The sequence below is a fragment of the Thermostichus sp. MS-CIW-25 genome (genome assembly GCF_054060015.1).
Genome location: NZ_JBSSCS010000026.1, coordinates 1 through 41,950, shown reverse-complemented (window position 1 = coordinate 41,950; position 41,950 = coordinate 1). Strand labels below are relative to the sequence as shown.

Here is a 41,950-nt window from a genome sequence, read left to right as displayed (position 1 = left end):
TGTTGCGCACGAACTGGGCAGTCCGAATGGCCTCATCCAGGGCTTGGTACTGCTGGGCTGTGCCGTTGAGGAGCTTGGCTTCGAGGACGCGCATGAGCCTACTTTATCAAAGGTCTAGCAAGATAAAAGCCGCTCTTGTCGCGTCAGCGGGCCGTAGGCCTTAGGGCGGGGCTTTAAACCCAGTTTTCTTGGTAACTGCAAGGATTGACAATAGAGATCGCCGGTACGTTCCAGATGACCTTGAAGTAGCGATGCGCTTTTTGGACTCCGACCCATGCCCGAACAATCGGATCCCCTCACCCGCAGCTTGATTGCCCTGATCCGGGGTTACCAGGTCGGCATTTCTCCTTGGCTGCCACCTGCTTGTCGCTATTACCCCACCTGCTCTCAGTACACCTTGGAAGCGGTGCGGCGCTACGGTGCCCTACGAGGGGGTTGGCTGGGGATCCGTCGCCTCTGTCGCTGTCATCCCTGGCACCCAGGGGGCTACGATCCGGTTCCCGATTTGCCGGGATCCGCGCCGACCCAGAAACCCTCCCCCCAGCCGGGCTCCCACTCTAGAGACACCTAGCACTTAGGTTGATTGTGGGTAGCAAGCCACAACCTCGATTTCTACTCGGGCATTGAGGGGCAGGCGGGCCACCTGTACGCAAGAGCGAGCCGGAGCCGGATCGGTGGCAAAAAACTCTCGATAAACCTCGTTCATGGCCGCAAAATCCTCCATATCGGCCAGGAAAACCGTTGTCTTCACCACCTGGGAGAGAGTGGTGCCCCCCGCTTCCAGCACCGCCTGCACGTTCAGCAATGCCTGCCGAGTTTGAGAAACAATGTCCTCCCCCACCAGTTTGCCGGTTTTGGGATCCAGGCCCACCTGCCCGGCAGTAAACAGGAATGGCCCCAGAGCAGCAACACCCTGGCTGTAGGGGCCGACAGGAGCGGGGGCAGCTTCGGTTTGCACGCCACAAAGACATGGCCCAGGCCGATCCCGGTAGTGGCCGATCTCTGGCTGGGCCGGCTTCGTCTGCTCCATAGAGGTTTGCCCAACTCTGTCGCTACGCTACCACAGGTGGATCGCCAAAAAGCGGGGCCAAGAATGCCAAGATGAACTCGTTGAGAGGGAGAGGGATCCATGCCTTTGATCAAGCTGCAAACCTCTGTGCAACCAGAAATCGCCGCAGTAGAGGAACTGCTTAAGGTGCTGTCTGCTGCTCTATCGGAACAGTTGGGCAAGCCGGAAGCCTACGTGATGACCGCCTTTGAGGGTGGGATCCCGATGACCTTTGCTGGCAGTGGGGATCCCTGTTGTTACCTAGAAATCAAGAGTATCGGGCAATTTTCCGCCCAACAAACCCGGGCCATGAGCGAGTTTTTTTGCGGCACCATCGAGGCCCGATTGGGGATCCCCAAGAAGAGGATTTACATTGAGTTCAGCGATGCCAAAGGCTATCTTTGGGGATGGAACGGCACGACTTTCGGGTAAAGATACTTCCCCCACTCCAAGAGCTGTCTACTCTGGCTTGCCCTAGCTCGCCTCACAAGAACTTTGTAGGAGTTTAGCCAATGGAAGAGCTACCTCAACTCAACACAAATCCCCAAAAGCAGCGGATTTTGCTTAAGCTTGCTACCGGCTTGGGCTTGGCCATTTTTATCTTTTGGGCAGCCCATCGATTGGGATTTTTTGGAGTTATTCAAGACTGGCTCGCCGAAGCTCTGGCTTGGATTGAAAGCTTGGGGTTGCTGGGGCCGATCCTCTTCATTGCCATTTACATTGTGGCGACGGTGCTGCTTCTACCAGCCTCGGTGCTGACCTTGGGGGCAGGAGCTGTGTTCGGGGTGGTGGCCGGAACTGTGTATGTGCTAATCGGGGCAACCATTGGAGCGAATTTGGCCTTTTTCATCGGGCGCTACTTGGCGCGGGAACAGGTGGCGAAATGGATTGAGGGAAATGCCAAGTTTGCGGCCATCGACCGAGCAGTGGGACGTGAGGGATGGAAAATAGTCGGCCTGATTCGGCTGTCGCCTGCGTTTCCCTTCAATGTGCTCAACTACGCCCTGGGGCTGACCCAAATTTCTTTTCTGGATAACTTGCTGGGCACCGCTGGAATCGTGCCGGGCACTTTTATGTATGTGTACATCGGCTCGTTGGCGGGATCCCTGGCCGACATGGAAGGCGCGGAGTTGGATCCTCAGGCTCAAACCGCCCAATGGGTCGTTCGCCTCGTGGGGCTCATCGCCACCATAGCCGCTACCGTCTACGTCACTCGCATTGCCCGCAAAGCCCTACAAGAAGCGGTAGAGCCTGCCTAGGGAATTGCATTTTAAACAAGAATGAAATCTGTTGCATTGCTTCCCAACTCCTCTCTCTCTGGGAGAAGGACTGGAGGTGGTCGCGGAAGCGGCGCGGAGCGTTTGGGCAGCAGTAGGAGTGTCTCAATCCAGTTTGAAATGACTATAAGTTGGCTCGGCGAGCTAGTGTGTAGAAAGCACCGGGTTGAGAACGCTCACCGTTGGGCAGAGGCTTAGCCGACAGCTTGACAGAGGGTTTCCTGCCTGATACATTTACGCTGAACACTGCTGAACATCACTGTTCAACTATGCAGCGATAGCATTCTGTTTGTTTCCAAACAGAATGGCGGTATCCCGCAAAGCTTTGAGTAGAATACCCAAAGCGCAGTTTCCGTGTCGTCTTACTACCAATTTTCTGCTTTGCTTTGGCTACCATGTTGGCAGACTCGAAAGTAAACAGAAAGATCAACTGGTAGTAATCCGTACTGAACATATTATACATTATTTTCAGTATAGTTGAGCTTATTATTGACTAGAGTCATGCTCTCTCGGTCTTGTTCGGCCAGCTCCTGGATGGCCTGTTGGTACACCTGGGCAGGTGTGGATCCCTGGTTGACTTGCTTCAGCCAGCGTTGGGCCTCATTGCCCTGGTGGAGCAAAGTTTGCAAGGGAGCTAGAAAACAGCCCAAGCCTTGAGGTTGGCCAATACGCCAAGCTTCGGTCAGCAGCTCTTCGATCCACTCTTGGGCCGCCCGTTCCCGGCCTGTCCGCCAATCGACCAAATGAGATTGCAGCGATTCTCGAGCAGCAGCCTGCTCGTTGGCTTCGCAAAGGCTCTCCAGCTCTGTTGGGGTAAAGGGCCCCCGCAAGGGATCCAGCGCTTCCGGCTGGGCCAGCAACTGCCAGAGACGGGCTTCCACCAAGGCGGTAATCGCCAGAACCATTACCGGATCCCCCACCAGATCGCAAATGCGCAGCTCCACGCGGTTGAGGTGGTAGGGCCGCTCCGGGCCGTTGGGTCGCACCGAGGCCCACAGGTGGCGCACATTCTGCATGGTGCCCAAGGCTAGCTGCTCCTGGATCCAGGCAATGTAGTGGGCGTGATCCCGGAAGAAGGGCACCTGAGCCGGCGTTTTGGGGAACACCTGCCAACGGCTGGAGTGGGATCCCGTCACCCGTCCGTCCAGAAAAGGGGAGGAAGCGCTCAGAGCTAGGTAGAGAGATGCTTCCGCTCGCAGCAGGCGACAGGCCCGGAAGATGGCCTCGGTACCTGGCAGGCCAACATTGATGTGAATGCTAGCAGTTACCACCCGCGTGCCATAGGTGCGCTCGATGTAGTCGTGGTAGGGGTTGCCGGGATCCGACCGCTCGAAGTGGTCGCTGCCGCCCAAAGCTAGCGTGCTCCCCGGCAGAAGGGTGTAAGGGCCAAGACGGCGCAAAAATTGCCGCAACTGTAGGCGAGGCCGCAACAAGGCACAGAGCAGGTCTTCGTAGCGGCGGAGAGGGGGGGTGATGTACTCCACATTGCGCCGATCCGGCTCCCGCACAAACCCTGGCAAAGCCTGGCAAATGCGATCCGACAAGCCCACCACTTCCCCGGCGGCGGTGCCGGTGTACATTTCCACCTCAAAGCCCTTGGTCAACAGCACAGGCCAGCCTCCAGCCGCAGCCTCACCAGTCTAACCTTTCTCTTCTCCCCTCATTGTCCTGGGGTTTGGCAGGGAATTGGCCGATGGTAGGGAAGTTTCTCGACCTGTTTTAGGATGTACCTGTAAAGCAGTTTCGGGAAGAGACAGAGTGGGGGATCCCATCTACATCCTGGGAGCGGGGCCGGCAGGCATGGCGGCTGCCTATCGCTTGAACCAACTGGGTTTTTCCGTAGTGGTGGTAGAACGAGAGGAGAAGGTCGGGGGTTTGGCCAAAAGTATTCAGTATCAGGGGTTTATCTTGGACTATGGCCCGCACCGTTTTTTCACTAAAATCCTGCCGGTGCGAGAGTTGTGGAATCAGGTTTTGGAATCCGAGCAAGTAACCGTCCGACGGCTCACCCGCATCTATTACCGCAAGCAGTATTTTCAGTACCCCATTCAGGCCTGGGAAGTCCTGCGCAAAGTGGGTTGGTGGGAAAGCCTGCACATTGTCCTTTCCTATCTCTGGGCACAATTAATTCCGCGACCAGCTCCCCAGAACTTTGCCGACTGGGTCAAAGGCAAGTTCGGCACCCGACTCTTTCAAATGTTTTTTGAAGGATATACGGAAAAGCTTTGGGGGATCCCTTGTACCGAGATCAGTGCTGATTGGGCTGCCCAGCGCATCAAAGGTCTCAGCCTTGGGCAAGCCATCCAAAAGGCCTTGGGGTGGAATCGAAGCTTGGCCAAGTCTCTGATCGACCAGTTTCAGTTTCCTCGTCTGGGATCCGGGCAGCTCTATGAAAAAATGCAGGAGTATTTGCTTGCCGAGGGACAAAAAGTCCTGCTCAACACAGAAGTAGTCACCCTCAGACATCGGGGATCCCAAGTTGTCGAGCTGCAACTGCGCAATCTTCAGGATGGAAGTGAAACTTGGGTCTCCCCCTCCCACGTCATTTCCTCGATCCCTCTGACGGTGTTGGTGCAGAGCCTGCGGAAATTGCCTCCCCCCCAAGTGCTGCAGGCAGCCCGCAATCTCAGATTTCGCAATACTGTCTTGGTTTACTTGATTGTGCAGGGATCCCAGCTCTTCCCCGATAACTGGCTGTATATCAACGATCCAACGGTGGGGGTGGGACGGGTGACCAACTTCGCCAATTGGTCTCCGGCCATGTTGCCCAACCAAGAGCAAACCCCCTTGTGCTGTGAGTATTGGTGCAACTTTGGGGATCCCTTGTGGCAAGCTCCTGAGGAGGAATTGCTGGCTTTGGCCGAGAAGGAGCTGCGTCAAATTGGCCTGCTTCACGATCAAAAGATCTACAGTGGCTTTGTGGTGCGCCTGCCCCGCACTTATCCCATCTATACCGGTAGCTATAAAGAAGATTTAGCCATTTTGCAGGAGTATCTCAGCCAGTTTGAAAATCTACAAGTGGTGGGCCGCTACGGCTCATTTAAATACAACAACCAAGATCACAGTTTACTGATGGGCTTGCTGGCGGCTGAGAACATTCTCCGACCCGGTAGTCACAATCTCTGGCAGGTGAACTCCGACGACGATTACCAAGAAGAAATCAAAGTGCCATCTTCACCCTTAACGATTCAGCGATGAGCTTTCCTCTCAGTCATCTGTTGCAGCGAGGTCGGCAGTACCTTGCCCCTTTCTTAGGGCAAATCTTGTTGCCCAGTTTGGCCTTGACAGTGCTGCAGATCTTTATGATCTCCCTCTGGAGTGAGGAGAGCGATTATGTTTCCATCTTCAAGGGCCTAACTCAGTGGGATAGCCATTGGTATCTCGGCATCACGCGGCGAGGGTACCAGTTTGTGGGCTTTGACAAGATTGCCTATGAGCAGAGCAACGTGGCTTTTTTCCCCGGCTACCCCCTGGCGGTGGCTGGAATCAGTCGCCTTTTGAGCGTTGACCCTGAACTAGGGCTTTACCTCACCGCCCAGCTCTTTTGCTGGCTGATGTGGGTTTACCTTTTCCTGTTCTACTGCAAGTGGCAAATTCCCCCGCTCTGGCAGGCTTTGGCAAGTTTGCTCATCCTGGTTTATCCCACCAGCTTTTATCTGTGTGTGGGCTACAGCGAGTCTTTGTTTACAGCTAGCTTGTTGGGTTTTCTCTACTGGTCAATTCATTGGGATCGTCCCCTGCTGATGCTCCTGGCCGGGATCCACGGCTTGGCAATGAGCGCCACCCGCATTGTGGGTTTGCCGGTAGCCTTGATTCCACTTCTCAATCTCTGGTCAGGATCCCGACGTTGGCTTTGGACAGTGGCGACAGTGAGCCTGGCTTTGCTGGGGGGGCTGGGCTTTTTTCTCTACTGTCAGCTTCGCTTTGGACGCTGGGATCTCTACATGGAAATGCAGTCCTACTTTGGCCCCAGCTCTGTCAATTACCTGGCCATTGTTCAAGCGCACACCTATACTCCTCTCTTTTCTATTGGTCATTGGCGATCCCTGTTTTCCTTTTCTGAAGCTTTGGAAGCTGGGATATGGGCAATTTCCCTCAGTCAAGTGTTTGTTCCTCTCACCTTGGGATCCCTACTGGTGACCGGTTTGATAGATGGGATCAGCTCCACAGCCGGCAAAAGTCGGCGCTGGCAGGAGCGGCTGGGGTTTCATTTGGCTGCTTGGGTGATGTTTTACATTGCCTTAGCAGGAATGAGTGTGGTGGGCCAGCGAAGTATGGTTCGCTATTGCCTGCCGGTTTACATCGTGCAGGTGCTGGCCTGGCTGCATTGGGCCAAACACACCGATTTCAGCTTCATCCCCCAACGGGCTTGGCGATATCTTGGCAGTGCCCTGAAGCTGGGGTATTGTCTTTTGGCTTTCATCTTTTTTGCCCTCAACCAAATCCTCACCTGGCGCTACGTCCAACATCTTTGGGTGGCTTGACGGAGCCGTCTTGACGAGAGAAAGAGCAATGTGCCGATGAGTCTTCGCCTCAGCCATCTGTTGCAGCAGATCCGCAAACTTTTAGGTTGCTTCTCTGTTCGGATTGCTTTGCTAGGCTTAGCGCTTACTATCCTGCAAGTGCTAACGATATACCTCTGGACAAAACGCGGTGACTATGCTTCTGCTTTCGCGGCTCTGAGTCAGCGGGATAGCTATTGGTATCTCAGCATTGTGCGGCGAGGGTACCAGTTTGTGAGCTTTGATAAGATTGCCTATGAGCAGAGCAACGTGGCTTTTTTCCCCGGTTACCCCCTGGCGGTGGCTGGAATCAGTCACCTTTTGAGCGTTGACCCTGAACTGGGGCTTTACTTAACTGCTCAGCTCTTTTGCTGGCTGATGTGGGTTTACCTTTTCCTGTTCTACCGCAGGTGGCAAATTCCCCCACTCTGGCAAATTTTGGCGAGCTTGATTATTTTCATCTATCCCACCAGCTTCTACCTGTGCGTGGGCTACAGCGAGTCTCTGTTTATGGCCAGCTTGCTGGGTTTTCTCTACTGGTTCATTTATTGGGATCGTCCCCTGCTGATGCTCCTGGCCGGGATCCACGGCTTGGTGATGAGTGCTACTCGGATTGTCGGCTTGCCGGTGGCGCTGCTCCCTTTTTTGAATCTCCTGAAAGCGGGGGAGAGAACCCAAGCCCGCCGTTGGTTTTGGACGAGTATGGCAGCGAGCTTGGCTCTGTTGGGTGGCCTGGGCTTTTTTCTCTACTGTCAGCTCCGCTTCGGACGCTGGGATCTCTACCTGGAAATGCAGCGTTACTTTACCGGCGTGAAAGCCAATTATCAAGCTATTTTCCAAGCTCGCACATATGTCCTTTCCGCCGAACGCTGGCAAAGCTTACTCTCTCTTTCTGCACCGATGAAAGACCCTGGGCTGTGGGCTGACGCTCTTAGCCAACTGTTTGTGTCTGCCACCCTGGGATCCCTGCTTGTTACAGGTTTAATGGATGCGGCAGGAGTTATGGCAGGTAGAAGCCAGTGTTGGCGGGAGCGGCTGGGATTTCACCTGGCTGCTTGGGCCATGTTTTACATTGCCCTGACGGGTACGAGCCCCTTGGGCCAGCGAAGCATGAGCCGCTATTGTCTGCCGGTTCACATCGTGCAGGTGCTGGCGTTGGTGCATTGGGCCAAACACACCGATTTCAGCTTCATCCCCCAAAGGGTGCTTGGCTATCTTGGCACTATCCTGAAGCTGGGCTACGGGCTTCTGGCTTTGATCTTCCTCGCCCTCAACCAAATCCTCACCTGGCGCTACGTCCACCATCTCTGGGTGGCTTGACTCCGCTTTCCTGAAGATAGGATGTGAGGGATCCCAACTTCTCACCGGCTGAGAGCTGTGGCGTTCTCTTCTCCCCGCAAGTCTCCCCGTCAAAAATCAGCCTCGCGTGTCGCTCAGACCCTTGAGCCCACCAAAATTTACCCCTGCCCGTGCTGCCACCAAGGTCAGTTACGCCTGATCACCCTAACCGAAGCCTTCGGGTGTAGCCGTTGCCAGCATATTTTTGCCATCACCCCCGACCGCCTGTACATCGAGCAACTGGCCGTTTCCTATCCCTACCGCAAAATGTGGTTCTGGAACGGCTACCAATGGGTGTTGCGGCGGGAAAACACCCTACAGGGATCCGCGCTCTTGGGCCTCACCCTCAGCTTGGGCATTGTCTTGGCGGTTGGGTTCATCGGCGCAGTGCTCTTCCCAAACCAAACCCAGTTGCTCAGTTGGTTCATGATTCTCGGCTTGTTGCTAACGCTGCTGATGGTAACGGCGATCCTGCTGCTGCGGCGGCCCTGAGACTTACGAGATCTGATCCGGCAACCGGTTTCTAGAGTCGGCAGCCCTGACACTTGTGGATTCAACCATTTCTTGTTAGCAGTGTTAGCAGTGGTCTGGAGAAAGCGGCGGATCTGTCTCTGATGGGCTAGGCGGGAGAAGTTCAAGTGACAGATTTCGGTTCAGACTTTGACTTAGGTACCACTCTGCGACAGGTACGCCGTTTGCTACCCCAACTGCAGCGGTTGAGCAGCCAAATCAAGCGCCAGGCCCTGCTGGCTCTCTCGCGGTGTTTGTTGGAGCGCTCCGATCTGCTCCTGGAAGCCAATACCCTCGACCTGGAAAGTTGCCGCGAGCAAACCGTACCGGAGTGGATCCTCAACGGCCTGAAGCTCACCCCCGAGCGTCTACAGCGATCCGCCCAGTTGCTGACTCTCCTGGCCCAGCAGCCGGATCCCATTGGCAAGCTGGAGAAGGGGTACCGCCAGGAGAATGGCCTGTTTATTGGCCGCTACCGCGTTCCATTGGGGTTGATCGCTCTGGTCTACGAAATCTACCCCGAGTTTGCCTTAAATGGCATTGGCATGTGCCTAAAAACAGGAAATGGCGTGATTTTGGCCAGCAGCGGTCCCATCCAGAAAACCCACCAGGCTATGGTCAACCTGTTGGCAGAGACGGCTTATGAGCACGGGATCCCGGAAGGGGCCATTCAAACCTTGCCCGCCCAAGACCGAACCGCAGATCCCCAAGTAGATTCCCCACTATTGCCGTTGTTACAGCAAACCCGCTACCTAGACCTGGTGATTCCCTGCGGTCGCCCCGGCTGGGTGGAGTTCCTGTTGCAGGCCAGCAAAGTGCCGACTCTGGCTACCCATTTGGGCTACGGCCACATCTATCTGGATCGCACCGCCCCTTGGCCTTTGGTCAAGTCGGTTTTGTTGGATCCCCTCGCCCAGTATGGCTCAGAAGGGATCCCTATCTATCAGCCCCTCACCCTCTGGCTGCTGATCCACACCGATTGGGCCGCCAACCATCTGACCGCCTTGGTGGAGGACTTGCTGGGTCACGGGATCGCTGTACAGGCAGCAGCACCCATCCTAGAGCAGTTCCCGCAGCTCCAGCCGCTTGGGGAAGGCTTTGACTCGACAGAACGACCTCATCTGCGCCTGCAGCCCATTGCCGACCTGACGGAGGCGATCGCCTGGATTAACAAAAATGGTTGCCGTCAATCGGAGACGATCCTCACCGATAGCCAATCGGCGGCCCAGCGCTTTCTCCAGGAAGTAGATGCCGCCCTGATCCACATCAACACTTCCCCCCTCTCGGCAGGCCGGGGAGCTGGGATCCCCACGTTGGGAGCGTTTCGCGACCTGTCTTTGGGCATTTCTACCCAGCGGCTGCACGTGCGCGGGCCCATCGACGTGGAAGCCCTGACAACGGTGAAGGTGGTGGCTCAGGGCGATCTGTAGAGCCGGGCAGCAACCCAACTGATGCGCCAAGGTTGGCCGGTCTGCCCAAGATCCAAGAGCTGGGATGAGGCTGGAGAATGAGAATGTAGATCGCCATCAGCTCAACATCCAACTGAGCCCAAAGGGAGGACTTTTTTGGGGATCGACCTTCGCAGTTACGTGTTTTTGGATCGGCTGCAACCCCAGTATGCTGCTTATCTGGGCACAGTAGCCTACGGCTTTTTGCCCCTGCCTGGGGACACTTCTTTGTGGGTCGAGATTTCCCCCGGCATCGAGATCAACCGCGTTATGGATATTGCCCTGAAGGCCACCTCGGTGAGGCCGGGGCTGCAGGTGGTGGAACGCCTCTACGGCCTTCTGGAAGTACACTCCAGCAACCAAGGGGATACCCGCACCGCCGGACGGGCGATTCTGGCTGCCTTAGGGGTGAGTGAACAGGAGCGCCTCAAGCCCCGCATCATCTCCAGCCAGATCATCCGCAACATCGATCCCCACCAAACCCAGTTGATTAACCGTTCCCGCCGTGGCCAAATGCTCCTGGCCGGCCAAACCCTCTATATCCTGGAGGTGCAACCGGCAGGCTATGCCCCCCTGGCTGCCAACGAGGCAGAAAAATCTGCCCAGATCAACATCCTGGAGGTGATGCCTTTCGGTAGCTTTGGCCGCGTGTACTTGGGAGGGGAAGAGCGAGATATTCTGGCCGCCTGCCGTGCTGCTGAAGCCGTCTTGGCGGGGGTTTCCGGTCGGGAGCCCCTCTTGTTGCCTGAGGAGGTGTAGCCAATGGCAGACTCCGATCCCAAGCCAAGATCGCCCCTGTCGCAGCGGCGGGATCCCTCTTCAGCGGAGCAAGTGAGGCTCTTGACGGAGCTGGCCGCTCCCTATCGCAGCTTGCGGCGCTTCATCTACCTGGCAGCGGGCTTCTCGGCCACCATTGGGGCGTTTGTGTTTTTCTTTCAGGCCCTGGCGGGGCGAGACTTAAGCACCACCTTGCCCAGCTTGGCCTTGCAGTTGGGGATCCTGGCCGGCGCCATCGGCCTAAACAGGCTGGAAAACCGCTCTCACCAGAAGGTGATCAGACAGGTCAAACAACGCTTGGGCATGCAGCAAGACTCCCAGGAGCCCCAACGGTCGGCGGACAGTTAGCCCGCCCATTCCCCGCAGCCCCTTTCTCAATCCAGATCAAAGTCATCATCATCCGCGTCAGCACTGCGCAGATAGCGGCGCTGAGTTTGGCGAGCGGGATCCCCTTGTGACCACTTTTGGACAATTTGGACACCCAGAAAGGTCAGAAAGGCCCCCAAAGCCACAAACGTGAGAAGTGGGATCGCCAGGATCACCACTGCGCCCAGGACATAGATAGCCACCTTGGGCAGAGACGGATCCACCCCCCAGCGGCGGCTGCGCACCCAATCGGTGAGCTGCTGATCCCATTGGCGCAGGCGAGGCCTGTTCTCCTCGAAGATCTCCAGCAAAATCGGCCCCAGACGACGCAGATTGCCCTGAGTTTGCCTTCGCCAATCCTGCACCGAACGCCCCATGTTCAGGATCCCTTGTCCTGTGATCTTCAGGCCGATCCTAGCCCAACCCTAGCAACCTTCCCATCAGCTCAGAGGACGACCCGACCGGATGTAAATTTGTTTGAACATTTGGATCGGAGATTTTGGAGGCTTCCCAGGACTACAGTACACTGAGGGCACTGGCGCAGCGATGTTGCTGCCATGCCGATTCGGTAAACCTTTTTTTAACTTTTCAACCTGCTCGACTGGAGAACGCTAATGGCTCACTCGGTCAAGATCTACGACACCTGCATCGGCTGCACTCAGTGTGTGCGGGCTTGTCCCACCGACGTGTTGGAGATGGTGCCCTGGAAGGGAAAAAACAAAGCTGGGATGATCGCGGCTGCCCCCCGCACCGAAGACTGTGTTGGCTGCAAACGCTGTGAAACCGCTTGCCCTACCGACTTCCTGAGCATCCGGGTCTACCTTGGCCCCGAAACCACCCGCAGCATGGGCTTGGCCTACTGAGTTGCTGGGGGCTGGTTGCATCCTGATTTGCAATTGCCTATAAATTACTGGCAAAAGCTTCACCGAGAGTTTGGCGTGCAAGCCCCGGCATTGATGCCTGGGAAAGAGTCGTCATCAAGCTTAACCAAAAAACTGGGTTTAAAGCCCCGTCCTTCCAGGGCGGCTTTGCACTATGCTGCCTGTAGCGGCGGGGTAGTCAACCGCTCTTGCCTAACGCCTGCTGTCCGCAAGTCCCCCCTTCGGGGGGATTCATAGAAAGCAAATTCGAAAGCATTTGAAAAGCCAAGTAGCTTTTGGAACGTTCCGCTCGTAGGGCTCCCTGCACCAACTGTTCTCTGGTGGTGTGGTTGAGTAGCTCTTTCAGACTATCGGGGGTCATCAGAGATTGGATCCTAGTTAACCGCCGGCCATTAAGCGGTTTCTGAAAGAGGGCAAGCATCTCGGCTCAACAGAGTTGAGATCTGTCAACTCTTCTGTGCAAATCTTCTCAATCCATTTTCCCAACAGCCCTGTAGCCGCTAGAGTATGGGACATCTGCTGGGAACAGGCGATGCCGGGATCCTTAACCCTTAGCTGCCAGGTGATACCGGTCACCGCCCTGAAGCTCTTTTGGGTGCAAGCTGAGAGTAACTGTGGCCACTTCCCAGATCTAGGAGATCGTTTAACCATGCGCAACCTCTCTTCCGTTTTGCTGTTCGGGATCCCTTTGGTGAGCCTCAGTTGGACAGGGATCCCGGTGGTGGCCCAATCTGCCAATCAGGCCCTCTGTCAGAAATTTCCCCAAGATATTCGCTGCACTCTCTCTGCCCCCAGCCAGGTGGGACAAGCGCCGCAACCCACATCCCGTCCTCGGATTGCGGTCTTGGACTTTGATTTCAGCAGCCTCAGCAATCCCTACAGCATCCGCGAGGCTTCGCGGGGGGTGAGCGATCTGTTGGTGGATCGGTTGGTGAAAGATGGCACCTTTTCCGTCATCGAGCGCTCGCGGCTGGACGCGATCTTGGCCGAGCAGAACCTGGGTCTATCCGGGCGGCTGGATGCCAATACCGCTGCTCAGGTAGGCCGGATCCTGGGGGTCGATGCTGTGATCCTCGGCAGTGTGACCCAATTTGATGTGTCGGTGCGTCGTTCCGGGGGTGGGGCGCCGGTCTTGACCCCCTTTGGCAGCTTCCCGCTGGCGGTGGGGGCTGAGTCGGTGGATGCCGATGCCAACGTGCAGTTAAATGCTCGCCTGGTGAGCACCAGCACTGCCGAGATCTTGGCCGTGGTCGAGGGCCGGGGCAATGTCAGCCAATCCGATAGCACGGTCACGGTCGCCGGCTTTGGGGGGGGATCCGCCACCAGCAACGAAGAGAAGCTGTTGGTATTGGCAACCCAACAGGCGGTGGAGCAAATTGCCCAGCAGTTGGCCGGTTTTGCCGGGCGCTTGGCAGCTCAGCCTCGCTCTCTGCCAACGGTTGACGCCTTGGTGGCGGATGTCTACGGCAACCAGGTGATCCTGAACAAGGGCAGCCGCGATGGCTATCGGGTGGGATTGATTCTTTCTGTGGAGCGCGTCGTCCGCGAAGTCAAGGATCCGGCCACGGGGACAGTCTTGCGCAAATTGACTGAGCCAGCCGGACAGGTCCAACTGACGGAGGTGGATGACAGCTCCAGTGTGGGACGCATTCTCAGCGGGGCAGGCTTCAAGGTTGGGGATGTAGCCAAGCCTCTCCAGTAAACCCCTGAACCGCCCCTCCCAAACTCGATCCTCAGGATCCCTCGAGGGGAGCAAAGCCCTGCCGTTGTGTGTTTTCGGTTACGGTGCGGGGTTCTAAAAATTGCAGCAGGTAGTCGGGGCCGCCGGCTTTGGATCCCACGCCGGAGAGCTTGAAGCCGCCGAAGGGCTGCCGCTCCACCAACGCCCCGGTGATCTCGCGGTTGATGTAGAGGTTGCCGACGGCAAAGTCCTGGCGAGCCTGTTGAATGTGGGAAGGGGTGCGGCTGTAGAGACCGCCGGTGAGGGCGTAGGGGGTGGCATTGGCCATCTGCAGAGCAGAAGAAAAGTCCGGCGCTGAGATCACCGCCAAAACCGGGCCAAACAGCTCCCGCTGCGCCAGCTCTGACTGGGGATCCACCTGGCTGAACACGGTGGGGCCGACGAAGTAGCCTTTTTCCGGCACGGGCAGGCTGAGGTCGAGACGGGCATAGGCTTGGGCCGATTGAATGGCCTGGTGCAGGCGAGCTTGGGCTTCTGCATCGATGACCGGGCCAACTTGGGTGCCGGGGTGGGCCGGATCCCCCACATTTAAAGAGCGCACCGCCTCGACGAGCCGTCCCAAGAACAGGTCGTGAATGGACTGCAAAACGATCGCCCGCGAGCAGGCGGAGCACTTCTGGCCACTGTAGCCAAAGGCGGAGTTGACCACTCCTTTGACCGCCTGATCCAGGTCGGCGCTTTCGTCGATGAGGATGGCGTTTTTGCCCCCCATCTCGGCAATGACCCGTTTGATGTGGTGCTGGCCCGGCTGCAGTTGCGCGGCTTGGGCGAGGATCTGGCAACCCACTGCCTGGGATCCGGTGAAGGCAATCAGGTGCACCCGCCGGTCTTGAACCAACAGGGGGCCAATGGCCTCGCCCACCCCCGGCAGGAATTGAAAGACACCCTTCGGGATCCCAGCTTCGGCAAGGGCCTTGAGGATAAACTCCGCCAGTTTGGCGGCGATCAGCGAAGATTGCTCCGCCGGTTTGAGGAGCACGCAGTTTCCGGCCACCAAAGCCGCCGCTGTCATGCCACAGGGGATGGAGAGGGGGAAGTTCCAGGGGGCGATCACCACCGCCACACCGCGGGGCTGGTAGTGGTAATGGTTGGTTTCGCCGGGCAGGTTGCACTCCCGTCCCCGCTCCAGAGCCTCCATCTGTTGGGCGTAGTAGCGGCAAAAATCGATGGCCTCGGAAACTTCCCCATCGGCCTGGGCAATGGGCTTGCCCACCTCCAGCACCATCCAGGCAGCCAGCTCCGCCCGCTGGGCTTCGATTTGCTCCGCCACCCGTCGCAGGATCCCCGCCCTCACAGCCACAGGGGTGCGTCTCCAGATGGGAAAGCTGGCTTGGGCCGCTGCCAAGGCTTGCTCCACCTGTTCCAGATCGGTCAACCCAATTTCCGCCACCACCTGTTCAGGATCCGCAGGGTTGAGGGAGAGCATCGCTTGTTGGGTGGGGCGATATTCTCCGGCAATCCAGGGCTGAACCCTCTGACCCAGTTGAGGTCGGATCTCGTCCAATGCCTGAAAAAAGGGATCCCGCTGCTGGGGCTGGCTGAAATCGGTGTCGGGAGCGGCGGCAAACGAGAGAGAAGGAGCCTGGAAAACGGATCCCTCGTCCAAGACCGGCGGGGCCAACAGCTGCTCGGGGTTGTAGCCCTGAACGCTTTGCCGCAGGAAAGAGGTGTTGGCGGTGTTTTCCAGCAAACGCCGGATCAGGTAGGCCATACCCGGCAGCAGCTCCCCGTAGGGGCAGTACACCCGCACCCGCTGTCCCTTCTGCACCAAGGCCTTGGCCAGGGGATCGGCCATGCCATAGAGCACCTGCAGTTCAAAAGCAGACTGGGGCACCTCCAGGGCTTGGGCAATGGCGATGGCTTTGGCCTGAGAGCGCACATTGTGGCTGGCGATGGCGGCGTGGAGATGGGTGTGGTGCTCCAACAAAAGCTGGGTCATGCGCTCGAAGTTGGCGTCGGTAGCAGACTTGCTGTTGTAAACCGGCTGTGGCCAGTGCTTTTGCGCCGCCAGGATGGTCTCTTGATCCCAGTAGGCCCCCTTGACCAAGCGCACCGTCACCGGGGATCCCCGCTCTTTGGCCCAGGCGATCAGGTTTTGCAGATCGGTGTAGCTATCCCGCAGGTAGGCCTGCAGCGTCAGGCCAACGTCGGTGCGGCCTCGGAACTCCGGCTCCAGCAGCAGCTCCTGCAAAATGGCCAGGGTGAGGGATTTGTAGCGGTACTGCTCCATATCGAAATGGATCCCGACTCCCAGAGCTTCTGCCCGGCGCAACAGGACGCGAATCCGTTCCCCCACTTTGGCTTTGGCCCCCAGGGGATCGATGGGATCGAACTGGGAATAGAAGGCTGTCAGCTTTACCGACACTTGCGGCACCGGCTGCGGTTGTGGCCAGGTTTTGACCATCTTTGCCAAATGCTCCATCACCTGCAGATAGCGATCCAGATAGGATTGGGCTTCCGCTTCGGTGATGACGGCTTCCCCCAGCAAATCCAGCGTGAAAGCCATACCCTGCTGGTGCAGAGCTTCCAGAGTTTTGCTGACTTGCTGCAGGGTTTCTCCGGCAATGTATCGACGGGCCAAGGCTTCCACGGCAGCGGTTAGGGTGGTGGCAGCCAACTGCCCTGGCAGGGAGTCGGGGTCTGCAAAGTTGAGCAGGCTTTTCAGCATTCCCGGCAATTCCACCGCCGGATCTGAAAGATACTCCTGCAAATGGCGGGCCACCTCAGCCTTACTTTTCAAGCTGGGCAAGACATCGATCAAGCGGAACAACTGGGTGCGCAGGTGGGGGTTCTCCATCGCCCAGGCCAGCAGCTTGTCCTCCCAGCGCAGTTGATCTCGCCACTGGGCCAGCAGGGATCGCTTCTCTCCCCAAAGAGAGGCCAACAAAGATTGGGCGAGAGCTTGGGTTTGAGCCTCGTAGGCGGTAGGAGCAGCTTGGGCAACCATCTGATGAACTGGGTGAACTGGGGCGCAGGATCCCTACCATCCTGTCATGGAAAGGATGGAACCTGAGGCCGATTTTGGGAAGATAATGGCAGATGGGGCCACCGCAAATCCTCGAATAGCTACGCCGGGTATAGGCAGCTTTGCAGGAGAAACTTATGCAGGCTTTTGTTGCAGGGGCTACAGGAGAAACCGGACGCCGCATTGTCAAAGAGTTGGTGGGCCGCGACATCCCGGTACGGGCGCTGGTGCGCAGCCGCGAGCTGGCCGCACGGGTTCTGCCCCCCGAAGCGGAAGTGGTGGTGGGGGATGTGCTGGATCCGGCCACGCTGGAGACGGGCATGGAAGGATGCACGGTGGTGCTCTGTGCCACCGGGGCCAGGCCCAGTTGGGATCCCTTTCAGCCCTACCGAGTCGACTATGAAGGCACCAAGAACCTGGTCGATGTGGCCAAAGCCAAAGGGATCCAACACTTTGTTTTAATCTCTTCCCTGTGTGTTTCCCAGCTGTTCCATCCCCTCAACTTGTTTTGGCTGATCCTGGTGTGGAAAAAACGGGCGGAAGAATATCTGCAAAAAAGCGGCCTCACCTACACCATCGTTCGACCGGGGGGCCTAAAAAACCAAGACAACGACGATGGCATTGTCCTATCCAAGGCGGATACCCTCTTTGACGGCAGCATCCCCCGCACGAAAGTAGCCCAAGTAGCCGTCGAAAGTTTATTCCAGCCCGCCGCCCAAAATCGCATCCTTGAGATCATCGCCAAGCCGGGTGTGCCCAACCAAGAATGGAGCGCTCTCTTTGCTATGGCAAGGTAGGTACCGAGCTGCATGCATGCTGCATACATTATGACTATGAGCGAGTATGAACGCGGCTCCCAGTTCCTCAGCAGGCTCGAACTTGGTGGGCGCATGGCACTCCTGGAAAGTCGATCCTGCATTGGTCGATAGTCTGCCGCAAAATGTCGGTGCCAAGCTAAACTTCTCGTTTTGCCCTTAACTTCCCTCTGTCTGGGAACCAGAAGACTTGGCCAACTGCTGCAAACGATTTAAGATCTGCGCCTCAGCGTTGGCATCGTGGAGTCGCAACGTTAGGCGGGGCACCCGCAACGAAGCCGTAATCCGGCCTGAGGGCAGATCCAGCCACACCAGTTGCCCTTGAAAACAGCGACAAGCGGCTCCCCATTCCTGGGCCAGAGCCTCTACCTCTGACCAAACAAGGCAACGTGGCAGCAGCAGGTCGGTGGCCCACCCAGCCCCACACTCCCGCCGCCTGAGGACACGCACCTGCATGGATCCCTACACCCGCAAGGACTCCGTCCCGCTGACGCGAGCGGCGTAGAACTCGCACCAGGGATCCCCTTTCTCTCTAGCCTTGGTCTCCTGGCCGTGGAAGAGCCCACCCCGCTGGAAGAGGCGGTTGTAGAAGACTTGATCCAAAACCGGCTTCTGCTGGATGTTGCCGTTGTAGACCAGATTCATCATCGCCGGCACCGCCCCTTGAGCAAAATAGCAGGCGGGATCTTCTGCCCGTGGGTAGGAAGCCAAAAAGTAGTTGGCTTCGTAGTTGCCATCAATGGCCACCCGGCAAGACTCGCCGCTCACCACCTCCAAAGCCTGCCAGCGACCCCACCCCAGGCTGCTGGCCACCGCATAGCCGCCGTGGATCCAGTCCGTGTCCTTCTCCAGCATCGGCCCCACCAGGGTTTCCCACTCCACCGATTCCATGATGTTGCCGAAGGTGTAGAAGACACAAACATGCCCCGACTCGCGGATAAGAGCTTCCCCCACCCCCATCAGCTCAGCCTGCACTGCCTTCAGCTCCTGTAAAAAGCGATATTGAATGCGGTTGCAGTAGTTGGCAGGCATGCGCGTTAGCAACACGTTAAAGGCGCGAATTTGCCCCCGCTCATCTCCGGCCAAAGGCAAGCCCCACAGAGCTTCGTTGACCGCATCGTAGTCCACTGCTGTTGTGGGCCGGGGGAACTGGAGCGGCTGCTCGATCAACTTGCCCATCCCTGGACTGGGAGTCAACAACTGGGGCCGCGGCAGCCGAGTGGCCTGGATCACGCAGTGATCCTTGCGCGTAACGGCCATACACTCCGTTTCTTCTGCCCCGTAGCTTCCCAGCTCGCCAAACGTGGCATCCAGAGCTGCCGCCACATAGCCCACCGCCAAGTGGTCAATGGGACGTGTGCGGTTGACCTGATCCCCGTACTTGCTCAGCCAACCTTCTGCATAGTGAGAATGGGTAAGCTGCACTTCCCCGCCTGAAGGTGTCACCTCAAACGCCAGCCGCCCAAATCCCAAAAAACTGAAGATCTGAGCTGCCACTGCCAGGCGCTCTTGGGTCTCCTGAATGCCAAGAGCCTTGAAAGCTCCGTACAGAAGACTGTAAAAGATCTCCTGGGCTGCCGTGCGCAGGATCCCTACTCCATCGATCCAGTCGGGATCTTCAATAGTCTGCTGCAGGAATAGGTTGTAGTGATGGCAGTGGAAGATAACCGGCTCTCCAAACAGGGAGATGAGCTTACGGTCGCGGTCGAGATGTAGATGCTCAAGCATAGGCAAGTGAACTCAGATAAACAATAGGGGATCCCACAAGCGCAGCAACTGCCCTCAGACAAACCTCGCCAGCTATTCTCGACTACTCAGACCGGCATGGCAATAGGCAGGCGCTCTCGGCCCAAGAGATCTGCCACTGCTTTGTAGAGAATGCGCAGCTCCTGACGGCTCAGGGCGCCCTTTTCGAGGCGGCTATGATCCAGACCCGTTTTCAAAGACAGGCGCAGGGCCACAAAGTTAGGATCCGGGGCGTAGCGCTTGGCGTAGCTCATCAAAGCCTGAGCAGTGGATGCAGTGGTGTCTGAACAGGGGGCAACAATGGTTTTCCATCAATTAGGATGGCTTTGATACGCTCTGAAATCGCCTTAAGGTCGGTGGTGGAGCGGGTAAGAAACAAGACAAAGTAGGGGCTTCTGGGAAACGCTTTGATGACAACCCGCAACGCCGAAGTACCTGCCAAAAGGTAGTCCCCCTCTTGGTCAGCGCTTGCCGACTGGCAGAGGCGATTGTTGGCTTGTATCAAGTCAGCCGCGTAGTTGCCCAACTGTTCCAGAGAGATTTCCTCCTGCACATCGTTGGTGTACGCAACCCTAGCCACTGCAACGCCATCGGTTACTCGCCCCACCAAAGCTGCGATCAAGCCCGGAAGACCGGCAATGTGCTGCTCAACCACACTGATAAGGGTACGTATGGTCACCAGTTTGCCTCCAGATAGAGATTGAGATTGCAAGAGATTGCCCGTCCCCCAAACTCAGCCTTCAAGAGACGAGCCTGCGGTCGCAGTCGAGATGAAAGGGTTTAAGCGCGAGCAAATAAACTTAAAGTAAACCTAAAAAAGCCTTCCAGGTGTAGCAACTACCCCTGGACAAAGCTTGCTAGCTATTTTGAACTACTCAGGCCGGCATGGCAATAGGCAGACGCTCTCGGCCCAAAAGATCTGCTACCGCTTTGTAAAGAATGCGCAGCTCCTGTCGGGTCAGGGTGCCCTTTTCGAGACGGTTGCGGTCTAGGCCCGTTTTCAAAGACAGGCGCAGGGCCACAAAGTTAGGATCCGGAGCGTAGCGCTTGGCATAGTCCATCAAAGCCTGAGCCACAGACATAGTGCTGTCCTGCACAGGGGGCAGCAGCGGTTTTCCGTCGATCAAGATGGCCTTAATCCGGTCTGAAATCGCTTTCAGGTCGGTGATGGAACGGGTCAGGAATAACACAAAGTAGGGGCTTTTGGGAAACGCTTTGATGACAACCCGCAACGCCGAAGTGCCGGCCAAAAGGTAGTCCGCCTCTTGGTCAGAGCTGACAAGCTGGCATAGACGACTGTTGGCCTGGACTAGGTCGCTGGCATAGGTGCCCAAAAGTTCTAGGGCCTGCTCCTCTTGGGAATCGCTGACGTAGGTTACTTTGGCTACTGTGGTACCATCAGTGGCTCGCCCTATCAAAACAGCAACCACGCCCGGAAGGCCGGCGATGTGCTGTTCAATCACGCTGCTGAGGGTTCGGATAGCCATGATCTGACTCCTTCCTGCGGCTACATGGGATAGCTTAAATGCACGTACTATCCCATGTACTTATTCTACCAAAATGGATCAGATGCTTCCAGACAAATCTCCCGGCCGGCTTAGCTCCAGGGATCCCAGTTCTCGTGAAACTTGCCTTCCAAGATGGCCTGACGCATCTTCTGGGTGTAGCGCATCAGCTCTGTGACGTTGTGGATGGAGAGCAGAGTGTAGCCCAGGATCTCTTGCGCGCGGATGAGGTGACACAAGTAGGCTCGGCTGAAGTGGCGGCAGGTGTAGCAGGGACAGTCGGGATCGATGGGATCCAGGCTGCGGCGGTGCTCGGCATTTTTGATGTTCCAGCGTTTGCCCCGGCTGATCACCGTGCCATGGCGGGCATAGCGGGTGGGGATCACGCAGTCAAACAAATCCACTCCGGCGGCCACGGCGGCCCGCATCTCGGCATAGGTGCCCACCCCCATGAGATAACGGGGGCGATCTGCCGGCAGTAGAGGGGCTGTTTGCCGCACAACGGCGTGCATAAACTCGACCGGCTCCCCCACACTCACCCCGCCAATGGCATAGCCCGGCAGATCCAACCGACAGACCTCTTCCACCGCCCGCCGGCGCAGCTCCGGGTAAACTCCCCCCTGCACAATGCCAAACAAAGCCTGATCCGAGCGGCGATGGGCTTCCACGCAGCGCTTCAGCCATTGGGTGGTTCGCCGCACTGCTGCTTCCACTTCCTCAGGGCTGGCAGGGTAGGGCGGGCACTCGTCGAAGGCCATGATCACATCGGCACCCAAGGCATTTTGAATCTGGATGGATAGCTCTGGGGTGAAGTGAATGATGCGGCCATCGAGAGGAGAGCGAAACGTTACCCCCTCCTCGTTGATTTGGCGAATGGCGCTGAGGCTGAAGACCTGGAAGCCCCCTGAGTCGGTAAGGATGGGGCCCGACCAGCCCATAAAGCGGTGCAGCCCTCCTGCTGCTTGAATGATGCTTTCGCCAGGTTGCAGGTGGAGATGGTAGGTGTTGCTGAGGATGATGTGGGCACCTGTCTCCTTGAGCTGGGCCGGGGTGAGGGTTTTCACGTTGGCCAAAGTTCCCACCGGCATAAAGCAAGGGGTTGGGATCCCACCGTGGGGGGTGACGAAGTATCCTGCCCGCGCTTGGGTATGGGGGCAGGTGCCCTCACAAGTAAAGGTAAAGTCGGCCAAGGTCAGCGTTGATCAGCTTTCATCTGGTGCGCAGCAGAGCTTAGCACAGATAGAGCCGTCAACGAGGATCCCCTCTTCCCAACACTCCAGACCTCTCAGGAGCCTTGACAGGGATCCCCTGCTTTGGGCACACTTGTAGATCGCCGCGGAACTGGCGGAATGGTAGACGCGCTAGATTCAGGTTCTAGTGGCAGCAATGCCATCGGGGTTCAAGTCCCCGGTTCCGCACTCCCCCAAAATGGGTTTCAGGGGATACTGCCAGGTTGTCCGGCTTCACCTCCACTTCTAGAGGGCCAGCTCCTTTTCGATTTGGCCAAGCTTGATGCGGGCAAGGGCCAAGTTGCCTTTCTCTCGATCCAGAACCAGATAGAAAAACAAACCAGAGATGTGCTGGACTAGATGCATTAGGTGGTACTGAGTCTCCAGCAGGATAAGAACCTCCTCGATTTTGTCAGTAAGCTTAAGAGACTCAGCAGCTCGCATTTTGGCGCGAATCACTTCTGTGTTTCCGGCGATTGCCAGCTCCAAGTTAGCTTCAGGAAAAGCGGGGCTGTTGGTGCCCTTATATCCCAAGCACATCCCAGTTTTCCAATCCCCCAGCGCTACCCCCAGTGCTCCATCGATGCTCAGAGCTTTTACCAAACTGTCTTGGAGTTTTTGCATGACTGAGAGTATTCCCCCTTTACAAAGCTCGTCGCTCTATAGTAAGTCTTCCGTTAAGAAATTTCAACTCGAAGCTTGCTTAAAAATGTTAGGATTTGATTATTTATAGGGTGAGTGAAACCAAATGCATCAGAGGATGCTTATTGAGCTTTCTCATCTTTGACATCAGTATAAATACTGAAACTGGGATCCGGTAAGTCTTTTTCCCTTCTGCCCGCGGCGGCTCTGGACGGGCCACGGCTCAGACCCTTATTTTGGCTCGTTTGCAGGAGCTAGAGTAGCTGACGCAGGCGTGGTGAAAATGTAGCGAACTAATCCAACAGGAAGCAAGCTTGGGGATCGGATCCCTGTAGCTTCCGGTGGAGAGGCTTGGAAGTTATGCTGGGGTTACCTCTTTTACCTTGAGACTATCGACCTCCGAGATCGGTGGATCGGAACCCTTCCTCTCCGCTTAGTTTGACCTATGCCTAAGGCCCCCCTCCCTCCCAACGAAGAGCAGCGGCTGGCTGCCCTGCGGCAGTATCAGATTTTGGACACCGCTCCTGAGAACAGCTTTGACGAACTCGTCCGCCTTGCCGCCTACATCTGCGGCACGCCCATTGCTCTGGTCAGCCTTATCGACGAACACCGCCAGTGGTTTAAAGCCAAATTCGGCGTCGATGTGCAGGAGACTCCCCGGGATGTGGCCTTCTGCGCCCACGCCATCTTGTCGCCTAGAGAGCCGCTGGTGGTGCCCGATGCCACTCAGGATCCGCGCTTTGCCGACAACCCGTTTGTTACGCAAGAGCCCCACATCCGCTTCTATGCTGGCATCCCTCTGGTAACTCCAGAAGGGCAGGCCCTGGGCACGCTTTGCGTTGTCGATTATCAGCCTCGGCACCTGACCCCAGAACAACTGGAGCAATTACAAGCCCTGGCCCATCAGGTGGTGGCCCAACTGGAGCTGCGCCGTACTTTGAGGGAACTGGCTCAGACGCCTCTGCTGCCTAAGTCGGGGGATACTAAACCTGCCCGCAAAAACCGCTTTCTCCTCAAAGTTACCGCCGGTTTTGGCCTGGCTGCCTTGCTTTTGGGCGGGATCACCTACTCAGCTCAGCGGAATGCCTCTCAACTGCCGCAGCTTACAGAACGAGTGGCCCACACTCTAAAAGTGATCCAAAACTTGGAAGGATTGCTGGCGGAAACCCGCGCCGCCGAAGCCGGTAAACGTGGCTATCTTCTGACCGATAATCCTCGCTACCTCGGTGAGTACCAAGACAGCCTTGAAGCAATCTCTACCCGTCTGCGCCTGCTGCAGGAACTGACTGTCGACAACCCCCTGCAACAGGAGCGTCTGAAGCGCCTAGAGCTGCTGCTGGAGCAACGGCTACGAGTCATCCAAGACTTGATCCGGCTGAGGGAGCAAGAGGGGCTACTCGCCACCCAGGAAGCCCTGGAAAGCAGCGAAGGGCCAAGGTTGGTGGAGCAAATTGCCGATTTGATCCTGGTGCTCCAGCAGGAGGAAAATCGCCTTCTGCAGCAACGCAGCCAGGAATTTCAGTTTGCCTGGGTTAGAACCAATCTCATTGCTTTTGGCGGGCTCATTTTTACTTACCTGGTTTTGGCCTCGGTTTACTTCCTCATCCGCCGGGAGACTGCCGAGCGGGAAGAGGCAGAACGATCCCTCAAGCAAGAGCGGGATTTTACCAACGCGGTTATTGATACAGCAGGGGCGCTGGTGGTGGTTCTGGATCCTGAGGGACACATTTTGCGCTTCAACCGCGCTGCTGAGCAACTCTCTGGCTACTCGCTGGCGGAAGTCACGGGCCGGCTACTGTGGGATTTGGGTTTGATCCCGCCGGAAGATGTGCCTGGTGTGAAGCAAGCTTTTGAACAGCTCAAGGGCAATCATTCCCTCTTTTTGAATCGCCATGAGAATTTTTGGCGCACCAAGCAAGGGGCACTGCGGCTTATTTCTTGGTCTAACACCGCCCTAATCAACGCTGCCGGCGAGGTGGAGTTTGTCATGGGCACCGGCATCGACATCACCGACCGCAAGCTGGCGGAGCTGGCCTTGAAAGAAAGCGAAGAGCGCTACCGGGATCTCTTTGAAAATGCCACTGACCTCATCCAAAGCGTGGATGCCGAAGGGCACTTTTTATACGTCAACCGCGCTTGGAAAGAGACCTTGGGCTATGACGAAGCTCAAGTTTATCAAATGACCCTCTTCGACATTCTCCATCCCGACTGCCGGGAGCACTGCCAGGCTCTTTTCCAGAAGCTTCTATCGGGGGAGAAAGTAGAGAGAGTAGAGACAGCTTTCCTCACGGCCAGCGGTGAAACCGTTTGGGTGGAGGGCAATGTCAACTGCCGCTTTGAAGATGGAGTGATGGTGGCTACGCGGGGCATCTTCCGCAACATTACCGAGCAGAAGAAAGCGGCAGAGGAATTGGAGCGGCAAAACCGCCGGGCTCAGTTGCTAGCCAATCTCAGCTTGAAGATCCGCGAATCTTTGGATATCGCCGAGATCCTAGAGACGGCGGTAACAGAAATCCAAGCCCTGCTCAAAGCCGACCGAGTCTTGGTCTACCGCTTCCAGCCGGATGGTTCTGGGATCATCTCCAACGAGAAAACTCAGCCAGGGATCCCCTCGCTGGCAGGAGAGGTGATTGAGGATCCTTGCTTTCAGGAGAAATACGCCCAGCTCTACAGCCAGGGCCGCGTTCGCGTTGTTAGCGATGTGGAAAGTGAAGGACTGGAGCCTTGTTACCTAGAGCTGCTGCAAAAAATGCAGGTCAGGGCCAACATGGTGGTGCCGCTGTTTTTGGAGCAGCAGTTGTGGGGGTTGTTGCTGGCCCACCAGTGCTCCGGGCCCCGTCAGTGGCAGCCGTTTGAGATGGAGCTGCTATCGCAGTTGGCCAACCAAATTGGCATTGCCCTCACCCAGGCAGCCCTTTTGGAGCGGGAGAGAAAGCGCAGCCTGGAGCTGGAGCAGGCCCGCAAAGCAGCTGAGCAGGCTGCCCAGGCCAAGAGCAGCTTCTTAGCCACCATGAGCCACGAGATCCGCACCCCCATGAACGCGGTGTTGGGGATGACGGGCCTGCTGCTGGAGACCCCCCTCAATGCAGAACAGCGAGACTTTGTAGAGACCATCCGCGTCAGCGGCGATGCGCTGCTCACCCTCATCAACGACATCCTGGACTTCTCCAAATTGGAGGCCGGGGAAATGGAGCTGGAGATCTTGGATTTCGATCTCCGCTCGTGTCTGGAGGAGGTGGCGGATCTTTTCGCTCCCACTGCCCATGCCAAGGGGTTAGAGCTGGCGGTGCTTATGCCGCCGGAAGTGCCGCGCTACCTGCGGGGAGATGCTTCGCGTCTGCGGCAAATCCTCAACAACTTGGTGAGCAATGCCATTAAATTTACCCACCAGGGGGAGGTGGTGATCCAAGCGGAGGTGCTGCAAGAAACCGCTACCCATGCCCACCTCAAGCTCTCGGTGAGAGATACCGGAATCGGGATCCCGGCGGCGGCGCAGAGCAAGCTGTTTCAACCGTTTAGCCAGGTGGATGCCTCTACCACCCGCAAATACGGGGGCACGGGACTGGGCTTGGCCATCTGCAAACAACTGACAGAACTGATGGGGGGAACCATCTCGTTGCAAAGCCAGGAGGGACAGGGCAGCACCTTCAGCGTTGAGCTGACCCTGGAGCGGCAGCCCTATGCCCAGCAGCTTTCCCAGCCTTCTGCTCGCATCCCGGTGGATTTGCAGGGCAAGCGACTGTTGGTGGTGGACGACAACGCCACCAATCGCAAGATCCTGCGCTGTCAGGCCGCGGCTTGGGGAATGGTGGTGGAAGAGGCCGAGGATGCCTATCAGGCCATGGACAAGCTACGCCAAGCCGTTCGGGAAGGCAGACCCTTCCCCCTGGCCGTTTTGGATATGCAAATGCCAGAGGTGGATGGGGAGACCTTGGGCCGCTGGATCAAGGCAGATCCGCAACTGGCCGAGACGCAACTGGTGATGATGACTTCACTGGGACTGGGGGAGCACTCCCGCCGCGCTGCCGAAATCGGCTTTGCCGCCTACTTGGTTAAGCCGGTAAAACAAAGCCGTCTGCAGGAAGCGCTGGTCATGGCCCTGGGGAAATCTTCTGGCCTCTCCACCTCTCTTTTGGGCATTGGCCCCCCTCTCTCTCAGACGACGCCTATGGCCGACCGACCCCAGCAGTCCCTGCGCATTTTGCTGGCAGAGGATAACCCCGTCAACCAAAAGGTGGCTTTGCGCCAGCTCCAGAGCTTGGGCTACATGGCCGATGTGGTGGCCAACGGTCAGGAGGTGTTGGATCTCCTGCAGAAGGTCAGCTACGACCTCATTCTTATGGATTGTCAGATGCCGGTGATGGATGGCTACGAGGCCACCCGCCGTATCCGCCAGCAGGAAAGACTGGAGAAGGGATCCCGCCGTCGCGCCGTCATCATCGCCATCACGGCTAACGCCATGCAGGAGGATCGGGAGCGCTGCTTGCAGGCAGGCATGGATGACTATCTCAGCAAGCCGGTGCTGAAGGAAGATTTGCAAAGGTTGCTCAACCACTGGAGCCAGGTGATTGCCCAGTCTGCAGCAGGATCCTCCAATGGATCCGCTTCTGAAGCAGCCTCTCCAGCTTCCCCCGCTGAGAGCCGAGATCCCTCTTCTCCCACCCAGCCCTACCCCATCGACTCTGCCTACCTGGATCAGGTTTCCGGCGGGGATCGGGGGTTTCAGCGAGAGCTATTGCAGGTGTTCATCCAAGATTGCGAAACCCAGCTTCCGCAACTGCGCCAAGCCATTGCCGGTTACGACGCAGAAAGAATGCGGCGGGTCGCCCACCGCCTCAAAGGAGCCAGCTCCAACGTGGGAGCTAATGCTTTTTGCCAAGTGGTTCGCGAGCTGGAGCACTTGGGGGTAGCGCTGGCCCAGCAGGGATCCCAAGGTGGTCATGACCTAGAATGGGCACGCGCTCTCCAGGCCCCAGAAGACCTAGAACGCATCTTGGCCGATATCCGCCAGTACTTGCGAGATCTGGAAGGATAGATTCCAAAGGCTCGGCGCCGCTTCCGCGGCCACCCCCTCTCCCAGAGAGAGGGGAGTTAGGAAGCAATGCAGCAGAAATTTTCATGCCTGTTGCATTCGGAAGCGATGCAAAAGCCTGGCCGCAGCCAGGCCTGTAAAGATCTACAGCAAAGATCTACAGCAGTGTCTTAGGTCTACTGGGATTACATCAGGCCAATTTGAGAGAGGATCCCTTGGCCGGTCAGCAACTCGGTCGCAACGCCGATCACAAAGCCCAACATTGCCAAACGGCCATTCCATTTTTCGGCGAAGGTGGTAAAGCCAAACTTAGCTTCTTGGTTTTCCATGGTTCTAGCTCCATCAACAGGTGACATCTTTAATGTGGCTCAGATATTAAAAAGTGTCAAGTTTTGTGTCGAGAGCTAACAAGGGATCCCTAGCTGCTTTTCACGGTTGTCCAGAGGGCGTCGATGAGGCGCAGCTCTTCCCCTGACAGCACTTTGAGGTAGGTGAGTTTGGCCAGGGCCTCTTCGTCAGGGTAGATGGCCGGGTTTTGCCGATCTTCTGGGTTGATCATGGGCAGAGCTGCAGCGTTGGGGGTGGCGAAGCGGTTGTGGTTGCTCAGTTGAGCGCCGACTTCAGCATCCAGGATGAAATTGATGAAGCGATTGGCCAGCTCGGGGTTGGGGGCCTGGGCGGGAATGGCCATTACATCCAGCCAAATGTGGGCACCCTCGCGGGGGACAAAATAGCCGATGTTGGGGTTTTCTTCGGCAGCTTGCAGGGCATCGCCGCTGTAGACGATGGCTACATTGGCCGTTCCAGAAACCAGTTGGTTTTTGCCCCCCACGCCCCCAATTAGGCCGGCACTGCGGCGCTTGGTGTCGATCAAAAGCTGCTGGATCTGCTGCAGTTCAGAGCGAACGGTGGTGTTCATATCGAAGCCCAGGTAAACGGCAGCAGCGCCGATCATGGAGCGCATCTCGTCGATCATCACAAAGGGGCCATACTGCTGCTGCGGGTCGAAAATCAATCCCCAAGAGCGTTCAAAGTTTTCGGGCAGGCGGTCTTTGCGGTAGCCAATGCCGGTGGTGCCCCACTGATAGGCGGCGGTGTAGGTGTTTTCTGGATCAAAGGGCAGGCCGACAAATTTTTCGCCCAGGTTGCTCAGGTTGGGGATCAATTCTTTGTTGAGAGGCTGCAGCAGCCCCAGCTCCAACATGTTGGGCACAATGTAGTCGGTGGGAACAACAATGTCGTACTGACTGGTGCCACCCCCCCGCAGTTTGGCCACCATGTCTTCGTTGGATTCGTACACGCTGACCAGCACGCGGCTATTGGTGGCTTTTTCAAAGGCGGTGAGGATGTCGGGATCGATGTATTCTGACCAGATGTAGAGATTGAGGGTCTGCCTCTGGGCAGAGGTAACGTGGGGCCAAAACAAAACCAGGACAAGCACACAGCAGAGCAGGGTTGTGGCCGAGGCAATCCACTTTTTCATGAGATTTCTCCGACTGTGAAAAGTTGAAAACATCGTATCTGCTTTCATCCCCCAGCCGGCTACACCCGCGGCTAGGGGGCACGCCTTGGGCAATCGCCAAGCCCCGCAAACTCCGGTTGAGGCTCGGGTACTCACCCTTGTTTCCAAGACAACACCCAAACGGTATCAACGCCTCCGCGAGCGATCCGCCAAAAGCCGCAAAGGCCGATTCTTTCGTCGGATCCCTCGATGCCTTGCGCCACAAGGCTTTCCAGCCCCAAAACCCCCTCGCCGCAGCTCTTTTTGCCGACTTTTTTCCGGATCCCTCGCAAATGGGTCTTGCATTCCTTGCCCTGCTTGGGTTTAATAGGGGTGGAGGGGATCCCTAGAAATTGGAAACCATAAATACCTCCGCCCAGCAGTACCAAGCCTTGGATGAGGCCATTCGGACTGGGGGATCCCTAGAAATTGGAAACCATAAATACCTCAATACTATGGCTATCATGATCACAACTCGTGGTCGGCAGGGGGATCCCTAGAAATTGGAAACCATAAATACCTCAATTTCTTCCCAAGTAAGGGAGGTAAGTGCAATGAAGATCCCCGCTAGGGGATCCCTAGAAATTGGAAACCATAAATACCTCAATTATTAATCGCTCTAGTAGAGGTTTCTGAGAAATACACTGGGGATCCCTAGAAATTGGAAACCATAAATACCTCGCAGGGTAGAAACAACACCCAGGAAAAATCCTGGGTGGGGATCCCTAGAAATTGGAAACCATAAATACCTCGTTCAGAGCGATTTGGGGACTGCTTGGCCAAGATGACGGGGATCCCTAGAAATTGGAAACCATAAATACCTCGTCAGGTTAACAAAAGTAGTCATAGAATCCTCCAACTGGGGATCCCTAGAAATTGGAAACCATAAATACCTCTCCGCGATGCCCTTCTAGGCCTACCTAGTAAAGACCTGGGGATCCCTAGAAATTGGAAACCATAAATACCTCCTCTCGGCAGTACTAAACAATAAGTTCCCCCTTCGGGGGGATCCCTAGAAATTGGAAATAGGAAAATCCTGGGTGTCTTGTTGGGGAGGTTAGGGGGTTCCCCCTTCGGGGGGATCCCTAGAAATTGGAAATGCCCGTGAACACCAGGGATCCGGCCACGAACAGGCTGCAGTTCCCCCTTCGGGGGGATCCCTAGAAATTGGAAATGTGATTCAATACCTCTATATCCCGCACCTGAACAAGATTCGTTCCCCCTTCGGGGGGATCCCTAGAAATTGGAAATGTGTTAAATGCCGGATGAACCTCCTTCTTCAACACCGTTCCCCCTTCGGGGGGATCCCTAGAAATTGGAAATGTGCATATGTTGATCCTACATTGCAGGCTAGACTAAAGTTCCCCCTTCGGGGGGATCCCTAGAAATTGGAAATCTCCGTAGGCTCATACTCCCTTAAACGAGGTAAGAAAGCGTTCCCCCTTCGGGGGGATCCCTAGAAATTGGAAATCATTGTCAAGAGTGCACCAGGCAAAGAGGTCCTCACGTTCCCCCTTCGGGGGGATCCCTAGAAATTGGAAACACAATGAGTTTAGGCAACTCGTAGTGCAGCTTTCCAGGAGTTCCCCCTTCGGGGGGATCCCTAGAAATTGGAAAAATTGGAAACTAGGGCTGCAGATAGAGGCGGTGCTGCCGGATGTAGTGCTCCACGGCAGGGGGCACCAGGTAGCGGATAGACCTTCCCTTTTGGATTTGCTGCCTTAGGTAAGTGGAAGAGAGCGTCAGGGTAGGAGCTTCCAGGATTTGGGCTTGGATAGGCAACTTTTCGGCTACCGCCTGCAACACCTGGGCAGCATCGCCGGCATCCACCCGTGGGGCAACGATCCAATGGCAGAGGCGGGCCAGTTCTTCCGCTTGATACCACTGGGGCAGATCCCGCAGAGCATCCACGCCGATGATCCAGTACCACTGGGTATTGGGTTGCTCCTGGATGAGGGTGCGCAGCGTCTCGATAGTGTAGGAGCGCCCCGGACGGCAGATCTCCAGCTCTGAGCAGGCGAAGCGCTCGTGGTCGGCAATGGCCAACTTGACCATGGCCAGGCGGTCGGCTTTGCTGGCACCAGGGGCCAGAGGCTTGTGGGGGGGATCCCCTGCCGGCATCCACAGCACCTGATCCAGGTCAAACTGCCAAAGGGCTTGTTCTGCCATGATCAAATGGCCGTGGTGTACAGGGTTGAAGGTTCCGCCCAGAATGGCAATGCGGCGGTGCTTCATGGCTGCTGGCTCAGGTAGGTGATGGCATCCCGCAGCCAGTCTTCCGTTGGGCGGGGGTGAGTGGGCAGAGCTTGCAAGGCAGCCTGAATTTCCTGAGTGCTGTAGCCCAGGGCCAGTAAGGCCATTTCCACCTCTTCCCGGATAGGCATGGGCGGCCCCCCGGCCAAGGGTTGATCCGCAACCCCCATCCCCTGTCGCCAGTGGGCCAGCTTGGTTTTCAGCTCCAAGGCCAGCCGCTGGGCCGTTTTATGACCTACCCCCGGCGTGAGGGAGAGCAGGCGCACATTTTCGGTCACCACCGCCTGAATCAGCTCCGGCAGGCCGAAGGTATTCAGCAGGGCCAAGCCCAAAGCCGGCCCCACCCCTGAGACTTTGATGAGTTCCACAAACAAATCGCGCTCGGCTGGCGAGCCAAACCCGTACAACACCAGCTCGGTCTCTCGCACCACCAAATGGGTGAACACCCGGACGGGCTCCCCCACTGCAGGCAGTTGCTTGAGAAAACGTCCTGGGGCCTTGACGCGATAGCCGATCCCCTGCACCTCAACGGTGAGGCTGCTGCGCTCTCCCCATTCGATGGCAACAAGGTGGCCGCTTAAAAACGCGATCATGCTGCGAGTTTAATCTGGGTTTGGGATGCTCTGCTCGACTGGAGCTCCAAAGTCGGCCAAGCAATCTAAAGTCCTTGCCAAAGGCTGCTTCCCTACAAGGCTATTTCACAGACCATTTCTCTACCTGTAGACTGTTCCCCATCCAGCTCTGTATTCTCCCTCATCCATGCCGATTCGCCCTTTTCCCATCGGCCAATGGCTTTGGATCCTGTTCTCGCTGGGGGTGCTGCTCTTTCTCCATCTTCCTCTGCTGGTGATCGTCCTTTATGCCTTCAGCCCCGATGAGGCGACCTTGCGCTTCCCTTTGCCGGGGCTGACCTGGCATTGGTTTGCCGTGGCTTGGGGGCGGGCCGATATTTGGCGGGCCTTGTTTTTGTCTTTGCGGGTGGCTTTGCTGGCTACCGGAGTGGCAGTGGTGCTGGGATCCCTGGCGGCAGCGGCTGTCTATCGTAGCCGATTTTTTGGCCGCGAGACGATCTCATTTTTGGTGTTGCTGCCCATCGCCTTGCCGGGCATTGTCTCCGGGATTGCCTTGCGCTCGGCGATCCATTTGCTGGGTATCCCCTTCAGCTTTTGGACGATTGTCATCGGCCATGCCACCTTTTGCCTGGTGGTGGTGTACAACAACGTGCTGGCGCGGTTTCGCCGCATGGGACGCTCTCAGCTAGAAGCTTCTGCCGATTTGGGGGCCAACCCCCTGCAAACTTTTCGCTACATCCTTCTGCCCGAACTGGCCTCGGCCCTATTGGCGGGATCCCTGCTGGCGTTTGCCCTGTCTTTCGATGAAATCATCGTCACCACCTTCACCGCTGGCCAGCAGCAAACCCTGCCGATCTGGGTGTTCAGCCAGCTCACCAAGCCTCGGCAGCGCCCGGTGATCAGCGTGGTGGCCCTGGGGGTGATCGGCCTGACGGTGCTCCCCATTTGGCTGACCCATCATTGGACTCAAGAGAAAACCTCAACTCGCTGATGGCTCTTTCCAACCTCAGGCAAGGTTTGCGGCTTAGAAGGATCCCCAAGCATTGGCCGGAGTCGCTGTAACAGCAAGGAAACGCTGGCCCTGGTTGATCGCGGATCCCTTGTGAGAAAATGTAACAAGCATTTCATTTCTGAAATTGAGGTATCTATGGCTGTCACTCGTGCCGGACGCGCCCCTCTCGTGCGGGGCAGCAGCGAGGGAAATCCTGCCAAGTTCATGGAAATGGCCAGCGCTTTGCTCAGCACCCGCACCCGCCAAGGCAGCGGCAAAAAGGTTCAAGATCGCTCCTCCTACGGCAAGGCGGGCAATCCGCAAGAGTTTATGCAGATGGCCAGTGAATTGCGCCGCTCCCTGGAGCAGCAGGGTCGGTAGCCAATCCTGTCCACCCCCAGGGGATCCCCGTCCAGTTGCCTAAGCTGGACGGTTTTCTTGCTGCTCCTCTCAAGCCAGAGGCGGCCAATCGCTTCTGAGGCCACTCACCGGTGTTGGATCCCGCCGCAGGCCCAACCTTGGATCCAAGGCTCCGCCCTTGAGCTTCTGGGCAATGAGCCGACAGAAGAGCGGCATGTCAGGATGGGAAAAGTGCTCATCCGGGCGCTCTTGCCGGTGGACGTGATTGAGGCCAAGACGACATGAAAAACAAAGGCTTTTGGCTGGCCGGGATCCTGGGGGTAATCTTGGATCAGGCGACCAAGCGCTGGGCGGTAGAACGGCTGCTGCCGGGGCCAGAGATTGAGCTGTGGCCAGGGGTGTTTCACCTCACCTACGTGGAGAATACCGGCGCTGCTTGGAGCCTGTTTGAAGATTCGGCAGAGCTCTTGAAGTGGATCTCGTTGGGGGTAGCGCTGGCATTGGGGCTGCTGGCCATCCGCGGCGGGATCCTGAGCCGTTGGGAACAGGCGGGCTATGGCTTGGTGTGGGCAGGAGCGGTGGGGAACGGCATCGACCGCTTCGTCAACGGCTATGTGGTGGATTTTTTCAATTTGATCTGGATTCGCTTTCCGGTATTCAACGTGGCGGATGTGGCCATCAACCTCGGGGTGGCCTGCCTGCTGATCGGTTTGCTACAGGACAACTCAAAGAAAACGGGATCGACTGCTACCTCGCCTCGCTTGGAGAAAAAGCCCAGTCGCGACAGCACCCACTTTAAGGATTGACCAGCCGATGAACAGCCTTCAGGGATCCCTTGGGATGCTCATGTCCTTGGCAAGGGGGATCCCTGGTCAGCTGCAAGGACTCCGTCCGCCTATTGCAAACGGCTGGCTTGCTGAGCCACCTGGCAGAAGCGCTCGACATCTGCGGGCAAAGTGTTAAAAGCCGTCACCAGGCGGATTAAGTGGTGACCTTCCCCCAGCCAGCGGTAAAACCGAAACCCCGCTCCCTCTAGGGCCTGGAGAACCGGCTCCGGCAGCTCGATAAAAACCTCATTGGCCTCGGTAGGATACACCAACTTGGCTCCCGGCAGGGATCCCAGTCCCTGCGCCAACCGTTGGGCCATCGCGTTGGCATGGCGAGCATTGCGCAGCCACACCCCATCCTGGAGATAAGCCTGCAATTGGGCAGACAAAAAGCGCATCTTCGAAACCAGATGGCCACTGCGCTTGCGGCGAAACTCAAAATCGCCCACCTGATCTGGATGAAAAAACACCACCGCTTCCGCAGCCCAGGCCCCATTTTTGGTGGCCCCAAAGGACAGCACATCCACCCCCGCTTTCCAGGTCATCTCGGCAGGGGTGCAACCCAAACTAACCAGGGCATTGGCAAAGCGGGCCCCATCCATATGCACCTTAAGGCCAAAGTGATGGGCCAAATCCGCCAGGGATCCAAGTTGCTCCAAGGAGTAGAGGGTGCCGGCCTCAGTGGCTTGCGTCAGGCTGAGGCAGGCAGGCTGCACGTGATGAACCACCCCAAACCCCGCCCGCTCCAGGGCTGCTTTTAAGTTGCCCCAGTCAATACGGCCTTGCTCTCCGGGGATCCCCACCAACTTGGCCCCACCTGTAAACAGCTCTGGCGCTCCACATTCGTCCAGATTGATGTGGGCCTCGGGATGGCAATAAATCGCCCCGTAGGGCGGGGTGAGCACCGAAAGGGCCAAGGCGTTGGCAGCAGATCCCGTTGCCACCGGAAACACCGCCACTTCATGCTCAAAGATCTCGGCAAAGAGCCTCTGCACCTGCGCTGTGCATTCGTCTCCTCCATAGGGCATGGCGGATCCCCGGTTGAGGGCCAACAGGGCTTCCATCACCTCAGGACAAGCGCCTGTAACATTGTCGCTGCAAAAGTTCATGGCATGGACAACCCAAGGGATCTCGCCGAGGAAGGGTTAGGGCCGGCTTACTTCGCGCCAACCCAACCGGGATCCTCCAAAGTATCCCAGTCCCGACCTGCCTCTCCCTCGACCGCTTGCAATGGCGGGACAGAGTCCTTTTGGGGATGGGAAGGCGGCTCAGGCTGGTCGCGATAGCGGGACGGAGTCCTTTCGCAATAGCGGGATGGGGTCTTTGCACTCCACCACAACCCCAAAGCGGGCCCCAACCCCAACAACAGGCCCAGCCCCGCCGGCGCAACAATGCCGGAGCCCAGGCTCATCAGCAGGGCAAAAGCAAAATTAGCTACATAGAGCACCAGCGGCCCCACCAACTGGCGGCGGTCAAGGATGGGTTGATCCTCGCCCCACAGCAGATTGGCCACCGTCATGAAGGCAGCCCCAGTCAGCATCCAACCCCCGAAGTTTTGCAACGGCATGCCGAAGAAGGGCCCCGGCTGAAACCACGTCCAAAACGGGATCAAGCCGCGGGTCATGGCCGGATCCAGCACGAAGTCCCAAGCGGTGAGCAGCAACGCCCCCAACATAATGGCCTCGAAGTGAATCAGCCAGTGGCGCTGGGTTTGCAGAGCCACACGCGCCAACAAGTAGGACGACAACCCCACATAAAACCAAGACAGAGGGATGGTAAAAGGCACCAAACCGGCAATCTTGTAGCCCAGCCCACTCAGGTAGCCGTAGTTGCCAAAAGGGATCCCAGTGCTGGTACCCAACAGCTCACTGCCCAAGGAAATGCCCACCGCCGGGATCAAAAACATCAACAGGCGCCGCATCCCCAACAGCCGGGATCCCATCAGAGCTGCCGCCAGCGCACCGAACACCATGTAGGCCACGCCGCCATTGCCCATGCTCAAGGAGAAAGCTTGAATGCCAATGGGGGGCAAACTGGCCACCCACTCAGGATGGGGTACAACCCAGAGCAACCCTGCCAACCCAAAAAGCAAAGACAGAATGTGCAAACCCAGAGCTAAGGCCTCCAGCCGCTGCCAAATCGAGCCAGACAGGGGCAGAACACTTCGCCCAACAGAAGACTGGAAAGGCAGGCTGACGAGAACACCAGAGGACGAGAACCAACGCATGAGAAACTCCCGAAGAGTGGTTAAGCGAAGCCGCTCTGTCTCCTTGCAACCCATACGGCAGCTGAGGGAAAAAGCGGATGGCCCCAAGAGAGAGCCTAAAGCCAAGAACAAGCCCGCTTGCTTGCAGGCCGGCCTACTTGGGATGGCCCTCTGGGCAGGGATGTCACCACCGCTAACGGTGACACTGCTGATATTTTGCTGTCTATTGTATCAATTCGTAAACATATCGCCCGTTTTTCCTCAGGTCTCCTCCCCGTCTTCGCCGCAGGGATCCCGGGTGGGGGTGTACGCCCAGTTGGCTCGTGCTGTGGAGCGCCAGGACTGGCTTCAGGCCCTGCAGCTGGTGGATCTGTTGCAGCAGCACACGGAAGATCCCGCCCAGCGTCAGGATCTGGAAGACTATCGGCTGGAGCTGGAAAAATATCGTTCTGCTTATGGGGATCCGCCGCCGCCCCAGTGGCCGTTTTTGCACAAGCCCTTTGTTGGGGAATTTCCTGTCACCAACCTCTTCGACCATGACTTGCCTTTGGGGGAGAGGGATGGCAACAGACGGTTTGTGAGTGGGCAAGGCCAAGTTTGGATCCCTGGCCCGCTGCACCCGTGTGGCAAAAGCGATGGCCATGCCGGTTATGACTGGGAGATGCCGGTGGGAACCCCGATTTTGGCTGCTGCCGCAGGACGGGTCACCGTGGCCCGCGAGGAGCCGGAGTTTTTTTGCCCCAGCTTGGGCCGGCTGGTCAGGGGGTTGCGGGTGCGCCTTCTGCACGAGCCAGAACTCTCGGAGGGGGAGAGAACAGACGGGAGAGCACTTCCCCGCTGGGAGACCCTCTACGCCCACCTCAGTCAAATCGGGGTGCAGGAGGGGCAAGTGGTGGCCGCAGGAGCAGTCATCGGCCTATCGGGAGACAGCGGCTGTGCCAGCGGGCCCCATCTCCATTTCGAGGTGCGTCGCTTCGACAACACCAACTCCGGCCAACCAGCTGCCGTCGATCCCTACGGGTGGTTTGGGTCTGGCCTGGATCCCTGGAGCATTCATCCCCTTGGGGCCGAAAGCCTGTTCCTTTGGCAGGTGGGACAAGCCCCCAGTTTGGGAGCTTGCTGGCAAGGGCAGCGATAGCCGAGACGGACATCCGCTCCGCGCGAGACCTCGCTGACAAAGATGGATATTGACAGGCAGATTCACAACAGTCACAACAGATGATGGACTTATAGATCTCGACGGACAAAGCCATCCCCCTCCCATTGGTAGAGGGTAGCCCTCAAGTCACGGCTGGCACCGGGCGGGCTTGAGATGACCAGGATCCCTTGCGGGCTGACCCGCAGGCTGGCATTGCTCAGATCCGTCACGCTCAGCAGTGGCACAAGTCCCTCAGGCCGGTGTTCCAAGACCAAGACAGAGCGCAGCAGGCTGATGCCCCCTCGCTCGGTGAGGAGCACCAACTTGGGCTGTGGGCTGGAGGTAATGTCCGTGCGCAGGTGAGCCTCCACCAACCGCCCTGGGATCGGCTCAGCCGTGTGGAGCAGACGAAAGCTATACCCCCCCTGATGCTCGAAGCTGAGAACGCGCACCACCGGCTCTACGGTGGGCTGCCGCTGAATCTGAAACACAGCCACCACATCCTGGCGAGATGGAGAGGTTAGGCTGGCCGGGAACAGGCGCAGGTTTTCACCGCGATTGCCGCGAATAAAATCCCACCAAATGGATTGATTGAATAAAGCCACAACCCCACCTCGAGCAGCGCCGCCCTCAGAAGGAACCGGCAGCAGCGGAAGCACAGGCTGGGGATAGGCAGGAACAGCAGCAACCGGTAGAGTGGCAGCCAAGGCCGCTCCCCAGGCTATTCGACCACAGGAACACAACAGCTTCCGCATATTTCCTCACTCCTCGCCCCTAAAATTCTAAAGGACTCCAAGGTTCTCCCAGTCAACCAAACAGCCGGGATACAGGGATCCCTTTTATGTCGAACGCAACCTCGATCTCACCTTGATCTCGCCTGGCAATGGGCTACCAAGTTAGGGTGAAAAGCCTGGAGCTTCCTCTGTAGCCAACAAAGTCGGCTTGGAACGACGCCCCGCCAATTGGAAAGGGATCCCCCAGGAGCAAGGGGCAGCCCCCCCCGACGGAGGGCTCTATTTTTCGGCAGCCAAAAACAATTGGGCCCGCCAAAAGCAGGCAATGGACTTGCTGTCCAAATCCATTCCCAAACGGGCCATTTCTGTAAGCTCAGAAGCAGAAAACTCCACTACGGTAATATCTTCATCCTCATCCTTATCGGGAGGGGAATCCAGCACTTCCAGCTCCCGCGCCAAATAGGCATACATAATCTCGCTGGAATAGCCGGGGCACAAATAAAATTGGCCAAGGGGATCCCAGCGATGGGCACGCAGGCCCGTTTCTTCTTCCAGCTCGCGGCGAATGGTGTCATCGGGATGCTCCCCTGGCTCGACTGTGCCTGCCGGAAATTCATAAAGGTAGGAGGCAACCGCAAAGCGATATTGACGAATGCAGACGAACTTGCCTGCTGCAGTGACGGGCACTGCCACCACCCCGCCAGGATGGATGAGGTACTCCCGCTCTCCCTCTTTGCCGTTGGGAAAACGCAAACGCTGGCTGACGAAGGTGTATTTGTGGCCTTGATAGCGGAGGCGCTCACGAATCACCTGAGATGGGTTTTGCATGGCAAGGGTTCTCGAGAGTAGAGCCGCTCTCAGCTTAATGGTTTCCGGCGCTGTTGCAACCGGGCCATCCAGAGGGATCCACAACGCCCTTGGGATTCCCTGTCTGGGGTAGAGTCAGGGAAAGCACAAAAGTTGCAGGCCATGATTTACCCCCCCTTGAAGGAGTTTCTTGCCCTCACCAAGCAGGGCAACTTTATCCCGGTGTACCAGGAATGGGTGGCGGATTTGGAAACGCCGGTTTCTGCCTGGTATCGGGTTTGTGCTGGCCAGCCCTACAACTTTCTCCTGGAGTCGGTGGAGGGGGGGGAACAGGTGGCCCGCTACAGCTTCTTGGGCTGCGATCCCCTGTGGGTTTTGGAAATACGCGGGGATCAGGCGCTACAGCGATACCGCGATGGCCGACAGGAGCACCACCAAGGGGATCCCTTCGCAATTTTGGCCCGCTGTTTGCAGCCTTATGAGCCGGTGCATTTGTCGGAACTGCCCAGCAGCATTGGCGGGCTATTTGGCTACTGGGGCTATGAGCTGATTCGCTGGGTCGAACCCAAGGTGCCCATCCACCCCCTGCAGCCGGGGGATCCTCCTGACGCCGTTTTTATGCAGGTGGACAGCATTTTGCTCTTCGACCAGGTGAAGCGCAAGATCTGGGTGGTGGCCTTCGCCGATACCCGTCACCACGCTCCTGAGGAAGCCTATGCCCAAGCCTGCCGGCGGGTGGAAAAGCTGATGCAGCAGCTCAGCGCTCCTCTTTCTCTGGCCCATCTGCACCTCAACTGGAAGCCCCACCTGTCGGAAAGGACTCCGTCCCGCTGGCGCGAACAAATCCCTCCCAGCACCCTGAGCCGCCCGGCCTACTGCCAAGCGGTGGAACGGGCTAAGGACTACATCCGCGCCGGAGATATCTTCCAGGTAGTGCTCTCGCAGCGGTTTACCATCTCCTTTGCGGGGGATCCCTTTTGCCTCTACCGCTCGTTGCGGCTGATTAACCCTTCCCCTTATATGGCGTTTTTGCAGTTTGGGAATCTCTGCCTCATCGGCTCCAGCCCAGAGGTGATGGTCAAACTCAGCCGGGTGGGAGAAGACCGCATCGCCACCGTGCGCCCCATTGCCGGCACCCGCCCCCGTGGCACCACCCCTCAGGAAGACCGGCAGTTAGAGCAAGAGCTGTTGGCAGATCCGAAAGAACGGGCCGAACATGTGATGTTGGTGGATCTGGCCCGCAACGACCTGGGACGGGTCTGCCAACTGGGATCTGTGCAGGTGGATGACCTGATGCAGATCGAGCGCTACAGCCATGTGATGCACATTGTCAGCAACGTGGTGGGGCGGCTGGATCCCCAGTACAGCGCCTGGGATCTGCTGCGGGCCACCTTCCCCGCCGGAACCGTTACGGGTGCCCCCAAAATCCGCGCCATGCAGATTATTCATGAGCTGGAAGGATGCCGCCGCGGGCCCTATGCCGGCGCCTATGGCTACTACGACTTTTCCGGCCAACTGAACACCGCCATCACCATCCGCACCCTGCTGGTTCATCAGGGCCAGGTGAGCTTGCAGGCCGGGGCAGGTATTGTGGCCGACTCGGATCCGGAGCGGGAATACCAAGAATGTCTGAACAAAGCGCGGGGCATGTTAATGGCTGTGGCCAGTTTGCAGGAGACCTAGCCCATGTTGGCCCAGTTGCGCTTCAGCCCTGCGGTTCGCGTCAGCGGGACGGAGTCCTTACAGGAGCTCCAGCAGCCGGATCCAGAGACCGTAGAGCAGGCTTTTGAACTGTTTTCCACAGAGGGCTATCTGGTGTTGCCGGAGATCTTTCCCCCCGAGCTCATCGACAAGTTGCACAGCAGCTTTCTGGCCACCTACAGCCACTACTGCACCCACGAAAACCACGCCGATGCCCTGTTAGTGGGCAATAGACGGGTGATGGTAACGGTTCGCCTGGAGGGCCCCTTCAACGATCCCCTCATCTATGCCCATCCTCTGATCTTGCCCATCCTGAAGCGGATTTTGGGGCCGGAGTTGATCTTGAGCGGGCTGGGGGCGGTGGTCTCTCTGCCGGGATCCGCCGATCAACAAGTTCACCGGGATCTGTCTCATCTGTTTGGCGACGAGACCTTGGATGCAATCATTCCTTGCTATGCCCTGAATTTGCTTATTCCTCTGGTGGAGGTCAACGAAGAGAACGGCATGACCCGTCTCTGGCCCGGCAGCCATGCGGTCTTCGATGCCCACTATACCGAGCTGGCCCAGCAGATGCCCTTTGTCGATCCGCCCCTGGCCAAGGGATCCTGCCTCCTGTTTGACTACCGCCTGATTCACCTGGGTCGGGCCAATCGCTCGCCCGCTCCCCGTCCTCTTCTCTACAACACCTACAGCCGCGCTTGGTTTCGGGATCCCATCAATTACACTCAGCAACCTCCCCTGGTGATCCCGGCCCAAGAGAAAGAGCGGATCCCAGCCGAGCATCAGCGCCTATTCGTGACGGCACAGATTGTGTAGACGGCCCGGAACTGCGAGCTGACCGAAAACTCGGCGGCTCAGGCCCCGGCATTTATGCCTAGGGATAAGCTACCGTCTCCTGATAGGATGTGAGTATCGCTCCACCCATTTATAGAAAGGTGCAGTGGTAAACTACCCAACCCTGACTGCTTCGCAGTACAGGGCGGGCTTAAGGCCTCCGGCCCGCTGGCGCGAACGGTAGCCCTGCAGTTGGCAAGCCAA

Annotated in this window: 40 protein-coding genes, 1 tRNA gene, 1 pseudogene and 1 CRISPR repeat array; of the genes and pseudogenes, 21 read left to right on the top strand and 21 right to left on the bottom strand. The window is 57.4% G+C overall.

Features of this window, described 5'->3' with window-relative positions; translation table 11 throughout:
• Positions 1 to 94 (bottom strand): annotated as a pseudogene (locus tag ACVWZ1_RS10155) (RNA-guided endonuclease TnpB family protein); the annotation flags it as partial.
• 180 nt (positions 95 to 274) lie between these two features.
• On the opposite strand from ACVWZ1_RS10155, the gene yidD reads away from it, so the two are divergent.
• Complete coding sequence (yidD, locus tag ACVWZ1_RS10150; protein WP_414357215.1) at positions 275 to 571, top strand: membrane protein insertion efficiency factor YidD; 297 nt, start codon at positions 275 to 277, stop codon at positions 569 to 571.
• Between the two features lie 3 nt (positions 572 to 574).
• Here yidD and ACVWZ1_RS10145 read toward each other — a convergent pair whose 3' ends face one another.
• Positions 575 to 958 (bottom strand): RidA family protein, encoded by a 384-nt coding sequence (locus ACVWZ1_RS10145; protein WP_414357217.1) that lies wholly within the window; start codon positions 956 to 958, stop codon positions 575 to 577.
• Between the two features lie 171 nt (positions 959 to 1,129).
• On the opposite strand from ACVWZ1_RS10145, the gene ACVWZ1_RS10140 reads away from it, so the two are divergent.
• Entirely contained in the window at positions 1,130 to 1,480 is a 351-nt protein-coding gene (locus ACVWZ1_RS10140) for a phenylpyruvate tautomerase MIF-related protein (protein ID WP_457503295.1), read from the top strand.
• An 80-nt stretch (positions 1,481 to 1,560) separates the two neighbouring features.
• Positions 1,561 to 2,307 carry a TVP38/TMEM64 family protein gene (locus ACVWZ1_RS10135; RefSeq protein ID WP_457503294.1) on the top strand — a complete coding sequence of 249 codons (747 nt, stop codon included), beginning with the start codon at positions 1,561 to 1,563 and terminating at the stop codon, positions 2,305 to 2,307.
• 473 nt (positions 2,308 to 2,780) lie between these two features.
• Here ACVWZ1_RS10135 and gshA read toward each other — a convergent pair whose 3' ends face one another.
• The gene (gene gshA / locus ACVWZ1_RS10130) at positions 2,781 to 3,935 is read right to left on the bottom strand and encodes a glutamate--cysteine ligase (RefSeq protein WP_414374961.1); all 1,155 of its coding nucleotides are present in this window, start codon (positions 3,933 to 3,935) and stop codon (positions 2,781 to 2,783) included.
• 148 nt (positions 3,936 to 4,083) lie between these two features.
• Here gshA and ACVWZ1_RS10125 point away from each other — a divergent pair, with 148 nt between their 5' ends.
• The 7 genes from ACVWZ1_RS10125 (at position 4,084) to ACVWZ1_RS10095 (ending at position 11,248) form a co-directional block, all read left to right on the top strand.
• Positions 4,084 to 5,523, top strand: coding sequence for an NAD(P)/FAD-dependent oxidoreductase (locus ACVWZ1_RS10125; RefSeq protein ID WP_414409351.1), 1,440 nt, complete (start codon positions 4,084 to 4,086; stop codon positions 5,521 to 5,523).
• Positions 5,520 to 6,809, top strand: coding sequence for a hypothetical protein (locus tag ACVWZ1_RS10120; RefSeq protein WP_457503292.1), 1,290 nt, complete (start codon positions 5,520 to 5,522; stop codon positions 6,807 to 6,809). The genes ACVWZ1_RS10125 and ACVWZ1_RS10120 overlap by 4 nt, the downstream gene beginning before the upstream one ends.
• A gap of 252 nt (positions 6,810 to 7,061) precedes the next feature.
• Positions 7,062 to 8,147, top strand: coding sequence for a hypothetical protein (locus tag ACVWZ1_RS10115; protein WP_457503291.1), 1,086 nt, complete (start codon positions 7,062 to 7,064; stop codon positions 8,145 to 8,147).
• Between the two features lie 57 nt (positions 8,148 to 8,204).
• On the top strand, positions 8,205 to 8,657 hold the full coding sequence (locus ACVWZ1_RS10110) for a hypothetical protein (protein ID WP_414374957.1): 453 nt from the start codon (positions 8,205 to 8,207) through the stop codon (positions 8,655 to 8,657).
• A 146-nt stretch (positions 8,658 to 8,803) separates the two neighbouring features.
• On the top strand, positions 8,804 to 10,105 hold the full coding sequence (locus tag ACVWZ1_RS10105; RefSeq protein ID WP_457467146.1) for a gamma-glutamyl phosphate reductase: 1,302 nt from the start codon (positions 8,804 to 8,806) through the stop codon (positions 10,103 to 10,105).
• 135 nt (positions 10,106 to 10,240) lie between these two features.
• On the top strand, positions 10,241 to 10,882 hold the full coding sequence (locus ACVWZ1_RS10100; RefSeq protein ID WP_011432202.1) for a hypothetical protein: 642 nt from the start codon (positions 10,241 to 10,243) through the stop codon (positions 10,880 to 10,882).
• 3 nt (positions 10,883 to 10,885) lie between these two features.
• On the top strand, positions 10,886 to 11,248 hold the full coding sequence (locus ACVWZ1_RS10095; RefSeq protein WP_414374954.1) for a DUF3493 domain-containing protein: 363 nt from the start codon (positions 10,886 to 10,888) through the stop codon (positions 11,246 to 11,248).
• 26 nt (positions 11,249 to 11,274) lie between these two features.
• On the opposite strand, the gene ACVWZ1_RS10090 is transcribed toward ACVWZ1_RS10095, so the two are convergent.
• Positions 11,275 to 11,643, bottom strand: a complete 369-nt coding sequence (locus ACVWZ1_RS10090; protein WP_414357203.1) for a hypothetical protein — start codon at positions 11,641 to 11,643, stop codon at positions 11,275 to 11,277.
• Positions 11,644 to 11,880: 237 nt separating this feature from the next.
• Between ACVWZ1_RS10090 and psaC the strand changes: the two genes are divergently transcribed.
• Both psaC and ACVWZ1_RS10080 read left to right on the top strand, forming a co-directional pair.
• Complete coding sequence (gene psaC, locus ACVWZ1_RS10085; protein ID WP_414350136.1) at positions 11,881 to 12,129, top strand: photosystem I iron-sulfur center protein PsaC; 249 nt, start codon at positions 11,881 to 11,883, stop codon at positions 12,127 to 12,129.
• 667 nt (positions 12,130 to 12,796) lie between these two features.
• Entirely contained in the window at positions 12,797 to 13,849 is a 1,053-nt protein-coding gene (locus tag ACVWZ1_RS10080; RefSeq protein ID WP_457467150.1) for a CsgG/HfaB family protein, read from the top strand.
• Positions 13,850 to 13,880: 31 nt separating this feature from the next.
• Here ACVWZ1_RS10080 and pruA read toward each other — a convergent pair whose 3' ends face one another.
• The gene (gene pruA / locus ACVWZ1_RS10075) at positions 13,881 to 16,835 is read right to left on the bottom strand and encodes an L-glutamate gamma-semialdehyde dehydrogenase (protein WP_457503289.1); all 2,955 of its coding nucleotides are present in this window, start codon (positions 16,833 to 16,835) and stop codon (positions 13,881 to 13,883) included.
• Between the two features lie 155 nt (positions 16,836 to 16,990).
• On the opposite strand from pruA, the gene ACVWZ1_RS10070 reads away from it, so the two are divergent.
• The gene (locus tag ACVWZ1_RS10070) at positions 16,991 to 17,650 is read left to right on the top strand and encodes an SDR family oxidoreductase (protein ID WP_457384863.1); all 660 of its coding nucleotides are present in this window, start codon (positions 16,991 to 16,993) and stop codon (positions 17,648 to 17,650) included.
• Positions 17,651 to 17,827: 177 nt separating this feature from the next.
• On the opposite strand, the gene ACVWZ1_RS10065 is transcribed toward ACVWZ1_RS10070, so the two are convergent.
• From ACVWZ1_RS10065 to tgt, 6 genes are all read right to left on the bottom strand, one after another.
• Positions 17,828 to 18,124, bottom strand: a complete 297-nt coding sequence (locus ACVWZ1_RS10065; RefSeq protein ID WP_414413829.1) for a hypothetical protein — start codon at positions 18,122 to 18,124, stop codon at positions 17,828 to 17,830.
• A 6-nt stretch (positions 18,125 to 18,130) separates the two neighbouring features.
• Positions 18,131 to 19,396 (bottom strand): hypothetical protein, encoded by a 1,266-nt coding sequence (locus ACVWZ1_RS10060; RefSeq protein WP_457503288.1) that lies wholly within the window; start codon positions 19,394 to 19,396, stop codon positions 18,131 to 18,133.
• 86 nt (positions 19,397 to 19,482) lie between these two features.
• Positions 19,483 to 19,668 (bottom strand): hypothetical protein, encoded by a 186-nt coding sequence (locus ACVWZ1_RS10055; protein WP_414390867.1) that lies wholly within the window; start codon positions 19,666 to 19,668, stop codon positions 19,483 to 19,485.
• A complete protein-coding gene (locus ACVWZ1_RS10050) occupies positions 19,668 to 20,093 on the bottom strand; it encodes a hypothetical protein (protein ID WP_457384861.1) in 426 nt (141 codons plus the stop codon). Before ACVWZ1_RS10050 ends, ACVWZ1_RS10055 begins: the two co-directional genes overlap by 1 nt.
• A 196-nt stretch (positions 20,094 to 20,289) precedes the next feature.
• Positions 20,290 to 20,901, bottom strand: coding sequence for a hypothetical protein (locus ACVWZ1_RS10045; protein WP_457444978.1), 612 nt, complete (start codon positions 20,899 to 20,901; stop codon positions 20,290 to 20,292).
• 110 nt (positions 20,902 to 21,011) lie between these two features.
• Positions 21,012 to 22,109, bottom strand: coding sequence for a tRNA guanosine(34) transglycosylase Tgt (tgt, locus tag ACVWZ1_RS10040; RefSeq protein ID WP_457503286.1), 1,098 nt, complete (start codon positions 22,107 to 22,109; stop codon positions 21,012 to 21,014).
• Positions 22,110 to 22,254: 145 nt separating this feature from the next.
• Between tgt and ACVWZ1_RS10035 the strand changes: the two genes are divergently transcribed.
• Positions 22,255 to 22,337 (top strand) — tRNA-Leu (locus tag ACVWZ1_RS10035).
• A gap of 57 nt (positions 22,338 to 22,394) precedes the next feature.
• Here the strand turns inward: ACVWZ1_RS10035 and ACVWZ1_RS10030 are convergent.
• A complete protein-coding gene (locus ACVWZ1_RS10030) occupies positions 22,395 to 22,772 on the bottom strand; it encodes a hypothetical protein (RefSeq protein ID WP_414422305.1) in 378 nt (125 codons plus the stop codon).
• 463 nt (positions 22,773 to 23,235) lie between these two features.
• Between ACVWZ1_RS10030 and ACVWZ1_RS10025 the strand changes: the two genes are divergently transcribed.
• A complete protein-coding gene (locus tag ACVWZ1_RS10025) occupies positions 23,236 to 27,825 on the top strand; it encodes a GAF domain-containing protein (protein ID WP_457503285.1) in 4,590 nt (1,529 codons plus the stop codon).
• Positions 27,826 to 28,007: 182 nt separating this feature from the next.
• Here the strand turns inward: ACVWZ1_RS10025 and ACVWZ1_RS10020 are convergent, their stop codons facing one another.
• The 4 genes from ACVWZ1_RS10020 to ruvA all read right to left on the bottom strand — a co-directional run bounded on the left by ACVWZ1_RS10020 (position 28,008) and on the right by ruvA (position 32,169).
• Positions 28,008 to 28,151: a chlorophyll a/b-binding protein gene (locus ACVWZ1_RS10020; protein WP_041436191.1), complete on the bottom strand. Its 144-nt coding sequence runs from the start codon at positions 28,149 to 28,151 to the stop codon at positions 28,008 to 28,010.
• 89 nt (positions 28,152 to 28,240) lie between these two features.
• On the bottom strand, positions 28,241 to 29,305 hold the full coding sequence (locus ACVWZ1_RS10015) for a polyamine ABC transporter substrate-binding protein (protein ID WP_148202683.1): 1,065 nt from the start codon (positions 29,303 to 29,305) through the stop codon (positions 28,241 to 28,243).
• A 356-nt stretch (positions 29,306 to 29,661) separates the two neighbouring features.
• A CRISPR array of direct repeats spans positions 29,662 to 30,362; the repeat unit is 35 nt; unit sequence GGGGATCCCTAGAAATTGGAAACCATAAATACCTC.
• A gap of 587 nt (positions 30,363 to 30,949) precedes the next feature.
• Positions 30,950 to 31,558 carry a nicotinate-nucleotide adenylyltransferase gene (gene nadD / locus ACVWZ1_RS10010; RefSeq protein ID WP_414409330.1) on the bottom strand — a complete coding sequence of 203 codons (609 nt, stop codon included), beginning with the start codon at positions 31,556 to 31,558 and terminating at the stop codon, positions 30,950 to 30,952.
• Complete coding sequence (gene ruvA, locus ACVWZ1_RS10005; RefSeq protein ID WP_414416864.1) at positions 31,555 to 32,169, bottom strand: Holliday junction branch migration protein RuvA; 615 nt, start codon at positions 32,167 to 32,169, stop codon at positions 31,555 to 31,557. The genes nadD and ruvA overlap by 4 nt, the downstream gene beginning before the upstream one ends.
• Positions 32,170 to 32,335: 166 nt before the next feature.
• Between ruvA and ACVWZ1_RS10000 the strand changes: the two genes are divergently transcribed.
• Positions 32,336 to 33,139 (top strand): ABC transporter permease, encoded by an 804-nt coding sequence (locus tag ACVWZ1_RS10000; RefSeq protein WP_457467138.1) that lies wholly within the window; start codon positions 32,336 to 32,338, stop codon positions 33,137 to 33,139.
• A gap of 156 nt (positions 33,140 to 33,295) precedes the next feature.
• Complete coding sequence (locus tag ACVWZ1_RS09995) at positions 33,296 to 33,520, top strand: hypothetical protein (RefSeq protein ID WP_414332042.1); 225 nt, start codon at positions 33,296 to 33,298, stop codon at positions 33,518 to 33,520.
• 69 nt (positions 33,521 to 33,589) lie between these two features.
• On the opposite strand, the gene ACVWZ1_RS09990 is transcribed toward ACVWZ1_RS09995, so the two are convergent.
• Complete coding sequence (locus ACVWZ1_RS09990; RefSeq protein ID WP_457503283.1) at positions 33,590 to 33,715, bottom strand: hypothetical protein; 126 nt, start codon at positions 33,713 to 33,715, stop codon at positions 33,590 to 33,592.
• Positions 33,716 to 33,780: 65 nt separating this feature from the next.
• Here ACVWZ1_RS09990 and lspA point away from each other — a divergent pair, with 65 nt between their 5' ends.
• Positions 33,781 to 34,305: a signal peptidase II gene (gene lspA, locus ACVWZ1_RS09985; protein ID WP_457467137.1), complete on the top strand. Its 525-nt coding sequence runs from the start codon at positions 33,781 to 33,783 to the stop codon at positions 34,303 to 34,305.
• An 89-nt stretch (positions 34,306 to 34,394) separates the two neighbouring features.
• Here lspA and ACVWZ1_RS09980 read toward each other — a convergent pair whose 3' ends face one another.
• Complete coding sequence (locus ACVWZ1_RS09980) at positions 34,395 to 35,435, bottom strand: threonine aldolase family protein (RefSeq protein ID WP_457467136.1); 1,041 nt, start codon at positions 35,433 to 35,435, stop codon at positions 34,395 to 34,397.
• 47 nt (positions 35,436 to 35,482) lie between these two features.
• Positions 35,483 to 36,553, bottom strand: coding sequence for a gamma-carotene 1'-hydroxylase CruF (gene cruF / locus ACVWZ1_RS09975; RefSeq protein WP_457467135.1), 1,071 nt, complete (start codon positions 36,551 to 36,553; stop codon positions 35,483 to 35,485).
• Positions 36,554 to 36,830: 277 nt separating this feature from the next.
• Here cruF and ACVWZ1_RS09970 point away from each other — a divergent pair, with 277 nt between their 5' ends.
• Positions 36,831 to 37,670, top strand: coding sequence for a M23 family metallopeptidase (locus ACVWZ1_RS09970; protein ID WP_457467134.1), 840 nt, complete (start codon positions 36,831 to 36,833; stop codon positions 37,668 to 37,670).
• 89 nt (positions 37,671 to 37,759) lie between these two features.
• On the opposite strand, the gene ACVWZ1_RS09965 is transcribed toward ACVWZ1_RS09970, so the two are convergent.
• Both ACVWZ1_RS09965 and ACVWZ1_RS09960 read right to left on the bottom strand, forming a co-directional pair.
• Positions 37,760 to 38,377, bottom strand: coding sequence for a hypothetical protein (locus ACVWZ1_RS09965; RefSeq protein WP_414374941.1), 618 nt, complete (start codon positions 38,375 to 38,377; stop codon positions 37,760 to 37,762).
• 306 nt (positions 38,378 to 38,683) lie between these two features.
• Positions 38,684 to 39,232: an NUDIX hydrolase gene (locus tag ACVWZ1_RS09960; protein ID WP_011432186.1), complete on the bottom strand. Its 549-nt coding sequence runs from the start codon at positions 39,230 to 39,232 to the stop codon at positions 38,684 to 38,686.
• A gap of 141 nt (positions 39,233 to 39,373) precedes the next feature.
• On the opposite strand from ACVWZ1_RS09960, the gene trpE reads away from it, so the two are divergent.
• Both trpE and ACVWZ1_RS09950 read left to right on the top strand, forming a co-directional pair.
• Positions 39,374 to 40,894, top strand: a complete 1,521-nt coding sequence (trpE, locus tag ACVWZ1_RS09955) for an anthranilate synthase component I (protein ID WP_457467133.1) — start codon at positions 39,374 to 39,376, stop codon at positions 40,892 to 40,894.
• A gap of 3 nt (positions 40,895 to 40,897) precedes the next feature.
• Positions 40,898 to 41,728: a phytanoyl-CoA dioxygenase family protein gene (locus ACVWZ1_RS09950; RefSeq protein WP_457467132.1), complete on the top strand. Its 831-nt coding sequence runs from the start codon at positions 40,898 to 40,900 to the stop codon at positions 41,726 to 41,728.
• Positions 41,729 to 41,950 lie beyond the last annotated feature (222 nt).

Coding starts and splice junctions, on each gene's coding strand:
- nadD (WP_414409330.1), bottom strand. CDS start 31,558: ATGAAGCACCGCCGCATTGCCATTCTGGGCGGAACCTTCAACCCTGTA.
- ACVWZ1_RS10025 (WP_457503285.1), top strand. CDS start 23,236: ATGCCTAAGGCCCCCCTCCCTCCCAACGAAGAGCAGCGGCTGGCTGCC.
- ACVWZ1_RS09950 (WP_457467132.1), top strand. CDS start 40,898: ATGTTGGCCCAGTTGCGCTTCAGCCCTGCGGTTCGCGTCAGCGGGACG.
- ACVWZ1_RS10020 (WP_041436191.1), bottom strand. CDS start 28,151: ATGGAAAACCAAGAAGCTAAGTTTGGCTTTACCACCTTCGCCGAAAAA.
- ACVWZ1_RS10055 (WP_414390867.1), bottom strand. CDS start 19,668: ATGAGCTACGCCAAGCGCTACGCCCCGGATCCTAACTTTGTGGCCCTG.
- cruF (WP_457467135.1), bottom strand. CDS start 36,553: ATGCGTTGGTTCTCGTCCTCTGGTGTTCTCGTCAGCCTGCCTTTCCAG.
- ACVWZ1_RS10030 (WP_414422305.1), bottom strand. CDS start 22,772: ATGCAAAAACTCCAAGACAGTTTGGTAAAAGCTCTGAGCATCGATGGA.
- ACVWZ1_RS09960 (WP_011432186.1), bottom strand. CDS start 39,232: ATGCAAAACCCATCTCAGGTGATTCGTGAGCGCCTCCGCTATCAAGGC.
- ACVWZ1_RS10015 (WP_148202683.1), bottom strand. CDS start 29,305: ATGAAAAAGTGGATTGCCTCGGCCACAACCCTGCTCTGCTGTGTGCTT.
- ruvA (WP_414416864.1), bottom strand. CDS start 32,169: ATGATCGCGTTTTTAAGCGGCCACCTTGTTGCCATCGAATGGGGAGAG.
- ACVWZ1_RS09990 (WP_457503283.1), bottom strand. CDS start 33,715: ATGCCGCTCTTCTGTCGGCTCATTGCCCAGAAGCTCAAGGGCGGAGCC.
- psaC (WP_414350136.1), top strand. CDS start 11,881: ATGGCTCACTCGGTCAAGATCTACGACACCTGCATCGGCTGCACTCAG.
- ACVWZ1_RS10045 (WP_457444978.1), bottom strand. CDS start 20,901: ATGGCTATCCGAACCCTCAGCAGCGTGATTGAACAGCACATCGCCGGC.
- ACVWZ1_RS10120 (WP_457503292.1), top strand. CDS start 5,520: ATGAGCTTTCCTCTCAGTCATCTGTTGCAGCGAGGTCGGCAGTACCTT.
- ACVWZ1_RS10000 (WP_457467138.1), top strand. CDS start 32,336: ATGCCGATTCGCCCTTTTCCCATCGGCCAATGGCTTTGGATCCTGTTC.
- yidD (WP_414357215.1), top strand. CDS start 275: ATGCCCGAACAATCGGATCCCCTCACCCGCAGCTTGATTGCCCTGATC.
- lspA (WP_457467137.1), top strand. CDS start 33,781: ATGAAAAACAAAGGCTTTTGGCTGGCCGGGATCCTGGGGGTAATCTTG.
- ACVWZ1_RS10090 (WP_414357203.1), bottom strand. CDS start 11,643: ATGGGGCGTTCGGTGCAGGATTGGCGAAGGCAAACTCAGGGCAATCTG.
- trpE (WP_457467133.1), top strand. CDS start 39,374: ATGATTTACCCCCCCTTGAAGGAGTTTCTTGCCCTCACCAAGCAGGGC.
- ACVWZ1_RS09980 (WP_457467136.1), bottom strand. CDS start 35,435: ATGAACTTTTGCAGCGACAATGTTACAGGCGCTTGTCCTGAGGTGATG.
- ACVWZ1_RS10140 (WP_457503295.1), top strand. CDS start 1,130: ATGCCTTTGATCAAGCTGCAAACCTCTGTGCAACCAGAAATCGCCGCA.
- ACVWZ1_RS10095 (WP_414374954.1), top strand. CDS start 10,886: ATGGCAGACTCCGATCCCAAGCCAAGATCGCCCCTGTCGCAGCGGCGG.
- ACVWZ1_RS10065 (WP_414413829.1), bottom strand. CDS start 18,124: ATGCAGGTGCGTGTCCTCAGGCGGCGGGAGTGTGGGGCTGGGTGGGCC.
- ACVWZ1_RS10135 (WP_457503294.1), top strand. CDS start 1,561: ATGGAAGAGCTACCTCAACTCAACACAAATCCCCAAAAGCAGCGGATT.
- pruA (WP_457503289.1), bottom strand. CDS start 16,835: ATGGTTGCCCAAGCTGCTCCTACCGCCTACGAGGCTCAAACCCAAGCT.
- ACVWZ1_RS09995 (WP_414332042.1), top strand. CDS start 33,296: ATGGCTGTCACTCGTGCCGGACGCGCCCCTCTCGTGCGGGGCAGCAGC.
- ACVWZ1_RS10070 (WP_457384863.1), top strand. CDS start 16,991: ATGCAGGCTTTTGTTGCAGGGGCTACAGGAGAAACCGGACGCCGCATT.
- ACVWZ1_RS10080 (WP_457467150.1), top strand. CDS start 12,797: ATGCGCAACCTCTCTTCCGTTTTGCTGTTCGGGATCCCTTTGGTGAGC.
- ACVWZ1_RS10060 (WP_457503288.1), bottom strand. CDS start 19,396: ATGCTTGAGCATCTACATCTCGACCGCGACCGTAAGCTCATCTCCCTG.